We start from the raw sequence: 56149 nt of genomic DNA on the forward strand, positions 1-56149 counted from the left end.
GATCTACACACAGAGGCCATCGTCGGCAGCGTCAGATGTGTATAAGAGACAGGTTATTTGGTTGATGCTTCGAAGCGACGCAGCAGTACGTCACCGCGCTGCACGGCCGCGTCCAACGCCTGCTGAGGCGTTTTCTTGCCGGTCCACACGCCTTCCAGCTCCTCATCCACCACGCTGCGGATCTGCGGCATGTTGCCCAGGCGCAGGCCCTTGGTGAACGGCAACGGCGGCTTGTTCAGCATCTGGCGAGTGGCGACGTCGGCGCCCGGGTTCTTGTCATAGAAGCCCTGCTGCTTGGTCAGGTCGTAAGCCGCGGTGGTGATCGGCAGATAGCCGGTCTTCTGGTGCCATTCGGCGGCGATTTCCGGCTGCGCCAGGTACTGCAGGAATTCGGCTACGCCCTTGTAGGTGGCGGCGTCTTTGCCGTTCATCACCCACAGGCTGGCCCCGCCAATGATGGCGTTCTGCGGCACGTTTTTCGCGTCAGCGTCGTACGGCATCATGCCGACGCCGTAGTTGAATTTGGCGTAGTGCTTGATGTCCGCCAGCGAACCGGAAGAGGCGGTGGTGATGGCGCAATCGCCGTTGTAGAACTTCTCGGTGGATTCGTCTTTGCGGCCGAAGTAGGTGAAATCACCCTTCTTGTTCATCGCTTCGAGCAGCGCGATATGCTTGACCTGCAGCGGTTGGTTGAACTCCAGCTTGGCACTGGTGCCGCCGAAACCGTTGTTTTCACTGGCGAACGGCACGCCGTGCCAGGCGCTGAAGTTCTCCAGTTGGATCCAACCTTGCCAGCCGCTGGCGTAACCGCACTTCATGCCGGCTTCGCGCAGCTTGGCGGTATCCGCCGCCAGTTCCTGCCAGGTTTTCGGCGGTTGATCCGGGTTCAGGCCGGCCTTTTTGAAGGCGTCTTTGTTGTAGTACAGCACCGGCGTGGAGCTGTTGAACGGCTGCGACAGCAGATGCCCGCTCTTGTTGTCGGTGTAATAGCCGGCCACCGTCGGCACGAACACCGATTCGTCGAAGTTGATACCGGCCTCTTTAAACACTTCGTAGACCGGCTTGATGGCTTTGCTGGCCATCATGGTGGCGGTGCCCACTTCGTAAACCTGCAAGATCGCCGGCGCCTTGCCGGAGCGGTAAGCGGCGATACCCGCCGCCAGGCTCTGTTCGTAGTTGCCTTTATAAACCGGCACAATCTTGACGTCGCTGTGCGACTGGTTGAAGCGATCCGCCAGAGAGTCCACTTCTTTACCCAGTTCGCCTTCCATCGAATGCCAGAACGGGATTTCTGTCGCCGCCAGCGCCTGGGCGCTGACCGCCAGGGTCAATGCGACGCACAGCGTGGTTTTGCGAATAGCGTAGGTGAGCATGCCTAACTCCTGAAAAAGCTGGTGTAAAAGCGCGTGAGCGAAAAGAATCAGTTTTTTGTTCGGAAGCTAACATGCCATGCGCGGATGACAGAAAAATAACCGTTAGATGACAGCCACATGACGGCAAGGTGAAGTGAAGATGGCGGTTTGATGTCGGCGGCGGGCATCGGCTCCGCCGCCGCGAGGCTTACAGCGAACGGCGCAGGCGCGCGACCGCTTCTTGCATCTGCTGCTCGGTGGCGGTGGCGAACGACAGGCGGAAGGTCGAACGATCCGGGTTGTCGGAGAAGAAGTATTCCCCCGGCACGAACACCACGCCCTGCTGCAGCGTGGTGTTCAGCCATTCGGTGGCGTTGAACGGCTGGCGGAAACGCGCCCACAGGAACATGCCGCCCTTCGGTTTATCGAAGGTGATGTAGTCGCCCAGCTCCTGCTCCACCAAACCGGCCAGGATCTCGCCCTTCTGTTTGTAGGCGGCGCGGATCTTGTCGATCTGGGCCGGCAGGCGATCCAGGCCGAGGTAGCATTCGACGATGCTCTGCGACAGGGCGCTGGCGTGCAGATCCGCCGCCTGTTTGATGATCGCCACTTTATGCAGCAGGAACGGCGGCAGGATCGCCCAACCCAGGCGCAGGCCCGGCGCCAGGATCTTGGAGAAGGTCGAGGTATAGATGATGTGGTCGGTATTGCCCAGCACCCGCTGCGACACCTGATGCAGCGTCGGGTGGCGCTCTTCGGTGAAACGCAGCTCGCCGTAAGGATCGTCTTCGATGATCAGGAAGTTATGTTCGGCGGCCAGCTTCACCAGCAGTTCGCGGCGCGCGGCGCTGAGGGTGATGCCGCTCGGGTTGCCGAAGTTCGGCACCACGTACACGCCCTTGATACGCTGGGTTTTCAGCAGCTCGGCCAGCTCTTCCACCACCATGCCGTCGCTGTCGGACGAGACCGACATGATGTTGGCTTCCGCCAGTTCCAGCGTTTGCAGCGCCGCCAAGTAGGTCGGGCGCTCCACCACGAACACGTCGCCCGGGTTGACGATGGCGCGCATCACCAAATCCAGTGCCTGCTGAGAACCGGCGGTGACCATCACCTCTTCCGCGCGCGCGGTGACGCCGCGCTCGGCGCACAGCGCGCAGATGCGCTCACGCAGCAGCGGGCTGCCCTCGGTCAGGCCATACTGGAACGCGCTTTTCGGCTGTTCGGTGATCGCCTGCTGGGTGGCAATGCTCAATCCTTCGAAATCGAACAGCGCATCAGAGGGGATGCCGCCCGCCAGCGAAATGACGTGTTCCATCTTGCTGTGCTTAAGCAATTCACGGATGGCCGAACTTTTTACGTTAACGATGCGCTGCGCGAGTAACCCTTCTGTCTTCATTTCTTCTTCTCGTACCTGATTATTTTAATTCGTAGGGGGGCGGATTAACCGCCCAGATACGCCGACCTCACTGCTTCGTTGGCTAACAATGCAGCCCCCGTATCTTCCAACACCACGCGGCCGTTTTCCAGCACATAACCGCGGTCCGCCAATTTCAGCGCCTGATTGGCGTTTTGCTCCACCAGGAAGATGGTCATGCCCTCTTCCCGCAGCTGCTGAATGATGTCGAAAATCTGCTGGATGATGATGGGCGCCAGCCCAAGCGAAGGTTCGTCGAGCAATAGCAGCTTCGGCTGGCTCATCAGCGCGCGGCCGATGGCCAGCATTTGCTGTTCGCCGCCGGACATGGTGCCGGCGCGCTGGCTTCGGCGCTCCAGCAGGCGCGGGAACAGCGTGAACACCCGTTCGATGCGCTGTTGATACTGCTGGCGATCGGCGAAGAAGCCGCCCATCGCCAGGTTTTCTTCCACCGTCATGCGCGAGAAGACGCGCCGCCCTTCCGGTACGATCGCCACCGCTTCACGCATGATGCGCGAGGTTTGCCACTGGGTGATGTCCTGGCCCTGAAAGACGATGCTGCCTTCGCTGGCGCGCGGTTCGCCGCACAGGGTGCCGAGCAGCGTGGTTTTACCGGCGCCGTTGGCGCCGATTAACGTCACGATTTCGCCCTGACTTATCGTGAGACTGACCTGATGCAGCGCCTGAATTTTGCCGTAATGGGCGGATACCTGATTGAATGACAACATATTATTCTTCGCCCAAATAAGCCCGGATCACGTCCGGGTTGTTGCGGATCTCCGCCGGTGTGCCCTGCGCCAGCGGCGTGCCCTGATTCACCACGTAAATGCGATCGGAAATGCCCATCACCAGCTTCATGTCGTGCTCGATCAGCAGCACCGAGACCTTATGCCGATCGCGCAGCTCGACGATCAGATGATCCAGCTCGTCGGTCTCTTTCGGGTTGAGGCCGGCGGCCGGTTCGTCCAGCATCAGTAGCTCCGGCCGGGTCACCATGCAGCGGGCGATCTCCAGCCGACGCTGCTGCCCGTAGGCCAGGTTGCCCGCAGAACGGTTGGCCATCGATAGCAGGCCGACGCGCTCCAGCCACTCTGCCGCGCGCGCCAGCGCCTCGGCTTCGGCGCGGCGGAAAGCCGGGGTTTTCAACAGCCCGGCGAACACGCCGCTTTTCAGGTGCTGATGCTGCGCCACCAGCAGGTTCTCAATCACCGTCATTTCACGGAACAGCCGCACATGCTGGAAGGTGCGCACCACGCCCATACGGGCAATGGCCTGCCCCGCCAGCCCTTCCAGATGGCGATCGCGCAATTTGATGGTGCCGCCGCTCGGGCGGTAAAAACCGGTCAGGCAGTTGAATACCGTGGTTTTACCGGCGCCGTTGGGGCCGATCAGCGACACGATTTCGCCTTCATTGAGCGTCAACGCCACATTGTTGACCGCCAGCAACCCGCCGAAACGCATCGACAGGCCTTCCACCTGAAGTAAAGGTTGAACGCTCATGCCTGTTCCCCCTTGCCCGCGTGAATGTCCGCCGCCTGCAGCTTCAGCTGCGGCCGTTTCATCGGCAACAGCCCCTGCGGCCGCCAAATCATCATCAGCACCATCAGCGCACCCAGCAGCAACATGCTGTATTCATTCAGATCGCGCATCAGCTCGCGCGACACCACCAGCAGGATCGCCGCCAGAATGACCGCGAACTGCGAGCCCATGCCCCCCAACACCACGATCGCCAATACGAAGGCCGACTCGACGAAGGTGAAGGATTCCGGGCTGACGAAACCCTGGCGCGCGGCGAACAGCGTGCCGGCAAACCCGGCGAAGGCGGCGCTGATGGTAAAGGCGGTCAGCTTGATGCGCGTCGGGCTGAGGCCCAGCGAGCGGCAGGCGATCTCGTCTTCACGCAGCGCTTCCCAGGCGCGCCCGAGCGGCATGCGCAGCAGGCGGTTGATGACGAACAGCGTCAGCACCACCAGCAGCAGCGCCACCAGGTACAGGAACACGATGCGATCGCTCGGATCGTATTTCAGGCCGAAGAAGTTATGGAAGGTATCCCAACCGCCGTCGCGCACGCTGCGGTTGAACTCCAGGCCGAAAAAGGTCGGTTTCGGGATCTGGCTGATGCCGTTCGGCCCGCCGGTGATCTCGGTATTGTTCAGCAGCAGGATGCGCACGATCTCGCCGAAGCCGAGCGTCACGATCGCCAGATAGTCGCCGCGCAGCCGCAGCACCGGGAAACCGAGCAGGAAGCCGAAGGCGGCGGTGACGATACCCGCCAGCGGCAGGCTCTCCCAAAATCCGAAACCGTAATAGTGATTCAGCAGCGCGTAGGTGTAGGCGCCGATGGCGTAGAAACCGCCGTAGCCCAGCACCAGCAGACCGGACAAACCCACCACCACGTTGAGGCCGAGACCCAGCATCACGTAGATCAGCGTCAGGGTGGCGATATCCACCGTGCCGCGCGACACCAGGAACGGCCAGGCAACCGCCGCGACGATGAGCAGAGCCGCCAGCAGCTTTTGCCGCGGCGTGGTGCCGTCGAAGCTCGGCAGCACGAACGCCGGGCCGGAGACCTTTTTCAGGCCCTGCAGCAGCAGCGGGCGCAACAGCTGGAAGAAAAAGACGCTGACGCAGCCGATGCCGATCCACATCCAGCGCACTTCCGCCGCGCCGTGCACCACCAGTTTGGTGCCGTCCAGGCTGAGCTGCATGCCCATCAGGAACGACGCCATCACGAACAGCACCGCCGTGGCGATCAGCGCATTAAGCAGATTGAGTTTCATACTTTCTCAACCTCCGGACGCCCAAGAATGCCGGTCGGCATGATCAGCAGCACCACGATCAGCAACGCGAACGACACCACGTCTTTGTATTCGGTGCTCAAATAAGCGGAGGTCAGCGCTTCCGCCACGCCCAGCACCAGGCCGCCGATCATCGCGCCGGGAATGCTGCCGATGCCGCCCAGGACCGCAGCGGTAAAGGCTTTCATACCGGCCATAAAGCCGATGTAAGGGTTGATGACGCCGTAGAACTGGCCGAGCAACACCCCGGCCACCGCCGCCATCACCGCACCGATGACGAAAGTCAGCGAGATCACCCGGTCGGTGTTGATGCCCAGCAGGCTGGCCATCTTCAGATCTTCCGCGCAGGCGCGGCAGGCGCGGCCCATGCGTGAATAGCGGATAAACAGCGTCAGCGCCAGCATCGCCAGGAAGGTCACGAGCCAGATGGTCAGCTGCATGGTGCTGATGGTGGCGGCGAAGCCGTTGCTTTCCCCCAGCACCCACTGGCCGGTCACCAGGCTGGGCAGCGCCAGATCGCGCGAACCCTGCGTCAGGCTGACGTAGTTTTGCAGGAATATCGACATGCCGATGGCCGAGATCAGCGCAATCAGGCGCTTGGAGTTGCGCACCGGTTTGTAGGCCACCCGCTCGATACTCCAGCCGTAGGCGCTGGCGATGACGATCGAGACCAGGAACGCGGCGCCGATCAGCAACCAGCCGACGTCGATGCCGAGCATCATCAGGGCGGCGATAACGATAAAGGAGACATAGCTGCCGATCATGTACACCTCGCCGTGGGCGAAGTTGATCATGCCGATGATGCCGTAAACCATGGTGTAACCGATGGCGATCAATGCATAGGTGCTGCCCAACGTTAAGCCGTTGAACATCTGCTGCAGAAAATAGAGGAGCTGCTCTGACATACTCTGAACCCTTGGCTGCGAAACCCGCCGACGGAGAACCGGCGGGTAAAGGGAGACGGGGCCGGCAAGCCGACCCGCCGGGCGCAGCGGGCTGCGCCCCACCCTAATCATTATGGCTTATTTGATCGGTGTGGACGTGCCGTTGGCATGCCATTCGAACACGCCGAACTCGAAGCCTTTCAGATCGCCCTTGTCATCCCAGCTCAGCGGCCCCATCACGGTGTCCACCGGCTTGCCGGTTTTCAGATCCTTGACGATGTCCGCCGGCTCCTGGCTGCCGCTGCGCTCCATCCCGGTGGTCAGCGACTGCAGCGCGGCATAGGTGGTCCAGACGAACGGGCCGGTCGGATCCAGCTTCTTGGCCTTCAGCGCATCGACGATCGGCTGGTTGGCGGGCACCTGATCGTAGCGTTTCGGCAGCGTCACCAGCATGCCTTCCGAGGCGGCGCCGGCGATGTTGGACAGCGAGGAGTTGCCCACGCCTTCCGGCCCCATGAAGCGGGTGGTCAACCCGGCCTGTTTGGCCTGACGCAGGATCTGGCCCATTTCCGGGTAGTAACCGCCGAAATACACGAAATCGATATTCTCTTTCTTCAGGCGCGCCACCAGGGTGGAGAAGTCTTTGTCGCCGGCGGTGATGCCTTCGAACATCGCCACTTCGGTACCCTGTTTTTTCAGGCTGTCGCGCACCGAGCGCGCCAGGCCTTCGCCGTATTGCTGCTTATCGTGCACCACGGCGATGCGCTTCGGCTTGATGTCGCTGAGGATGTATTTGGCGGCGGTCGGGCCCTGATCCGAATCCAGACCGGTGGTGCGCAGGATCATCTTGTAGCCGCGAGTGGTCAGATCGGCGTTGGTGGCCGCCGGGGTAATCATGATCACGCCTTCGTCTTCATAGATATCGGACGCCGGCTGAGTGGAAGAGGAACACAGGTGGCCAATCACGTAACGAATGCCGTCGTTGATCACCTTGTTGGCGACCGCAACCGCCTGTTTCGGATCGCAGGCGTCGTCGTATTCCACGCCGACCAGCTTGTCGCCCTTGATGCCGCCCTTGGCGTTGATGTCGGCAATCGCCTGGCGCGCGCCGGTAAACTCCATGTCGCCATACTGCGCGACCGGGCCGGACATCGCCCCGACGATCGCCACCTTGATGTCTTTCGCCATAGCCGCCTGGCTCATGGCCATCGCAATGCAACCCGCCAGCAGTGCCTTACCTGTTGTTAATTTCATCCGCAAATCCCCATCTGTCGTTGTGAACGTACCTGTTGTGTTTGTCTGCGCCCGATCGTTATTGACCGCTTTTGTTATAAGTAATAATGATTTAGGCGCTTTGTCGGCATTATTTTCTAATAAGACTTTATTTTTCATGCCATTAAACAGGAATTTTCTGCTGCAAATCAACTTCATCAGGCAGAAACAAGCGGTGTAAACAGGATAAAATTCGAATTAAATCTGCGCCGTTTACCTTGAGGCGTAGCGCGTTGTGCTGGTTAACAATCCCTTTACTAACTATTTACTCGGAAAATGCCCCGTGCAAAAAACATATTGCACAGTAATCGTACAGAAAAACTTACACAACGCTCTGCGCAAGATCTATTACACTGTCGGCATCATTTAGCTGCGCGGAAATTCTGTATGAAACTGACCATCGAGCGCCTGACCGCGCTGTCCCCGCAAGACCTTATCGATCTCGGTAAAATTTGGCCGCATCAGCAGCCGGAACAGTGGCAGAGCTGGTTGAGCGGCGGCAAGGCGCTGTTTGCCGCCCGCTTCAACGAGCGTCTGCTGGGCGCGGTGAAAATTGCGCTGCAGGATGACCGCGCCGAGCTGCAGGACTTGCTGGTGCGCGAAGTGACGCGCCGCCGCGGCGTCGGTCTTTACCTGGTGCAGGATGCGCAGCGTCAGCTGCCGCAGGTCGCTCACTGGCAGCTGTCGACCGCCGGCCTGGCGCCGCGCGAACGCGGGGAAGTCGATAACTTCATGCGCGCCTGCGGCTTCGCACCGCAGGGCGATCTCTGGCAAAAATGAAACGCCGGTTGGCGGCGCTGGTCTTGATTGCGCTGGGGCTGGCGGCCGCGTTCCTCGGGCGCCAGCAGGCGCTGCGCCTGGCCTCAGACTGGGATCAGCAGGTTTATGTCTGGCAGCGGGTCTGGACGCCGCAGCACGCCGATGCGCTGGCGCACAGCCGCGATCTGTTCGCCGGGCTGCGGGTGCTGGCGCTGCAGGTGCATCCACGCGAGGGCTGGCGAGAAATCCCGGCCGATCTCAGCCTGCTGAAGCAGGACGGCCGCCCGCTCTGGCTGGTAGCACGCCTCGACGGCCAGCTGCCGCAGCTGGACCAAGAAGCCATTATCCAGCGTCTGCTGGCGCTCGCCCAGCGCTGGCAGGCGGCCGGGCTGCCCGTCACCGGCGTCGAGATCGATCATGACGCCGCCACGGCCCGCCTGCCGGACTACCAACGCTTTCTGCAGCGGCTGCGCCAACGGCTGCCCGCCGCTTTGCAACTCGGCATCACCGCCCTGCCCGCCTGGATCGGTTCACCCGGCCTGCCCGGCGTACTGCAACAGGCCGACAGTTCCGTCCTGCAGGTGCATGCGGTGCTCTCGCCGCAGCAGGGGCTGTTTGACGGCTCCTTAGCGCTACGCTGGGTGCGGCAGTACGCCGCCGTCACACCGAAGCCGTTTCGCGTCGCGCTGCCGGCCTACGGCATGGCGCTGCTGGGGTTTGATGCACAGGGCGCGCAGGTGGAGAGCGAATCCTCGCTGCGCATGGCGGGCAACGGCCGCGAACTGACGGTCGCGCCGCAGCAGATCGCCGATTTTCTGCAAACGCTGGCGCAGCAAACGCCGCCCCGGCTGCGCGGCATTATCTGGTTCCGCTTGCCGCTGGCGGACGATCGGCGCGCCTGGTCGCTCGCCACGCTGCGAGCGGTGATCGAACGGCGGCCGCTGAATGTCGACTGGCAGGTAAAATTTAGGCCTCAGCCACAGCAAAACGGGCTGTATGATCTGATAATTCATAACAACGGGCCGGTGGACGCCCCGCTGCCGCAAGAAGTCATCATCCGCGCCGACGACTGCCTGGCGGCGGACGCGGTCGGCAACTACCGGCTGGAATCCGCACCGCAACGGCAACGCTTTATTCGCATCAGCGGCGATCAGCTGCGCGCCGGGCAATCCCGGCCGCTGGGCTGGCTGCGCTGCCAACAACTGACGCCAGGAGGCACCCTTGTCACACCTTGATTCGCGCGCGGCACGGAACACCCGCCGCCTTCTTCCGCTGGCCATGCTGATCGGCGCCGCACTGCCGCTGGGCGGCTATGCCTGCGGCCCGGATTTTCCTAACCGGCTGCTGATCGATCGCAACGGCACCCTGCTGTATATGCCGGAGGGCAATTTCGCCTTCGAAGCCGGCCGGCTGGTGCCGGCGGACAGTCAGTTGCCGCACTGGCAGGCCCCGCCGCCGCCGATGCCGCCGAAACCGATGCCGCAATCGCCGGAAACGATAGCGATCGGCAAAATGCGCGCCGCCAAAACGGTGGAAGAGGCTGACGCCGTCAATACGCAAGGGTTGTCCAACGCTGCGCGTCTCTATCAACTGGGCGCCGTGGCTTTCGCCAGCCACGATCCGCGCGCCGCAGACTATTTCCAGCAGGTGCTGAAGCTACCGGCCGCCGAGCAGGGCGACTGGGGACTGCGGGCGCAGTATTCGCTTGGCCGCGTCCTGATGGCTGACCACGGTACACCGGTGAATGAATCCGGTGAAGCGGTTCCCGCCGCCGAGCATCCGCCTAAAGCCGAACTTGAACAGGCGCTGACGGCATTCCAGCAGGTGATCGATCGGGTGAAAAACGGCGCCACCGATCCCGATCAGCTGGCGCTGAGCAGCCTTGGGCAGCAGGCGCGCATCCACCTGTGGCTGGGTGACGTCGCCCCCGCCGCCCACCTGTACGCACAGCAGGCGGCGCAGGGCGATCCGAGCGGCGGGCAGTCGCTGCAGTACGTCTCCAGCCTCCTGGTCAACCCCGACCATTTGGACACGCTGAAACAGATTATCGGCGATCCGTTGATCCAGCAGTTGGTGACCATTGAGCTGTTCGCGCGCAGCGGCAACCTGCAAATGGCGGATACCGACGGCAACGGCCGCTCCGCCCAGATCATCAGCCAGATCCTGACGCTGCTGGACGGCTCAGTGAAAAGCGGCTTCGCCGGCAGCGATCGGCTGGCGGCGTTGGCTTACCGTTCGGGGCAGTACCCGATGGCGGCGAGCCTGCTGAAAAACGCCGGCGACAGCGGCCTGGCGTGGTGGCTGCGCGCGAAAATGGCGCTGCGCGACGGCGACGTGAAAGCCGCCACCGCCGCCTACGCCAAGGCGGCAAGCGCGTTCCCCGCCGACGAAAGCTGGGGCGAGCAACGCAACGCCGACTTTGTTGCGGAAACCATCGTGCCCGAATGCCGGGTGGCCGGCGAACAGGCCATCCTGGCGCTGAACCGCGGCGACTATCTGCAGGCGATGGACCTGCTGTATCGCGGCAAAGCGCTCTACTGGGCCGACGTGGCCGACGTGGCGGAGCGGGTGCTGACCGTCGATGAGTTGAAAGGTTTTGTCGATAAGCACGCCCCGGCGCCGACGACGCCGCTCAAGCCGGTTAATCCGGACGACTACGGCGGCCAGCAGAGCACGCCGGAGGTGCAGCTGCGCGAACTGCTGGCGCGGCGGCTGATGCGCGCCGGACGAGCGCCGGAGGCGCTGGCCTACTTCGATATCCCCAACTACCGGCAGGCGGCGCAGCAGTACGCCGACGAGCTGAAGGCCGCCAAGGACAAATCCGCCGCACCGCTGGCGCGCGCGCAGGCTTACTATCGCGCCGCCAACCTGCTGCGCGCCCAGGGGCTGGAGTTTACCGGGTATGAGATGACGCCGGATTACGCCATCTATGGCGCCGGCTATTCCTATCTGGGGGATGCGTTCGATACTCGCGAGCTGAAGCATAAAAGCTGGATCGACAGCGCAGAAGCGGCGCGCGCCAAGGCGGCGCTACCGGAGGAAGACAACCGTTTCCTGCACTATCGCTGGCAGGCGGTGGGGCTGGCGCAACAGGCGGCCGATCTGCTGCCGCCGAAGAGCCAGGCCTATGCCGCCGTGCTGTGTAACGCCGCCAGCTGGGTTATCAAGCGCGATGCCAAAACCGGCCGGGCGCTTTATCAGCGCTACATCAACACTGGCACCCGCTACCCGTGGGCGGCGAAATTCGGCTACGACTGCCCGGCGCCAGACTTTGCCGCCGTGGCGCCATAGCGCCGAATTTCAGGCACTAAAAAGCCCGGCTTGCCGGGCTTTTTTTATCGAATCTCGCATCGACTCAGGCTTCGATCGCCATTTTCAGTTTCTTCATGGCGTTCTTTTCCAGCTGGCGCACGCGTTCGGCGGAAACGCCGTACTGATTGGCCAGCTCCTGCAGCGTCGACTTGTTGTCGTCGTCCAGCCAACGGGCGCGAATGATATGCTGGCTGCGCTCGTCCAGACCTTCCAGCGCATAGGCCAGTTTGTCTGCGGCGTTGCTTTCCCAGTTATCTTCCTCGATGCCTTCGGCGAAGTCCGAGCTCTTGTCCTGCAGGTACAGCACCGGCGCCATCGACTGGCCGTCGCGGGCCTCGTCGTCCGGAGTCGGATCGAACGTCATGTCCTGCGCCGCCATGCGCGATTCCATCTCGCGCACGTCTTTGCTGGTTACGCCCAGCTCACGGGCCACCAGTTCCACTTCGTCCTGGTTGAACCAGCCCAAACGCTGTTTGGTTTTGCGCAGGTTAAAGAACAGCTTGCGCTGCGCTTTGGTGGTCGCCACTTTCACGATGCGCCAGTTGCGCAATACGTACTCGTGGATTTCCGCCTTAATCCAATGCACCGCAAAGGAAACCAGACGCACGCCGACTTCAGGGTTGAAGCGGCGAACGGCTTTCATCAGGCCGATATTGCCTTCCTGAATCAGATCCGCCTGCGGCAGACCATAGCCTGAATAGTTGCGGGCAATATGAGCGACAAAGCGCAGGTGAGACAGGATGAGCTGCTTAGCGGCATCCAGATCGCCCTGATAATGCAGCCGTTCAGCCAGCTCCCGCTCTTCCTCTGCCGTCAGCATCGGATAGGCGTTGGCTGCCCGGATATAGGCTTCCAAGCTACCTTGGGGTACTAAGGCTAAAGTTTGCATTTCTTTGGTCATTCAAACCCTCTCTATGAGAATACAAAATCATGCAGGTGATTATTACAGCGGGGAAATGATTGATTCTACGGCAGTTGCTGAAGCAAAAGCGGTTCCACACGCCGGGCACCTTAACATTTGCTGCAATTTTTGACCGTATTCCGCCCCAGAAGTTCACCCTTTTTTGCAAGCATTGTTGCTGACAATACGTGACGAAGGTGCAGGCCGATAGGGAATTTGTGCGCTAAGAAGAGAGGGATGGTGCTGACTTCGCTTGAGGTCACTCTTCTCCCGCAACGCGATCAAAAGCAGCAGGAGAAGAGTATACCAAAAAAATCTTACTGTGGTGTAAATCGGCGTAAATGTTGCACCGTCGCCAGCCAGGCGGCGATCCAGCCGATCATCGCGGAGATGATCAGCAGCAGCAGCGCCTCATCCCAACCCAGCCCGTGCAGGGTGAAGGTGGTGCCGAATACCTTGGCCACGCCGGCGACCACCGACTCCAGCTGCCACACCAGCGCGCCGGACAGCACCAGCGACAGCAGCGCGCCGGCAAAGCCCAGCATCGCCCCGCCGTTGAGGAACGGCCGCAGGATAAAACCGTCGGTGGCGCCGATCAGTTTCATCACGTTGATGGTGTCGCGGCGGCTGAAGATGCTCAGACGCACGCTGTTGCCGATCACCAGGAACACCGCCACGATCATCAGCACGCCGATGATCGCCGCAATCTGGCCCGCCAGCCCGGTCAGCGCCGCCAGGCGGGCAAACCAGCTGTCATCCATACGCACTTCTTCCACGCCCTGCACCGCCGCCACGCGATCGCGCAGGGTGTTGAGGGTGTCCGAACTCTGGAAGCTCAGCTTCGGCGTGACGATCGCCACCGCCGGCAGCGGGTTCTCTTCCAGCATGTCCAGCGCGCCGCCAAAGCCCGACCAGTTGCGGAACTCGCCGCGCGCTTCTTCACGCGACAGGTAATTGACCTTCTCCACGCCGGCTTCCGCCTTGATGGCGTCGAGCACTTTCAGCGCGGCGTCGTCATCGAGCGATTTATCCAGATAGACGGTCAGCTGCGGCGTCGGATACCACTGGCTGGCCGCGGTGCTGACGTTTTTCCACACGATGTAGCATACGCTCGGCAGCGTCAGGGAAATGGCGATCACCATCACCGTCAGCAGCGTCGCCAACGGCTGACGCAGCATGTCTTTGATGGCGTTCATCCAGGCGTAACGCCACTGTTCGCGCCAGCCGCCGCGCAGCGCCTTGCTCTTGGCGGTTTTTGCGTTATTGGCCATGGTGAGCGCCTCCTTGCATGCGGCCCTGGCTCAGCGTCAGGATGCGGTAATTGCGGCGGGCGATAAGCCCGGTGTCGTGCGTCGCCATCAGAACGGTCACGCCGACGCGGTTGAATTCTTCAAACAGGCGCAAAATGCCTTCCGACAGCGCATCGTCCAGGTTACCGGTCGGTTCATCCGCCAGCAGCACCGCCGGCTTGTTCACCACCGCACGGGCGATGCCCACACGCTGCTGCTCACCGCCGGACAGCTGAATCGGGAAGTTTTTCGCTTTATCCAGCAAACCGACCTTGTCCAGCGCGGCGGAAACGCGGCGGCGGATATCTTCGGTGCTGGCGCCGGCGATGATCAGCGGCATCGCCACGTTGTCATACACCGTGCGATCCAGCAGCAGGTGGTGATCCTGGAAGATCATGCCGATCTGCCGGCGCAGGAACGGCACCTCGCGGTTTTTCAAACGGCTGATGTCGTGGCCGCCAAACCAGATGTGGCCGGCGCTGGGCCGTTCGATACCGCAAATCAGTTTCAGCAGGGTACTTTTCCCCGCGCCGGAATGGCCGGTCAGAAACGCCATCTCCGCCGGGCGCAGATGGAAATCAACCCCCTGCAGCGCTTGCCGTCCGCCCAGATAAGCTTTACTGACCTGTTCAAAGCGAATCATCCGTATTAATCCTCTCGGGCAAAAAGTGCCTCAATAAAATCGTCAGCCTTAAACGGCCGCAAATCTTCGATGCCTTCCCCGACGCCGATATAGCGGATCGGGATACCGAACTGATCGGCGATGGCGAAGATCACCCCGCCCTTGGCGGTACCGTCCAGTTTAGTCAGCGTGATGCCGGTTAAGCCCACGGCCTCATTAAATAATTTCGCCTGACTGACCGCATTCTGGCCGGTGCTGGCATCGAGCGTCAGCATAACCTCATGGGGGGCCTGGTCGTCCAGTTTTTTCATGACGCGGACGATCTTCTTCAGCTCTTCCATCAGGTGCGATTTGTTCTGCAGACGGCCGGCGGTATCGGCGATCAACACATCGATGCCGCGCGCCTTGGCGGCCTGCACCGCATCGAAGATCACCGAAGCGGAATCCGCGCCGGTATGCTGCGCCACCACCGGAATGCGGTTGCGTTCACCCCACACCTGCAGCTGCTCCACCGCCGCGGCGCGGAAGGTGTCCCCCGCCGCCAGCATCACCGACTTGCCTTCCGCCTGGAACTGGCGCGCCAGCTTGCCGATGGTGGTGGTTTTACCCACGCCGTTCACGCCGACCATCAGGATGACATACGGGGTTTTCCCGCTGACATCCAGCGGCTGATCGACCTTGGCCAGAATTTCGGACATTTCCTCCTTCAGCTTGCCGTACAGCGCTTCGGCGTCTTTCAGCTGCTTGCGGCTGGCGTGCTGGGTCAGGGAGGTGATGATCTTGCGCGTGGTGTCCACGCCAACGTCGGCGATCAGCAGCTGTTCTTCCAGCTCGTCGAACAGGTCGTCGTCGATCTTTTTACCGCGGAACAGCCCCATAAAGCCGGAGCCGAGGTTCTGCTTGGTCTTCAGCAGGCTGCGCTTCAGGCGCGCGAAGAAGCCCTCTTTGGTCGGGCGCTCCTGCTCTTGCGCAGCGGCCGGCACGACGGGTTCCAGCGGCTCTTCTTCCGCTTCCGGCTCTGGCTCAACGACCAGCTCAGATTCGATGACCGGCTCGGGCTCGATGACCGGCTCGGGTTCGACGACCGGCTCAGGCTCAACGACCGGCTCAGGCTCAACGACCGGCTCGGGTTCGACGACCGGCTCAGGTTCGATGACTGGCTCGGGTTCGACGACCGGCTCGGGTTCGGTAACAGGTTGCTGCTGCGCCGCCACCTGTTCGGTGACGCTGACGATCTCTTCGGCCAGCGCTTGCGCCGCCGGATGCTCGGCCGCTGCCGGCAGATTTTCCGCGATTTGCTCGCCGGCCTGACCGTTATCCCACTCTCCCGGGGTGTCGACGGAGGCGGCAGGTTCAGATTCCTGGGCGGGGAGCTTGTCGTCCAGCTTGGCGGTGACCGGTTCAGCCGGCGTCTCCGCGGCCTGAGGTTCCGCCTGCTCTACCGACGGCTCAGGTTGCTGTTGATCTTCTTCCTTCTCCTTCTGGCCAAACCCCAGCCAGGAGAAAAACCCACGTTTCTTATCTTTTGCCATGTTATGACTCTACTCCGTACCGAAGGCTCGCTTACCCTCCATACCTGAAGGATATATGCTGACAATAATCCGCCGAGTCTATCACTTTCCCTCGCCCAGCAACACGCATCCGGCATGCTTTCCGGCGTGAAATCAGACAACAACGTTTTACCGTTCCCCCCGACGCCCGTCACCGGTAGAATAGGGACAACTTTTCGTTAACCTCGGCGGCCCCGCGCCGCGAAAGAAACCAAACAACGCTTATGACAAGACTCTCGCCACGGGCGGCGGCCAAAAAACCGCCCCAGGCCGCAGCCGGACAGATCCGCATCATCGGCGGCCAATGGCGCGGTCGCAAACTCCCGGTGCCGAACAGCCCGGGGCTGCGCCCCACCACCGATCGGGTACGCGAAACCCTGTTCAACTGGCTGGCGCCGGTGATTCAGGGCGCGCGCTGCCTCGACTGTTTCGCCGGCAGCGGCGCATTGGGGCTGGAAGCGCTGTCGCGCTATGCCGGCAGCGCCACGCTGCTCGAATTCGAACGGCCGGTGGCGCAGCAGCTGGAAAAAAATCTGGCGCTGCTGCAGGGCAAAGGGGTGGTTATCAACACCAACGCGCTGAGCTGGCTGGCGGGCGATGGCCAACCGTTCGACGTGGTGTTCCTCGACCCGCCGTTTCGCAAAGGCCTGCTGGCGGAGACCGCCCTGTTGCTGGAGCAACGCGGCTGGCTGGCCGACGAGGCCTGGATCTATGTAGAAGCCGAGGCGGAAAGCGCCGCGGCGGACGTGCCTGCCAGCTGGCAGCTGCACCGGGAGAAGGTCGCCGGCCAGGTGGCCTATCGCCTTTATATTCGTTCGCAAGAGAAAACCGACCATGTTGATTAATCTGGGCCGCCTGCTGATGCTGTGCGTGTGGGGCTTCCTGCTCTCTAACCTGTTCCATCCGTTTCCCAAGCCGCTGAAGTATTTCATCGACGTGGCGCTGTTCTTTATGGTGGTGATGCACGGCCTGCAGCTGGTGCTGTTGAAATCCACCCAGCCGAAGGATCAGCCGATCAGCTACTGGCAAGAGGCCAAGATCTTTATCTTTGGCGTGTTCGAGCTGCTGGCCTGGCAAAAGAAACAGCCGCCCATCAAGAAGAAGTGACCGCTACGGCTGAGCGGTGAACGAGACGAAGCGCGTGCCCTGCATGTTCAACGTGCCCTGCGCGCCCTTTTCTATCGGGTTGTACTGCCATTGCTTCAGCCGCAGCTGGATGTCTTCACCTCCCTGTACCGGGCTGAACACCACCTCGTAATTCATCGGTTCATTGACCAACGGCTCGCGCTGCGGCGCGCGGGTCTTGGTGACCGGCACCGCGCGTTTGTCGCTCACCGTCACCTGCAGACTGCGCATCGGCGCGCGATCGTTTTCCGCCTCCTGCTGCCGCTGCTTGAAGTAGCGTTGCGTGGCCAGCACGGCGATCAGCGCAATCACGGCGACAAAAAATAACGGTGGCTTACTCATCGGTTTCCCATTTCCTTCGCGGCTAAATCAGCGTAAACATAGCATTCTCAAGAAAGCATTGTCGATCGCCGGCAGGCTACCTACACTGAAATGAAGAAGTGACATGGGTGACAGTTTGGAGCCGGTGGTTGCGGCTCCCTCATACATAAGGAAGACATAAATGAGTTGGCCGTTCCTTGCCGTATTCTTTTCCGGTTGGCTGTTCGTCGACGCCTCTTACCGTGGACCGCGCTGGCAGCGCTGGGTGTTCAAACCCGTCACGCTGCTGCTGCTGCTGCTGTTGGCCTGGCAGGCGCCGGTGCTCAGCGCTGCGGGTTATCTGATCGTACTCGGCCTGCTGGCGACGCTGATCGGCGACGCATTGCTCCTGTTGCCGCGCGAACGGGTGCTGTATGCCATCGGCGCCTTTTTCCTGTCCCACCTGCTGTACACCCTGAGTTTCGCCAGCCAGATGACGTTCAGCCTGTTCTGGCCGCTGCCGCTGGCGCTGCTGGCGATCGGCGCACTGCTGCTGGCCACCGTCTGGACCCGGCTGGAAGAGATGCGCTGGCCGATCGTTACCTACGTGGCGATGACGCTGCTGATGGTCTGGCTGGCGGGCGAACAATATTTCCTGCGCAGCACCGATTTCGGCTTCTCGCTGCTGACCGGCACCTCGCTGCTGCTGCTGGCCAACGTGGTTTGGCTGCTCAACCGCTACCGCTTCACCTTCCGCGCGGCGGACGCCATCGTGGCTTTCTGTTATTTCTCCGGCCACTTCCTGATCGTGCGTTCGCTCTACCTGTAGAGACCTACCGCGGGTTCGGCGCGCCGAACCCGTTTCTTCATCAAGCCAGCGCTTTCAACGTCAGAGCATCATCCGCACCCAGCTGATTGCGGTACAGATCGCCGTCGCGCGAGAAGAACGCCAGCGTGCTGCCATCCGCCCGCAGCAGGGCGATGCCGTCCGGAGCCGGGCGCCAGCCCACGACTTCCGCCGCAAACACGCTCTGCAAACACTGTTGCCGATCCACCAGCTGATAGCCGTTGGTCTCGCTTTGTTCATGCGCCAGAAACTCGATTTGGCATTGCCGTTCGCTGTCGGCCACCTGCCATTGTCCCGCCAGCGACTGCGCGGTCGGCAATGCCAAACTGCCGGCCATCACCGCACTCGTCACCATCATGCCACCCGCCGCCAAAGCGGTGCGCGCTAAAGTACCTTTCATACCGGGCTCCCGCGTCACGCCCGGCCGAGACTGCGCCGGGCGTTCCGTTGCTGTGTTACACGATAAAGTCCGTGGCGACGTCTACCTGGCCGACGATTTTCACCAGGAAGTCCGGCGCCTGATGCCCGCCGATGTTCACCGACAAATCGGTCACGTTGCTGGACGCGTTGTAGCTCAGCAGCGCCTCACCGGCCGTGCCGCTGAAGTGATCGACGAAGTGGATGAAATCACTGCTATTCGCTTCTTTATTGAAGAACGACAGGTCGATCTTGTCGATCCCTTTTTGGAAGTCGCGGATCCAGTCGGAAGCACCCGGTGCGGAATCGCTGGCGGCAGAGAACACAAAGATGTCTTTGCCGGCACCGCCCCACAGTTCATCCGCCCCGCCGCCGCCGAACAGCACGTCGTTACCCGCGCCGCCTTTCAGCACGTTGTTGGCCGCGTTGCCGACGATCACGTCGTTGCCGGAACCGCCAATGGCGTTCTCAATGGTCACACCGGCGGCGATCGAGACGTTGCCCTTCAGGCCGCCCACGTCGGAGAACGATTTCTCATTCAGGTTGATGCGCTGGTTAGCGGTATAACCGGAGAAGTCGAAGGTATCGTTGCCACCCGCATCCCAGGCTGCAAAGATCACTTTCTGCGAATTGCTGGTGGTGCTGAGGAAGTCACGACCGGTATTGGAGTTAAAGCCGTACACGGTGTCGCCGGTGCGGGTCGACAGGTTGGCGCCATACAGATGCTGAATGGCGGCAATGTCATCCAGCAGCGGAGCCGCGGCATAGTGACCGCCGTTGTCGCCACCGGTGTTGGTTTCACTCCAGTAACTCATCAGGCTGAACTGGCGGGTATCTTCCGCATAGGTGACGTCGTTATAGGTCGGGTTGCCCTCACCGGCGTTGTAGTCGCCCGGGTGGCTGAGGCCCAGCGCATGGCCAATCTCATGGGTGAATGTCTGGCGGCCGTAGTCTTCGGTCGCCGGATGCTTCACGTTGGATTGGTTGACGTTGTACCAGGTCTGGCCGCCCAAATCCTGGCCCTGCCAAATGGTGTTCGGCAGGAAGGCGTAGGCCTGGGTACCATAATCATAGTGGCCGGGACGATCCTGACTGTAATTGCCGAAGGTGATATTGGCCTTTTGACCGGCCGCCACTTCGGTGAAGGTGATATTGGCGACGTCGGCCCAGGACTGCAGCGACAGCTTAGCCTGCTGCTGCTGTTCCGCGCTGAACTTGCTCAGCCCGGTATCGCCGGCGACGTTGGTGGAAGAGAACTTATAGTCCGGGAAGGAGAAGGTTAATTTGACCGGCTGGCCAAATACCTTGTAACCGTTCCAGGTTTGGTTCTCGCGGGTAATAAACAACCCAGCTTGCTCGTTAGAAAATGAATCCTTGCCATTAATCTGAATCCCGTTACCCCGCTCATGATAATGCAGCAGGTCATCTACAGCATCGTAGCCGGTTGCCGCGGCCGCAAGGCTGGATTCAGTAATTTCAATTGCCTTTTTAGTAGATTGCATTGGTTCGATTCCACTCATTACCTGATTGATATCAATCAGACAGATAGACATAACCTCCCCGTAAGCCACGGTTAATAAACCTTAAGCTTGCTGGAAGGGGCTTATGCGCCGTTACCGGCAGTGTGTTAGGTAGAATTAATGCATATATATCAGCAAATAAGATCACCATTAAAAATGGTAATCGATTCCAATTATAGGCAGGGTCGCAAAACTGCACATAAAATAATCAACCATTTATTATCGCAACGAAAGTTTGTTATGCTGCTTTTTAGAGTTCTTTACAAAGCAAATGAAACTTGATGAGGATAAGTTGGCACCAAACTTCAATAGCAATGCGGCCTGCAGACTCAAGCGAATCATGCTGGCTTTACTCAGGGGAAAAGGTAAATTTCGCTAAAGCGTTATAGATTAATAACTCTTTATTATTAGGTCGGGCGATTTTTTAGTTTCTATAGGAATATTATTTTCTTATTTAAACTAACGGCAGCGAGCCTTTTCGCCCCAATAGGGGATAAGAAAAGCCGATAGATTAAAATCCGCATTATTCATTATTGAATGAATACCCCCCTTTCTACGCTTGAACGCCGTTAGCAATAATTCTCATCCGGCGCTTGACTCTGGAGTGGACTCCAGGGTGTAGAGTCAGTTGAGCAAACCCGTTTAACAGCCCGCAGGGGGACGTTATGCACAATCAGCAAAACCATAATCATCAGGAACATCACCACGCCGAAGGCGGATGCGGCTGCAACCACAGCCACAGCAAAACTCAGCACGGCTGCAGCAGCGAACCGAAAAACGCCACCGCACAGGCCGAACACGCCCACCATCATCACGATCATGGCGATAGCGGCTGCTGCACCGCCGCGCCCGACGATCCGGACGAGGAAAGCGACAGGCTGGCCGCCGCTCCCCCTTCCGGCAGCCAACGTTTCAGCTGGAAAGTCACCGGCATGGACTGCCCCAGCTGCGCCAAGAAAATCGAAAATGCCGTCACCGCACTCCCCGGCGTCGACAGCGCGCGCGTGTTGTTCGCCACCGAGAAACTGGTGGTCGACGCGCAGTCCGACATCAGCCTGCGGATCCAGGATGCGGTCGCCCAAGCCGGCTTTACCCTGCTCGGCGCTCAGACCGCCAAAGCCGCCGCGCCGAAAACCTCACGCTTCGGCGAATTCGCGCCGCTGCTGCTGTTAACCACCCTGATGGTGGTCAGTTGGGTGCTGGATCGGGTTAACCCGGAGCTGGGCCGCATCGCCTTTATCGCCACCACGCTGGTCGGGTTGGCGCCGGTCGCCGCCAAGGCGCTGCGTTTGACTCGTTCCGGCACGCCGTTTGCCATCGAAACGCTGATGAGCGTGGCGGCCATCGGCGCGCTGTTCATCGGCGCCACCGCCGAAGCGGCGATGGTGCTGCTGCTGTTTATGGTCGGCGAACTGCTGGAATCCTACGCCGCCAACCGCGCACGGCGCGGGGTGAAGGCGCTGATGGAGCTGGTGCCGGAAGATGCGCTGCTGCTGCAAGGCACGGAACGCAAACGCGTGCCGGTCGCCAACCTGCGCCCCGGCGACGTGATTGAAATCGCGCCCGGTGGGCGCCTGCCGGCCGACGCCGAGCTGCTCAATCCGTTCGCCAGCTTCGATGAAAGCGCCCTGACCGGTGAATCGGTGCCGGTCGAGCGCCAACAGGGGGAGAAAGTGGCCGCCGGCAGCCTGTCCGTCGATCAGGCGGCGCAGATGAAGGTGATATCCGAGCCCGGCAAAAACGCCATCGACCGCATCCTGCAGCTGATTGAAGAGGCCGAGGAGCGCCGCGCGCCGATCGAACGCTTCCTCGATCGCTTCAGCCGCTATTACACCCCGGCCATTATGCTGCTGGCCGTCGCGGTGATCCTGGTGCCACCGTTGCTGTTCTCGCAGCCGTGGGATACCTGGATCTATCGCGGCCTGACGCTGCTGCTGATCGGCTGCCCATGTGCGCTGGTGATCTCAACGCCGGCGGCCATCACATCCGGACTGGCGGCCGCCACGCGGCGCGGCGCGCTGATTAAAGGCGGCGCGGCGCTGGAGCAACTGGGCCAGATCCAAACCATCGCCTTCGATAAAACCGGCACCCTGACCGAAGGCAAGCCGACGGTGACCGACGTGCTGCCGATCGGCGCGCTCACCGAACAGCGGCTGCTGCAGCTTGCCGCCGCGGTGGAAGCCGGTTCACATCACCCGCTGGCGCAGGCGATCATCAACCGCGCCGCCGCAAGCGGGGCTGAGTTGCCGCTGGCGCAGGCGCGCCGCGCGCTGGCCGGCGTCGGCGTGGAAGGGATCGTGGACGGCAAGACCGTGCTGATCAGCGCGCCGGGCAAGCTGGCGCCGGGCCTGCTCGACGCCCAATGGCAGAGCCAGGTAGACAAGCTGGAAAACGCCGGCAAAACGGCGGTGGTGGTGCTGGAAGACGGCGCGCCCATCGGCTTGCTGGCGCTGCGCGATACGCTGCGCGGCGACGCCAAGCAGGCGATAGCCGAACTGAACGCGCTGGGCATTCGCGGCGTGATGCTGACCGGCGACAACCCGCGCGCCGCCGCCGCGATCGCCGGCGAGCTGGGCCTCGACTATCGCGCCGGTCTGCTGCCGGAAGATAAGGTCAGCGCAGTCACCGAGCTGAGCGAACTGCGCCCGACGGCGATGATCGGCGACGGCATCAACGACGCCCCGGCGATGAAAGCCTCCAGCATCGGCATCGCCATGGGCAGCGGCACCGACGTGGCGCTGGAAACCGCCGACGCCGCCCTGACCCACAATCGGCTGGTGGGCGTCGCGGAGATGATCCGCATCTCGCGCGCCACCCACGCCAATATCCGGCAAAACATCACCATCGCGCTGGGGTTGAAGGGGGTCTTCCTGATCACCAGCCTGCTGGGGCTGACCGGTTTGTGGCTGGCGGTGCTGGCTGACTCCGGCGCCACCGCGCTGGTCACCGCCAACGCGCTGCGGCTATTGAGAAAGCGCAGCTAAGCTCTGAAACAAACACGGGCGCGGCATACCGCGCCCGTTGTCATTTGGGGGAGGGAACTTTTAACTCGGCCGCGCCGCCGTTAGACGCCTTTACGTAACAGATAACGGTATGGCACCTGTTCGGTCTCCTGCGCCACCAGCGTATGCTCCATAAAGCGGCAGAACCCCGGGATATCGCGGGTGGTGGCCGGATCGTCGGCGATAATCAGCAGCGTTTCGCCGTTGTCCATATGGCGCACGGTTTTGCGCACCATCATCACCGGTTCCGGACAGCGCAGCCCCAGCGCGTCGAGCGTCTGGTCTGCCTGGGCAAATAAGTCAGTCATGCAATTTTTCTCGTTCAAAAACGATCGGCGAACGCTCGCCGCATCTCATTAGCGCCTAGTTTACGCCGGTAGTTTTTCTGCGCAAGATGCGTTAACGTTTGCGTTAAATTTAACCATTGCATTGGTTGCGCAAACGCGTATCATGCCGCCGCGCAGCGTTTTTTGCTGTTTTGACAAGACACACTGGGTTCCCTCACCCCACTGCTAAAAAGGCTACAACATGTATTCGTTTACCGCACAGCAGCGCTTTACCGCGTTGGTCTGGCTTTCGCTGTTTCATATCGCCATCATTACCTCCAGCAACTACCTGGTGCAGCTGCCGATCACCGTTTTCGGCTTCCATACCACCTGGGGCGCCTTTACTTTCCCGTTTATCTTCTTGGCGACCGATCTGACCGTGCGCATCTTCGGCGCGCCGCTGGCGCGGCGCATCATCCTGGCGGTGATGGTGCCGGCGCTGTTCATCTCTTATGTGATCTCCACCGTCACCTATCAGGGAGAATGGCAGGGCTTTGCGGCGCTGAACAGTTTTAACCTGTTCGTGGCGCGCATCGCCGTCGCCAGCTTTATGGCCTATGTGCTCGGCCAGATCCTCGACGTACACGTCTTCAACCGCCTGCGTCAACGCAGCGCCTGGTGGGTGGCGCCGGCGGCGGCGATGTTCCTCGGCAACATCAGCGATACGCTGGCGTTCTTCTTCATCGCCTTTTATAAGAGCAGCGATCCCTTCATGGCCAACAACTGGGTGGAGATCGCGCTGGTGGATTACAGCTTCAAGGTGATGATCTGCCTGCTGTTCTTCCTGCCGATGTACGGCGTATTGCTGAACATGCTGCTCAAACGCATCGCAGCGCGCAGCGGCGGCCTGCAGCCGGGCTGAGTCGTGTTATTCTGGGCGGCCCTATCCTTTGGAGGCCGCTCATGACCCCAATCGTCCGCACCGCCACGCTTGAAGACATCCACCGCCTTTACCAACGCATCCCCGAATTCGGCGGCCTGCATAGCCTGGCCGATCTGCAGCGGCGCATCGTCGCCGCCCCCGCCAGCCTGTTGATCGCCGAGATAGCCGGGCAACCGGCCGGTTTCAAACTCGGTTATCAACGGCAGGAAACGGTGTTTTACAGCTGGCTGGGCGGCGTGTTGCCGGCATTTCGTCGCCACGGCGTGGCGCAGGCCTTGTTGGCTGAACAGGAACGCTGGGCGCGGGCGCAGGGCTATCGCCAACTGACGGTCAAAACCCGTAACCGGTTCCGCGCCATGCTGACGATGCTGATCGCCCACCACTATCAGATTGTTCAGCTGGAAAAGAAAGGCGAAGTGGCTGATTATCGGCTATTACTGGAAAAAAACTTGTGACAACATCTGCCTTGCATTTCAACCTGGAATAGGTTGCGATACGACAGTGAATCCCTACCGGAAAGGAAGAAGGAAGCCCGATGCGTAAAGTAGCGAAATTGATGGGTATCAGCCTGCTGGCGCTTGGCCTCGCGGCCTGCGACGGCGAAACCAAAGACACCAAGGCGGCAACGGACGGCGCGGCGGCCAGCGCGCCGGCCGGGCAGCAGGTGAGCCTGCTGGACGGTAAACTGGCGTTCACCCTGCCTGTCGGCATGGCGGATCAGAGCGGCAAGCTGGGCAACCAGGCCAACAACATGCATGTTTACGCAGACAGCACCGGCCAGCGCGCGGTGATTGTGATCCTGGGTGACAAGACCGCCGACAGCCTGGAGACCCTGGCCAAGCGCTTGGAGAATACCCAACGCGCGCGTGACGCCAACCTGCAGGTAATCACCAACAAAGCGCTCGACGTCAACGGTGTGCCGCTGCGTCAGCTGGACAGCATCATCACCAGCGGCGGCGAGAAAGCCTATTCTTCCGTCCTGATCGGCTCGCTGAACAACAACATGCTGACCATTCAGGTAACGCTGCCGGCGGACAATCAGCAGCAGGCGCAGACCGAAGCCGAAGGCATCATCTCCACCCTGAAGCTGAAGCAGTAATCCCACAAAGGGCCGGCTTGCCGGCCCTTTCGTTTTATGCCAGCGCCTGCGCCAGCAGGGTGATCGGATGTTCGCAGCGTTTGCTGGTGGACATTTCTATCTGCCATTTGCAGGTCTCGCAGTCGGTCACCACCAGATCCACCCCGCTCTCTTCTATCTGCCGGAACAGCGGCGCGCCGATGCCCTGCGACGTGGCGTAGTTCTCCGATTTGAACCCGTAGGTGCCGGCGATGCCGCAGCACTGCGAATCCAGCACCACCAGCTCCAGCCCCGGTATCTGCCGCAGCAGCTCCAGGGTGTAGGCGGTCCAGCCCATCTTCTCCATATGGCAAGGCGTGTGATAAGCCACCCGCAGCGGCGTGCGTTTCAGCGGCAGACTGCGCCCCTGATTGATCAGACGATAGAGATAGCGCGTAGCCAGCTCCACCCGATCGCGCACCGGGGTGGTGTCTACGTCCAGCAGATGAGGGTATTCGTCACGCAGGGTGAAGGTGCAGCTCGACGAAGTGGCCACCACCGGAATGCCGCGCTCCAGCACCGTTTCATGCAGCGATTCGGCATTGACCCTGGCCTGCTTTTTGGCCTGCTCGATAAACCCGTTGGCGATCAGCGGCACGCCGCAGCATTTCTCGCGCTTCAGCAGCTGCACGCCGATATCCAGCGCATTGAACACCCGGATCAAATCCTTGCCCAGCTGCGGGTGGTTATAGTTGACGAAGCAGCCGTGGAAGAACGCCACCTGCTCGGCGTAACGCTGCTGCGCCTGCGCCTGTTGCCGGTACCAGCGGCGGAAGGTGCCGAACGAGTATTTCGGCAGTTCACGACGGTGATCGATCTTCAGCGCCTTGTCCAGCAGCTTGCGCACCGGTTTCAGCCCGGTGGCGGCGTTGACGATCGGCGCGAACGGCGTCGACAGCGATCCCATGATATCGGTGTGGCTGAGGATGGCGTCACGCAGCGTCGGCTTGCTCTGGGCAAAGTCGGCGCGGGCGCGCTGAATGATGTCGCCGATTTTGACATCGGACGGGCAGGCCACTTCACAACGCTTGCAGTTGGTGCAATATTTCAGCGCTTCATCGTACAGCGTCGGGTCTTTCAGCCGCAGCCGCTCGCCGTCCGGCCCCGCCTGTTTCGGCCCCGGGTAGAGCGGGTTCACTTTGGCGACCGGGCAGTAGGTGGTGCAGACGGTACATTTGATGCAGCTTTCAAAGCTGTGATCCTGATGCAGGCTCATGCGTTCTCCTCCGCGGCGATCTGCTGCGCAACGTGCAGCGCACCGATCAATGACACGCCGGCGCCGCAGCCCTGCTGCAGCGGATCGTAACCGCCGGCGACCGCACCGATGGCATACAGATTGTCGAACGGCACTCCCTGCTTCATCGCCCGCAGCCTGCCGTCGGTACGCACGCCGAACTGCAGGTAAGGCTGCGGCGCGAACAGCTCGCGTCGGCTCCAGTCGGCGCGATCGGCGCGGCTGTGCACGTCCAGCCCGAAGATCGGCTCACGCACTTCATCGAAATCCGCCACCAGCCCGTTGCTGAAGAAGCTGCCGCTGGCCAGCACCACCTGCTGCGCCCGCAGCGGAATATCGCCGTGGTTGCGGGTATACAGGCCGGTGACGCGGCCGGCTTCACACTCGGCGCGCAGCACGCTGTCGCCCGGCATGAAAACGCCGCCCAGCTGTTGGAAACGCCGCCGCAACGCCTGGTGCAAGCGCATGCCGGGCACCGAAGGCGGCAACGTCGGCAGCAGTCGGACCGGCTTGCCGACCGCATCCTGCAACACCGCCAGCGACGCGTCGTCCTCCAGGCCCAGACAGGCCGGCAGGAAGAGCGCCTCGGCCTCGCCCGCCAGCCGCCGCAGCTCTTCAGCCAACGGCGGCAGGCTTTCCATCAAATCCAGTACCCGGGCGATGTTCACCGCGCGGAACTCGCTGGGGTTATTGCGCAATCTGTCCAGCGCCGGCATGTGCAGATAGGCCACGTCCGTCTGCACGCCGAGCTCGCGGCTTAAGGCGTCGGCGGCCATCTGCGGTTGGAAGTCGAGGAACCCTTCGATGCCGATCACCGCAATGCGCCGCCAGGGCAGTTGGCCGGTCAGCGGCAGCGTCGGGATCGCCTGCGGGCTGAGCCAGGTGGCGCGGCGCGTGCCGAGCGGCGTGATGCGCAGATGGTTGTTCACCCCCTCGCCCTGGAGATTCAGCCCGCAGCGTTCCAGCAGCCGCTGCGCGGCGGCGGACAGCGCCGCCACCCGGCCGGGGCCAATCAGAGAATACGGATGCTGCGGCGCCTGTTGCGCCAGCTGCGGCAGCGCCGCCAGTGGCATCTCGACCGGCGTGCCGTCCGGCAATCTCGCCAGCAGATCGAGCGAGCCGGAGGAGAAGTAGAGCGCGCTCTGGCCGGAACTGACCACCGCACAGCGTTTGCCCTGTTCGGCCACGGCAATGGCGCAGCTCAGGCCCGCCAGGCCGCCGCCAATCACCACTACGTCAAATCGCATCATCCGCCTCCTGCTCTTTGTCTGCCTGGGCCTCAAGCCCGCATAATCCCTGGTAAACCCAACTGGTAAATTCACTCTCGCGCAGCGCATCGCCCCAGGCGATCGGCCGCACGCCTTTCCAGCGTTCGTTGAGGAACTGCGACAGCTGCGCGATGGATTGCTGCGGCGTGCTGACCTTGAAGCGCGTCAGCAGTCCGGCGGCGCGGCAGGCGCAGAGTTCACCCTGGCAGGTGCCCATGCCGACGCGGGTGCGGCGGCGCAGATCCACCAGGTTATTGACGGTCAGCGAATTGACCGCATAGCGCACTTCCCCGGCGGTCACCGCCTCGCACTCGCACACCAGGCTGGTGTCGAGCCGATCGGCCGCCGGCACCTGGCTGGCGCGATCGCCGTGCCGGTAAATCGCCGAGCCGCGGATGCTGGCGGGCAGAGAAACCACGCTGCGCACCGTTTCCTCCGCCGACTGACGGGATCCGGGCAGCGCGTCCTGCGCGGTGGTGCACGGGCGGTTTACCCCGAGCTTTTCGCACACCTTGTCGGTGGCCCACTCCGCCATCAGGCGGTAGGTCATCAGCTTGCCGCCGGTGATGGTGATAAACCCTTCCAGCCCGTCGCGGGCGGCGTGATCGAGCAGCACGATGCCGCGGCTGACATTGCGCCCGCTGGGATCGTCGTCGCTGGCCACCAGCGGCCGCACCCCGGCATAGGCGCGCAGAATGCGGGTCTGCGCCAGGGTGGGCGCCAGCAGCGCCCCCTCGCGGATCAGAATGTCCACCTCCTGCGGGGTCACCAGCATGTTGTCAATTTGGTCGTAGTCGATATGGGTCGAGGTGGTGCCGATCAGCGAGATGGTGTCGCCCGGCACCAGGATGTCGGCGTCCGCCGGTTTGCGGCAGCGGTTGATCACCATGTTGTTGATGCGGTGACCGAGGATCAGCAGCGCTCCCTTGGCCGGGAACATGCGGATACGCAAATCGGCGTATTCGGCGATCTGCTGGCCCCAGATGCCGGCGGCGTTGACCACCACCGCTGCGTGCAGCTCATAGCGCCGCTGATTCTGATGGTCGTAAACGCGCACGCCCGTCACCCGGTCGCCGCTGCGCAACAATCCGACCACCTGGTGGTAAGTCAGGATCTGCGCGCCGTGTTCGCGCGCATCCAGCATGTTGGCGGCGGTCAGCCGGAAAGGATCGACGGTGCCGTCCGGCACCCGCACCGCGCCAATCAGCGCCGGATTAGCCGCCGGCTCCAGCCGCAGCGCCAGCTGCGGGTCGATCGCTTCGGCGTCGATGTCGGCCTGGCGACAGGCGGCGATAAACTGTTGCTGATACTCCAGCGAGTCCTGCGGCAGGGTGATGAACAGCCCATCGGTGCGCTCGATACAGTGATGCGCGATGCGTTTCAGGATGCGGTTCTCTTCGATGCACTCGCGCGCCGACTCGCCGTCGGTCACCGCATAGCGCGCGCCGCTGTGCAGCAAGCCGTGGTTGCGGCCGGTGGCGCCGGTGGCGATGTCGTGACGCTCCAGCAAAATGCAGCGCAAGCCGCGCCGCGCACAATCGCGGGCAATGCCTGCGCCGGTGGCGCCGCCGCCGATGATGATCACATCCGTTTCGCCGCCGTCAAAATAGCTGCTCATGTCGCTCCCTCAGGATCGGTAGTTATGAGCCTATTGAGCCACGGTTATTAGGGTCTTTGTTTGATAAGGAACAAGAACGAACATAAAACGAAATAAAAATGTCCACAAAAAACCATCAATGTGATCATAATCACGATTTTTGGACGTTTTTCTATTTCATAACGTTAACGAATCGCTCAAAATCCGCCGTGGTTTCATGAAAGTGTAACAATTGCGCCATTCGTCACAGCGACACCAGGCGTATTTGTCGACAATGGCGCTCGTTATGGAACACAAAAACACCACATTCGATATCCGCTCAATCATCAAATGAACGTAAAAGGTCATATTGATGTGATAACAGATAAAGCCATCGGAGGCGCTCATGTTGAGTATTTTTAAGCCGGCCGCACACATCGCCCGTGTGCCGAGCGATAAGGTAGACCCGCTCTACCGTAAGCTGCGCTGGCAAATTTTCCTGGGGATCTTCTTCGGTTACGCCGCTTACTATCTGGTGCGTAAGAACTTCACCCTGGCCATGCCTTACCTGATCGAACAAGGCTTCAGCCGCGGCGACCTCGGCTTCGCGCTGTCGGGCATCTCCATCGCCTACGGCTTCTCCAAATTCATCATGGGTTCGGTCTCCGACCGTTCCAACCCGCGAGTGTTCCTGCCTGCCGGCCTGATCCTGGCGGCGGCGGTGATGTTGTTCATGGGCTTCGTGCCGTGGGCCACCTCCAGCATCGCGGTGATGTTCGTTCTGCTGTTCCTGTGCGGCTGGTTCCAGGGCATGGGTTGGCCGCCGTGCGGCCGTACCATGGTGCACTGGTGGTCGCAGAAAGAACGCGGCGGCATCGTTTCCATCTGGAACTGCGCCCACAACGTGGGTGGCGGCCTGCCGCCGCTGCTGTTCCTGCTGGGTATGGCCTGGTTCAACGACTGGCACGCGGCGCTGTACATGCCGGCCTTCGGCGCCATCCTGGTGGCCCTGATCGCCTTCGCCCTGATGCGCGACACCCCGCAATCCTGCGGCCTGCCGCCGATTGAAGAGTACAAAAACGACTATCCGGACGACTACAGCGAAAAAGACGAAGAAGAGCTGACCGCCAAGCAGATCTTCATGCAGTACATCCTGCCGAACAAGCTGCTGTGGTACATCGCGGTCGCCAACGTGTTCGTCTACCTGCTGCGTTACGGCATTCTGGACTGGTCGCCGACCTACCTGAAAGAAGTGAAGCACTTCGCGCTGGACAAGTCTTCCTGGGCCTACTTCCTGTATGAATACGCCGGTATCCCGGGCACTCTGCTGTGCGGCTGGATGTCGGACAAAGTGTTCAAAGGTAACCGCGGCGCCACCGGCGTGTTCTTCATGACGCTGGTGACCATCGCCACCGTGGTGTTCTGGATGAACCCGGCCGGCAACCCGACCGTGGACATGATCTGTATGCTGGTCATCGGCTTCCTGATCTACGGCCCGGTGATGCTGATCGGCCTGCACGCGCTGGAGCTGGCGCCGAAGAAAGCCGCCGGCACCGCCGCGGGCTTCACCGGCCTGTTCGGCTACCTGGGCGGCTCGGTCGCGGCCAGCGCCATCGTCGGTTACACCGTGGACTTCTTCGGTTGGGACGGCGGCTTCATGGTGATGATCGGCGGCAGCATCGCAGCGGTCATCCTGCTGCTGCTGACCATGCTGAACGAGAAGAAACACCACGCGGAAATCGCCGCCAAGCGCGGTTAAGCGTCACACGACTTTTGCATGATTTAAAGGCCGCCCTGCGGCCTTTTTACTACCCTGCCCCCAACAACACGGAGAAAACGGAATGCGGACTCAAGTCAAAGCCCTGCTGACAGGGATCATTCTCGCCACCTCGATGGTCAGCGCCGCGCAGGCGGCGGACAAAGTGGTCATCGCCCACCGCGGCGCCAGCGGCTACCTGCCGGAACACACCCTGCCGGCGAAGGCGATGGCCTACGCGCAGGGCGCCGATTATCTCGAACAAGATCTGGTGATGACCAAGGACAACGAGCTGGTGGTGCTGCACGACCATTACCTCGATCGCGTCACCGACGTCGCCGAACGCTTCCCGGACCGCGCGCGTAAAGACGGCCGTTATTACGCCATCGACTTTCGGCTTGCGGAGATCAAATCGCTGAAGTTCACCGAAGGCTTTGAAATCGAAAACGGCAAGAAGGTGCAGGGCTACCCTGGCCGCTTCCCGATGGGCAAATCCGACTTCCGCGTGCACACCTTCCAGGAAGAGATCGAGTTCGTGCAGGGTCTGAACCATTCGACCGGCAAGAACATCGGCATCTACCCTGAAATCAAGGCGCCGTGGTTCCACAAACAGGAAGGCAAAGACATCTCCAGTAAAGTGCTGGCGGTGCTCAAGCAGTACGGCTACACCGGCAAGAACGACAACGTCTACCTGCAGTGCTTCGACGCCAACGAGCTCAAGCGCATCAAGAACGAGCTGGAGCCGAAGCTGGGCATGGATCTGAAGCTGGTGCAGCTGATCGCCTACAACGACTGGCAGGAAACCTACGAGCAGAAAGCCGACGGCAAGTGGGTGGAATACGACTACGACTGGATGTTCAAACCGGGCGCGATGAAGAAAATCGCTCAGTATGCCGACGGCATCGGGCCGGACTACCACATGCTGGTGGTGGCGGAAAAATCCAAGCCGGGCCACATCGTGCTGACCGACATGGTGAAAGAAGCGCACGCCAGCAAGCTGGCGGTGCATCCGTTCACCATCCGCGCCGATGCGCTGCCGAAGTACGTGACCGACGTGAACCAGCTGTATGACGTGATTTACAACCAGGCCGGCGTCGACGGCGTGTTCACCGACTTCCCGGACAAGGGCGTGCAGTTCCTGCAGAAGCAGGGCCAGCACAAGTAATGCCAAGGGCGCCGCGAGGCGCCCTTATTATTTAATGGTTATTTCAGAGGAACATCTTGCGCAGGTAGTGCGGCACCGCGTTATCGACGTTGGAGCCGATCACTTCCAGCTCCGGCAGCATGTCCTTCAGGCGCTGATGCGCGTCGCGCATGATGCAGCCCTTGCCGGCCATCGACAACATCTCCAGATCGTTCATGCCGTCGCCGAAGGCGATGCACTCTTGCAGCGTATAGCCGATGATCTTGGCCACTTCTTCCAGCGCATGCCCTTTCGACACGCCGCCCGCCATCACTTCCAGGCAGGTAGGGAACGAGAAGCTGACGTTGACCCGATCGCCCCAGCGCGCGTTGATGGCGTCTTCCACCTGCAGCAACCGCTCGTGATCTTCACAGGTGAAGTAAACCTTGCAGACGCCGTCGGTTTCCAGCAGGCCCGGCTCAAACAGCTGATATTTGAACACCGACTCCTGGAAGAACTCTTCCTGCTCCGGGCTTTCGCGGTTGGTAAACCAATCGTCGTTACGGTAGACGTTGGTGGTGATATCCGGATCGTCGTGCAGCATGCCGTACAGATCGCGGGCGATATCCCCGTCCAGGTTGTGGCTGAAAATCAGTTCGCCGGCGGTGTTGTGCACCCGTGCGCCGTTGGAAGTGATCATAAAGGCGCTGATCTCCAGGCTGTCGCGGATCTGCGCCACGTCGATATGGTGGCGGCCGGTGGCGAACACGAAATGCACGCCGCGCTGAGTCAGCAACTTCAGCGTTTCTTTAGCGTACGGCGACAGGGTATGGTCGGGAGACAGCAGCGTGCCATCTAAATCGGAAGCGACGACGTGATACATAGCGTTATGTTCTAACCTCTGATGGAGTTGTCGGCGGCAGCGCGCCGCCTAAGTGTTGAGCAAAGAAGCGCAGAATTGCGTTCAGTGCTTCGGCGCGCAGCGCGTCCCGCTCGAACAGGATCTCATGGCGTGCGCCGTTGATAACCCACGGGAGCCCCCCTTCGCAAGGGCGCCCCGCGTCTGACAGAGCCTGACAAAAAGCCTGGTGCGAACGGTTGTCGACTACCCGTTCTTCACCGGCCTGCAAAAGCAACAGCGGCGTGGTGATCTTCCCGGCCTGCGCGATAATCTGCCGGCCGGCGCGGATGCTCTCCCGCACCCAATGGTAGGTCGGCCCGCCCACCTGCAGCTCGGGGTAATCGGCATAATAACGCAGGCTGCGCCGGTAACGCTCGCGGCTATGGGTCAACACGTTGACCACATAGGGCAACGGACGCCACTGGCCGGTGCCCACCGCGTAATAGTCGCGGATCGCCGGGCGGGTCTCCGCCCAGTCGAGAATGCGATCGGCCAGCCAACCCGGCATCGGCAACCGGATGCCGAACATCGGCGCGCAAAACGCCGCCGCGTCGAACGCCTGCGGCCGGCGCTGCAGGAACTGCGCCAGGATCGCGCCGCCCATCGAATGCGCCAGCGCGAAGCGCTGCCGATAACCGTGCGATTCGACCTCGCGCAGCCACAGCTGTTCGAAATCGTCCACGTAGTCGGCGAAGTTTACCACATGACCGCGGTGCGTATCCGCCAGTAAACGCCCGGAACGCCCCTGGCCGCGATGATCGACGATCACCACGTCGTAGCCGCAGTGGAACAGATCGTAGGCCACCTCAGGGTATTTCACGTAGCTTTCGATGCGGCCGGGGCTGACCACCACCACTCGCTGATGCCGCGCAGAACTGAAGCGCACAAAGCGGATCGGCACGCCGTCCACGCCGCTGAATTCGCCTTCTTCGCGCTGCCGCCAGAAATCCAGCAGCGGCCCGGTGGCGAAGGCAGCGAACTGCGTTTCACGCGTTAACCAGTCATCGGAGCTGAGAGTGAACGAGGTCATCGAGAGCGTTTTCCCTGTGGGGCCGGCGGAAAATGTGACCGCTGGCACAAGAAATCATACTAGCGTATTGTGATTCAATTCTGACAAAAACAGCGCCGCCTCGGCGCATTGTGGCACAAAACGACACTTTCAGGGAGCCGAAGCACCATGACCTTGGACTGGTGGTTAACCTATCTGCTGACCACGCTTATCCTGAGCCTTTCCCCCGGCTCAGGCGCCATCAATACCATGAGCACCGGCATCAGCCACGGCTATCGCGGCGCCGCCGCCTCGATAGCCGGGCTGCAGGTCGGGCTGAGCGCGCACATCGTGCTGGTGGGCATCGGTCTCGGCGCGCTGATATCGCAATCGCTGCTGGCGTTCGAACTGTTGAAATGGTTGGGCGCCGCCTACCTGGTGTGGCTCGGCATCCAGCAGTGGCGCGCCGCCGGCGCGCTGGATCTGCATGCGCTGGCGGGCAGCATGCCGCGCCGCCGTCTGTTCCGCCGCGCGGTGCTGGTCAACCTGACCAACCCGAAAAGCATCGTGTTTCTCGCCGCGCTGTTCCCGCAGTTCATCTTGCCCAATCAGCCGCAGGCCGAGCAGTATCTGGTGCTCGGCGTCACCACCGTGGTGGTGGATATTCTGGTGATGATCGGTTACGCCACTTTGGCGACGCGCATCGCCGGCTGGCTGAGAACGCCGCGCCAGATGCAGTTGCTCAACCGACTGTTCGGTTCGCTGTTCATTCTGGTGGCGGGGCTGCTGGCGACTGCCCGCAAAGCCTGACAAAAAAGGCCGGGCATCGCTGCTCGGCCTTGGGCATTTCACTGCCGGTCAGCGGGTAAAGATCAGGTGTAACCCGAAGCCGGTAAACAGCACGCCCGCCACCCCGTCTATCCACTTGGCCAACCGCTGATAACCGCGGCGCATCGCCGGCAGCGCGAACACCACCGCCACCAGGCTGAACCAGACAAAGGTCTCGGCGACGATCAGCAAGAACAGCCCCCAGCGCGCTCCGGCGCCAACGCTGTCGCCGACGAACAGCGAGAACACGCTGCCGAAATAGATCACCGCTTTCGGGTTGGACAGATTGGTCAGGAAGCCGCGAATAAAGCTGCGCCCGGCCTTGGGCAACGCCACCTGGGCCTCCGCCGCCGGCGGAGCTTGCTGCGCCCGCGCGGAACGCAGCAGTTGCCACCCCATCCAGCACAGGTACATCCCGCCGCCGACCATGATGATCTGATGCAGCCAGGCCATCTTCTGCAGGATCAGGTGCAGCCCCATCAACGCCACGCCGGCCCACACCACGATGCCGAGCGAAATGCCGACCACGCCCATCATCGCCTCGCGGCGCGAACGGCTGGCGGCGGTTTGCGACACAAAAAAGAAGTCCGGCCCCGGGCTCATCAGCGCAATCAGATGCACCAGCGCCACGGTGAGAAACAGCATTAGCATGATTTATCGCCCTCAGTCTTCGTCATTGTCGAGATGGTCGCGGATCATCGCCATAAAGGGCGCGCCGAAACGCTCCAGTTTGCGCTGGCCGACGCCGTTGACGCTCAGCAGATCGCCGGCCTTGATCGGCATCTGTTCGGCCATTTCCAGCAGCGTGGCGTCGTTGAACACCACGTAGGGAGGAATGTTTTCTTCGTCGGCGATCGACTTGCGCAGTTTGCGCAGCTTGGCGAACAGCTTGCGATCGTAATTGCCGCCGTAGGATTTCTGGTTGGCGCTGCTGCGCGACTTCAGGCTCTGAATGCGCGGCACCGCCAGCTGCAGCGCCACCTCGCCGCGCAACACCGGGCGCGCCGCCTCGGTCAATTGCAGCGCCGAGTGCATGGCGATGTTCTGGGTGATAAAACCCAGGTGGATCAACTGACGCAGCACGCTGGTCCAGTGTTCGGTGGTCTGATCGCGGCCGATGCCGTACACCGGCAGCTTGTCGTGGCCATATTCGCGGATACGCTGGTTGTTGGAGCCGCGCAGCACTTCCACGATGTACCCGAGGCCGAAGCGCTGGCCGACGCGATACACGCAGGACAGCGCCTTGCGCGCGTCCTCCAGCCCGTCGTAGCGCTTGGGCGGATCGAGGCAGATATCGCAGTTGCCGCAGTTTTCGTGCTTGCCTTCGCCAAAGTAGTTGAGCAGCACCAGGCGGCGGCAGGTTTGCGCCTCGGCGAACGCCCCCATGGCATTCAGCTTGTGGCGCTCGATGTCCAGCTGTTGCCCGGCGGGTTTCTCTTCCAGGCAGCGGCGCAGCCAGGCCATATCGGCCGGATCGTACAGCAGGATGGCTTCGGCCGGCAGGCCGTCGCGCCCGGCGCGGCCGGTCTCCTGATAATAGGATTCGATATTGCGCGGGATGTCGAAATGCACCACGAAACGCACGTTGGGTTTGTTGATGCCCATGCCGAAGGCGACGGTGGCCACCACCACCTGCAGATCGTCACGCTGGAACGCTTCCTGCACCTGGGCGCGGCGATCGTTGTCCAGCCCGGCGTGATAAGCGCCGACGCTCAGCCCGCGGCTTTGCAGGCGCGCGGCGGTGTCTTCCACCTTGGCGCGGCTGTTGCAATAGATAATGCCGCTCTTGCCGCGCTGATCCTGCACGAAGCGCCACAGCTGATCGAGCGGTTTGAATTTTTCCACCAGCGTGTAGCGGATGTTCGGCCGGTCGAAGCTGCTGACCTGCACCAGCGGGTCCTGCAGCGACAGCAGGCGCACGATATCGCCGCGGGTGGCCTCGTCGGCGGTGGCGGTCAGCGCGATCACCGGCATCGACGGGAAACGCTGTTTCAGCTGACCCAGCGCGCGATATTCCGGCCGGAAGTCATGGCCCCACTGCGAAATACAGTGCGCCTCATCCACCGCCAGCATCGCCGGCGGACAGTGATCGAGCAGGCTGAGGAAGCTTTCCATCATCAGCCGCTCCGGCGCGATGTACAGCATCTTGATGGTACCGTTGCGGCAGCCGGCCATAACGTCCAGCTGCTCCTCGCGGGTTTGCGTCGAGTTGTAGCAGGCGGCGGAAACGCCGTAGGCCAACAGTTGGTCGACCTGGTCCTTCATCAGCGAGATCAACGGGGAAACGACCAGCGTCAGGCCGTCCATCACCAGCGCCGGGATTTGGTAACACAGCGACTTGCCGCCGCCGGTCGGCATCACCACCAGGCAATCCTGCCCGCCGATCGCGGCGTTGATAATCGTTTGTTGGCCCGGGCGGAATTGCTGGTAGCCAAAGGTATCGCGCAATACCTGCTCGGCCAGCAACTCTCTGTTAATCACTGCTGCGGTTGACACACACTTCCCCATTTTTTCATCGGTACACACCCATCGGGTATGATTACATAATATCGTTCAGCATGACACCAACGCCCACCCGTGTCTGCCGGAAGTTGTAGTCGATCAGCGATTCGCCGTAGCCGCTGAACACCTGGGTATAGAAACGCACGTTGCGGGTGATCGGGTAACTCCAGCCCAGTTCCGCGCCGCCGTAGCCGCTGTTCCAGTTGTAGTGGCTGTCGACGCTGAACACACTGTCGCCCCAGGCGTAACCGACCTTCAACCGGTAGTATCCCATGTATTTGGTGATGTCCGGGTTGTCGTCGTTGCTCGAGCTCTCCGAGAAGCGGAACCAGGGCTTGAGATCCACCTGCCAGTTGCCATTTTGCGCCATCAGCCGCGCATAGCCGCGATTCCAGCTGCGCGACGTCGGATCCGAGCGGCCGTTAGACTGATGGTTAACGCCGATTTCCACATCGCGCAGCGTCCAGCCGGCAAAGCGGTAATCGGTCGCCCACCCCACGAACAGCTGCGGCTCGTAGTTGGTCTCGCGGAACGGCGAAGACTCGCCGCGGTTGGACAATTGCCACCAGGAGCGCTGAGTATAAGACGCGCCGAGCACCGAGTTGTCGCCGGCAATGCCCCGCCACAGCGGAAACGCCAGGCTAAGCTGGTATTTCACCTCGTCCTTGCGCGCCTTGTCGGCCCAGTTGTACGTCTTGATGGCTTCTTTGTTGATATCGCTGGTGTCGGTGTACAGCAGGTAATTGGGATCGTAAGGATACAGCGTGAATGGATTATCGTGCTCCTGCAGCAGGTTGGCGATAATGCTGCCGCGCACCGTCGGCTTATCGTGAATCTGCTGCTCTTTGGCTTCCTCAGCCAATGCCAGCGCCGGCATCAACAGCGTGGCGGAAACGATCCCTGACAAAATGCGCATAACCTCTCCTTACTCCAACGAAAAAGGGCAAGCCCGGAAAAAATCAGGCCATTTTACACACAAAGGAGGATTTACCGCAGCGCGGTCCGGTTTTATTGGAATAGTCTGGAAAGCAACAAAGGTTAAGCATAAAATCAACATTCCATTAACCTGGACTGACCAGTTAGCTCCCTTAAAACGCAAAAGAAAAACGGAACCCCGCTATGTCAACCACTGCTCTGACCCTGGAAGCCGCCCGCCGCAAGATCGGCGAAATCTTTGTCTACCACATGCCGTTCAACCGCGAGCTTGGCCTGGAGCTGCGCCGCTTCGACGATGACTACGTCGAGCTGAGCTTCACCAACCAGCGCAAGCTGGTGGGCAACGCCGCGCAGGAAATTCTGCATGGCGGCGTGATCGCCGCGGTGCTCGACGTCGCCGCCGGGCTGGCCTGCGCCGGCGGCGTGCTGACGCGCATGGAACCGCTGATCGAAGAGGAGATCGCCGCCAAACTGTCGCGCATGGGCACCATCGATCTGCGCGTCGACTATCTGCGCCCCGGCCGCGGCGAACACTTCGTCGCCTCCGCCAGCGTGCTGCGCAGCGGCAACAAGGTCGCCGTCGCGCGCGTAGAACTGCATAACCACGACGGCCTGCATATCGCCACCGCTACCGCCACCTATCTGGTCGGCTGATGATTGTGTGCGGTGAGCGACTTCAGTACACTCACCGCATCTTACGTTCCCCACCAGAGTGACGTCATGGACGCAAAGCAAACGCGTCAGGGCATTTTCTTCGCCCTGGCCGCCTATTTTATGTGGGGCATCGCCCCGGCCTATTTCAAACTGATCCAGCAAGTATCCGCGGACGAGATCCTCACCCACCGGATCATCTGGTCGTTTTTCTTCATGCTGGCGCTGATCACGCTGGGCCGCAACTGGCCGAAAGTGCGCGCCGCCTGCCAAAACCGCAAACGGCTGCTGTTGCTGGCGGTCACCGCGCTGTTGATCGGCGGCAACTGGCTGCTGTTCATCTGGGCGGTGAACAATCACCATATGCTGGAAGCCAGCCTGGGCTACTTCATCAACCCGCTGGTTAACGTGCTGTTGGGGATGCTGTTTCTCGGCGAACGTTTCCGCCGCATGCAGTGGGTGGCGGTGGCGCTGGCGTTCACCGGGGTGCTGGTGCAGCTCTGGCAGTTCGGCTCATTGCCGATCATCGGTCTGGGCCTGGCGTTCAGCTTCGCCTTCTACGGCCTGCTGCGCAAGAAAATCGCCATCGACGCGCAGACCGGCATGCTGATTGAAACGCTGTGGCTGCTGCCGGTGGCGGCGGGCTACCTGTTCCTGTTCGCCGACAGCCCCACCAGCCACCTGAGCGCCAACCCGTGGTCGCTGAATCTGCTGCTGGTCGCCGCCGGTATCGTCACCACCGTGCCGCTGCTGTGCTTCACCGCGGCGGCTACCCGGCTGCGCCTGTCGACGCTCGGTTTCTTCCAGTATCTCGGCCCGACGCTGATGTTCCTGCTGGCGGTCACCTTCTACGGCGAGACCGTCGGCCAGGACAAGCTGGTGACCTTCGGCTTTATCTGGGCGGCGCTGATCCTGTTCACCCTCGACGCGCTCTATACCCAGCGCAAGCTGCGCTGAGCCCGGCGCCGCCGAGTTACAGCCAGTTCTTGCGCTTGAAGTACAGGTAAGGGGCCAGGCCCGCCAGGATCATCAAGGTGATGGCGCCCGGGTAGCCGAACGACCATTTCAGTTCCGGCATGAATTCAAAGTTCATGCCGTAGCTGGAGGCCACCAGCGTAGGCGGCAGGAACACCACCGACACCACCGAGAAGATCTTGATGATACGGTTCTGTTCGATGTTGATGAAACCCATCGCCGCCTGCATCAGGAAGTTCACCTTCTGGAACAGCGATTCGTTGTGCGGCAGCAGGGATTCGATATCGCGCAGCACTTCACGCGCCTGCTCCAGCTGGCCGGTCGGCAAACGCGCCTTGCGCACCAGGAAGTTGAGCGCGCGCTGGGTATCCATCAGACACAAACGCACCTTCCAGCCGATATCTTCCAGCTCCGCCAGCGTCGACAGCGCGGCGTCGTATTCGTCGCCCTGATGCCCTTCCATGATCACCCGGCTAAGCTGTTCCAGATCGCTGTAGATGTTCTCTATCTCATCCGCCAGCTGTTCAATCTTGGTTTCGAACAAATCCAGCAGCAGTTCGTAGGCGTTGCCTTCGAGCATGGTCTGGTTGCGGGCGCGCATGCGGTACAGGCGAAACGCCGGCAGTTCACGCTCACGCAGGGTATACAGGCGACCGTCGCGGATGGTGAAGGCCACCGTGGAGTTGCCGGCGTGATCTTCCGCATCTTCAAAGTAGAAGAAGGAGTGGATATGCAGACCGTCTTCGTCTTCGAAGAAACGGGCGGAGGCTTCGATGTCGTCCAGTTCGGGACGCGTCGCCAGGCTTTGTCCCAGCTCATTCTGCACGCGCTCACGCTCGCCCTCTTCCGGCTCGACCAGATCAACCCACAGCGATGACGTGAGATCATCCGAGTCGTCCAGTTCCAGACGGGACAAGCGGCGGTTATCTAATTTAAAAGCGCTCAGCATGTGCCAAAACTCCGTGAAGGTAACGGGTGCGGACAACGCGTTGAAGCACAGAAACAGAGGGGATGCGTATCACCGATTTGTTTCAGACCATGAAGAGATCTGACTCATAGCGACGCTTTGCGGGGTCGCCGACAACCACGAAGGCTATCAGCAAAAACGGAGAGCCTTAGAAGTTATACCTGCGGCGCAGGTCAGTGAGCCAGTATCTACTGGGTGTGTCCAAGGCGTCTGTCCTCAATGATAATAGTGCGCGCATGTTACGCCGAGAAGAAAAAGCCTGTCAACACGTTAGGCGGGATAATTGCGCAACAAATCATCACGATGATCAATGGCAGAAATGGCGCTTAAACCGTACTGAAAAAGTCGCGGCGATCGCTTACCACCTCCCAGAATGTTGCTAAGATGACATCACCCTAATGGTACGACAAGCATGCGGATTTAAACGATGAAACAGATTACCGCCCATGAACTGACCGCGATGAGCGAACAGGCCGCCAGCGTGGCCCGCCTGCGCGCGCACCGCACCTTACACGAAGAGCTGAGCGACCCGGTGCAACGCCTGGCGATCGCCATGGAACCCGGCACCTATATCCGCCCGCACCGCCACCCGCAAACCTGGGAGCTGCTGACGCCGCTGCGCGGCCGTTTCGTCGTGTTACAGTTCAACGATGACGGCGTCGTGACGCAGCGCACCCTGCTCGGCGAAGAAACCAAAGTGCTGGAGATGCCGGCCTTTACCTGGCATGCGGTGCTGTCGGTCGATGCCGGCGGCGTGGTGTTCGAAGTGAAGCAGGGACCGTATCAGGCGCTGACCGAAGAAGACTGCATGCCGTGGGCGCCGCAGGAAGGCGGCGAAGGTACCGAAGCAGTGATGCGCTGGTACGCCACCGCACAGGTCGGCGACCGCTACCCTCACTGATGGTGAACGATTGCAGGGGCTTGCCCCTGCAACGCCTCTCTCGTTAGACCGTTTCCAAACGCGCGTAGGCCGCCACCAGCCATTTGATGCCTTCACCCGGGAAGGCGATCTGCAGCCGGCTGTGCTCGCCGCTGCCCTCCAGATTGACGATGGTGCCTTCGCCAAACTTGGGATGGCGCACGCGCTGGCCCAGCTTATAGCCGGTATCGTTCTCGCTGATCGGCGTGCCCATGCGGCGGTGATTGACCGGGCGCGATACGCTGGCGCGCAGGCGCACTTCTTCCACGCACTCCTCCGGCAGTTCGCCGATAAAGCGCGACGGCCGATGGTAAACCTCTTTGCCGTACAGACGGCGCGTTTCGGCATAGGTCAGCGTCAGCTTCTGCATGGCGCGCGTTACGCCCACATAGGCCAGACGGCGCTCCTCCTCCAGACGGCCGCCTTCATCCAGCGACATCTGGCTCGGGAACATGCCCTCTTCCATGCCGACGATAAACACCAGCGGGAACTCCAGCCCCTTGGCCGAGTGCAGAGTCATCAGCTGCACCGCGTCCTGATAGGCGTCGGCCTGGCCTTCGCCCGCTTCCAGCGCCGCATGCGACAGGAACGCCTGCAGCGGCATCAGATCCTGATCTTCGTCCTGATAGCTGAACTGGCGCGTCGCCGTCACCAGTTCCTCGAGGTTTTCGATACGCGCCTGCCCCTTCTCGCCCTTCTCCTGTTCATACATGATGAACAGCCCGGAGTCGCGGATCACCCGGTCGGTCTGCACATGCAGCGGCATGTCGGCGGTTTCATGCGCCAGCGATTCCACCAGTTCGATGAAACGCTGCAGCGCCGACGCGGCGCGGCCGGCCAACACCTTGTCCTGCATCAGCTCGCGCGTCGCCTGCCACAGCGTCAGCTGGCGATCGCGCGCCGCCTGGCGCACCACGTCGAGGGTGCGATCGCCGATGCCGCGCGTCGGGGTATTGACCACGCGCTCGAAGGCTGCGTCGTCGTTGCGGTTGGAAATGAGGCGCAGGTAAGCCAGCGCATCCTTGATTTCCTGGCGTTCGAAGAAGCGCTGGCCGCCGTAGATGCGGTACGGCATCGCCGTCTGCAACAGCGCCTCTTCCAGCACCCGCGACTGGGCGTTGCTGCGGTACAGGATGGCGCAGTCGTTCAGCGCGCCGCCGTTGTCTTGCCAGGTCTTGATGCGGTTGACCACGAAGCGCGCTTCGTCGAGTTCGTTGAAGGCGCAGTAGAGGGAAATCGGCTCGCCTTCACCGCCTTCGGTCCACAGGTTTTTGCCCATGCGCCCGTCGTTGTTGGCGATCAGGGTGTTGGCCGCTTTCAGAATGTTGCTGGTGGAACGGTAGTTCTGCTCCAGACGGATGGTTTCCGCGCCGGGGAAATCCTTCAGGAAGCGCTGGATGTTTTCCACCTGCGCGCCGCGCCAACCGTAGATTGACTGGTCATCGTCGCCGACGATCATCACGCTGCTGTTGCCGCCCGCCAGCAGGCGGATCCAGGCGTACTGGATGCTGTTGGTATCCTGGAATTCATCCACCAGCACGTTGGTGAAACGCTCGCGGTAGTGGTTGAGGATATGCGGCTTGTTCAGCCACAGCTCGTGCGCGCGCAGCAGCAGCTCGGCGAAATCCACCAGCCCCGCGCGATCGCAGGCTTCCTGATAGGCCTGGTAGATGCGCAGCCAGGTGGCCTCCACCGGGTTGTTGTAGGTTTCGACGTGCTGCGGGCGCAGGCCCTCATCTTTCTTGCCGTTGATGTACCACATCGCCTGACGCGGCGGCCACTGCTTCTCGTCGACGTTCAGCGCCTTGATGATGCGCTTGAGCAACCGCAGCTGGTCATCGCTGTCGAGGATCTGGAAATCCTGCGGCAGGTTGGCTTCCAGGTGGTGGGCGCGCAACAGACGATGCGCCAGGCCGTGGAAGGTGCCGATCCACATGCCGCCCTGGCTGGTGCCGATCAGATGTTCGATTCGGTGACGCATTTCCGCCGCCGCCTTGTTGGTGAAGGTCACCGCCATAATCGAATACGGCGAGCAGTTCTCCACCGACAGCAGCCAGGCGATGCGATGCACCAGCACCCGCGTCTTGCCGCTGCCCGCTCCGGCCAGAACCAACAGGTTGCTGCGCGGCGCCGCCACGGCTTCACGTTGTTTTTCATTCAGGCTGTCGAGCAGATCGGAGACGTCCATAGGCACCACTAATGGTTAAGGGAAAACCCGCCGGTGACGAGTTTTTCACTGGAAATTTATACAGAGTTCTGGCAGGGATTATAACAATGCTGTCAGCGATGCCAACTGCGAAATCTCAATATGCGGCAGCAGGCGGCTGTCGGCGGCCTGCATCAGGCAGCGTTGCCGATCGTTGATCCAACAGGCCTGCAGCCCCGCGCGCAGCGCGCCGGCGACGTCGGTAGTCAGATCGTCGCCCACGTGCAGGATCTGCCCGGGCGCCACGCCCAGCCGTTCGACGGCCAGGTGATACATGTCTTGATACGGCTTGGCGCGCCCGTCCGGCCCGGATCGCAACACGAACTGGAAGTAACCGTCCAGGCCGCACTGCGCCGGATCGGCGTTACCGTTGGTGATCGCCACCAGCGGGTAGCGCGCGGCCAGCGCCTTCAGCGTGGCGTGGGTCGCTTCCGGCACCTCGATGCGGCTGCGCCACAGCGCGAAGTTTTGCATCGCCGCATCGGCTCCGATCGCGGCTTCGGCGTCGCGCAGCCCCTGCCGGCTCAGCGCCAGATGAATGGCGCGCCAGCGCCACTGGGTGACGTCGTGGTAGATCTCCGGATCCTGCTCACGCAGCTCCTGGCGCAGACGGTGGAAATCCGCCGACTGGAAGCTGTTCAGGCCGGGATGGTAGCTCTGCAGGAAGGCCACCGACTGCTGCTCGGTTTGCCGGATCACCGGACGGTTGTCATACAGCGTGTCGTCCAGATCGAAAGTCAGCGCCGCCAGCGGGCGCAGCGGGCGATAAAAATGCATCAGGATTTCCCCCGTTTGGCGCGCGGATGCGCGGCATCGTACACGTTCGCCAGATGTTGAAAGTCGAGGTGGGTATAAATTTGCGTGGTGGTCAGGTTGGCGTGGCCGAGCAGTTCCTGCACCGCGCGCAGGTCGCCGCTGGACTCCAGCATGTGGGTAGCAAAGGAGTGACGCAGTTTGTGCGGGTGAATGTGGCTGTTGACGCCCTGTTTCACGCCCCATTCGGCGAAGCGCTTTTGCACGTTGCGCGTCGAGATGCGTCGCCCCTGATTGGACAGAAACATCGCATCATCCTGCGGCCCAAACAGATCGCGCATCGCCAGCCAGTGTTCCAGCCAGGTGACGGCGGTGCGTCCGATCGGCAGTTTACGCTCTTTGCTGCCTTTCCCCATCACCCACACCTCGCCGGCCGCCATATCGACATGGCGGCAATCCAGCCCCACCAGCTCGGAAAGACGCAGGCCGGCGCCGTACATCACCTCCAGCATGGCGCGATCGCGCACCGCCAGCGGATCGTTGAGATCGATCTCCAGCAGTTGGTTCATTTCATCGACGTCGATATTTTTCGGCAGATGGCGACCGCTACGCGGCGTGCGGATGCCTTTGGCCGGGTTGGCGTGCAGCACGCCCTGGCTGACCAGCCAGTCGAGGAAACTGCGCAACGAAGAGAGCCGCAGCGCCAGGCTGGCGGACTGCAGGCCGGCGCGTTTGCTGCGCGCCGCCAGCATGCGCACCCGGGCGGCATCCAGCGCCGCCCAGTCGGTGACGCCGATCTCCTGCGCCAGGCACATCAGCGCCGTCAGCTGGCGTGAATAGCTGAGCTGCGTCAGCGGGCTGAGTTGCCGTTCTACCTTGAGATAACGCAGAAAAGCGTCCACCGGCTGCTGCAGGCTGGGCGCAATCGGCGTCATGCGCGTTCGATCCAGCGTTCCAGCAGTTCCGGCAGCATGCGCGCCAGTTGATTGAGCATTACCGTGCCCATGCCCTGCTGATAATGTTGCGTATCGCGGCTGCTGAAGATCACCATGCCCAGCTCGCCATCGTCGCCCAGCATTGACAGCGCTACCGAACCAATCTGGCCGATCTGTTTGGCCTGCGGCAACAGCAGCAGCAGTTCGGGGCCGTTCAGGCCGCCGAGGTAGTGTTGTTCGCTGCCCAGCCGCTGGATGCGGAACGGCTCGAACGCCGAACGCGTCAGCGCCAGATGGGTGAAATCGGAAGGCGCGCCGATATTCCAGCGCTCGGCGAACAGACGCACCGTGGCGCCGGCCAAACCGAAGCCGCGCGCCCAGCGCTGCAGCCGGTTGAGCATGTCCTGCAAGCTGTCGGCGGTGGCCAGATCGGCCTGCAGGTGCAGCAGCCTGGCGAACAGCCCTTCGTTGGCGCTGGCCTGCTCCATCAGCAGCGTGATCTCTTCTTCCAGCCGTTCGATATGATTGCGCTGGCGGGCCAGATGCCATTCCACCAGCGAAACGGTGCCGCGCACCGGATGAGGCACGCGCATCTGCTCAACCTGGCGCGCGTTGCGAATAAAGAAATCCGGGTTCTGCAGCAGATACTGCATCACGGTGTCGTCGTCCAGCGCCAGGCCGGCGACGCTCTGTTCTTCTACGCTTTTCATAGATGAATAAATCCGTCATAGACATGGGTTGCCGGACCGGTCATAAACAGCGGGTTGCCCGGCCCTTTCCAGCGAATATGCAGGCTGCCGCCCGGCAGCTCTACATGCACTTCTTCTGACAGCAATTCCTGTTGGATCCCCACCGCCACCGCCGCACAGGCGCCGCTGCCGCAGGCCTGCGTTTCACCGGCGCCGCGCTCATAAACGCGCAGCTTGATATGATCGCGGCTGACCACCTGCATAAAGCCGATGTTGGCCCGTTCCGGGAAGCGTTCATGCCCTTCCAGCACCGGCCCGAGCAGCTCCACCTTGGCGGTTTTTACGTCGTCCACCTGCAAAACACAATGCGGGTTGCCCATCGACACCACGCCGCACAGCACGGTATGTTCCGCCGCGCGCATGATGTAGGTCTTTTCAGCCTTGGCGGCGCGGAACGGCACCGCCTGCGGGTCGAAATTCGGCTCACCCATGTTGACGCACACCAGATCGTCGTCGGTGACACTGAGCACCATGCGCCCGGTTTGGGTGCTGACGCGGATGTCGCGTTTGTTGGTCAGCCCTTTCAGCCGCACGAAACGCGCGAAGCAACGCGCGCCGTTGCCGCACTGCGCCACTTCGCTGCCGTCGGCGTTAAAAATTCGGTAGTGAAAATCCAGTTCGGGATCGTAAGGCGGTTCTACCACCAGCATCTGGTCAAAGCCGACGCCCAGGTGCCGATCGGCCAGCCGGCGGATCAGCTCAGGTGAAAAATAGACATTCTGTGTAACGGCATCGACCACCATAAAGTCGTTGCCCAGACCGTGCATTTTGGAGAACTGCATATCATACTCCGCTATCTGGACGCGCTATCCGTCTTGATTTTACGGCGGCGCTCGCCACCGCAAACAGGGTGTTACTGGTCAACCATCGACGGTTTTTGCTGAGAGCCAGACTGCTCCTGCTGGTTCTTTTGCACCTGATCGCCCGTTTGCACCGGCGGCTTGGCCGGTTTCTGGCTGGCGGGGTCGGCAGGTGGGAAGTAAAGCGGGCCTTTCAGACCACAGCCGGCGAGGCCGGTAACCAGAACTGCCATCAGCGCATAGCGTAGTTGTTTTTTCATTTGCATTAATGCCTGTAATTCATGCGTCCAAGGTCTCTATAATCGCAGGTGGATCATGAAAAGCAATAGGAATTGAATATGAACGACAGCGAGTTTCACCAGTTGGCCGACCAGCTGATGCTGAATATTGAAGAGACACTGGACGATTTTGACGGCGATGCGGACATCGATTACGAAACCAATGGCGGCGTGATGACGCTGAGCTTCGAAAACGGCACCAAAATCGTCATCAACCGCCAGGAACCGCTGCACCAGGTGTGGCTCGCCACCAAGGCCGGCGGCTACCACTTCAACTACCGCGACGGCGTCTGGTTATGCGATCGCAGCGGGCAGCCGTTTTATCAGCTGCTCAGCGAAGCGGCCAGCGCGCAGGCCGGTGAGGAACTGCATTTTTCCTGAGGCAATGCGGGGCTCGGCCACCGAGCCCTTGCGGCGTCAATGCAGCTGGAACTGCTGCTTCAGCGGCTGAGCGGCGCCGTCGGCCACCGTCACGCACAGGCTGGACAGCACGTTGCTGCGGAACGGGATCACCTGCGTGCGCCCGTCGAGCTGCACGATTTGATAGAACTGCGGCAGGTTAAAGTTGATGAAGCTGGAGCCGTAGGTAAAACGATCGTGCGATGAAGAGTAGAAGCGGCTGACGTCGCGCACCAGTTCCTCTTTACTGCCCTCGCAGTGGTGATACACCTCCACCCGATTCGACTCGTCCAGAATATAGATGTTGAAACCCTTGTCATCCGAGGTGTCTTCGAAGAAGAACTGGATGATCCCTTCGCTGGCGAAGCCATCCACCACCGGCGGCAGATGCACCTGATCGGTTTCCACCTTGATAGACAGGCCGTGCAGCTTGTTGTTGGAGATGGCGCCGTAAAACTCCACCGCGTTCTCCAGCTTCTGCACCGACACGCTCAGGCGCTCGAAGAACAGCCCCCAGGTTTGCCCGGCGACGCGCACCGCCTTGAAGCGGCCGGGTTCCAGCCGGGTGCTGGACAGGCGCAGCTCGATGCACTCCGACACCAGCTGCTGAATGCGGGTGCGAATAAGGCCGCGCAGGTGCTGACTGTAGCAGAACACTTCCACCGACTCCGGCGGCGCGGCGTCCTGGTGCATTTTGCCGAGAATGGTTTTCAATGCTTCCAGCACCGACTGCTCGCCGCTGAAATGCAGGGTACGCACTTCGTTCCAGGAGTTGCGGTACAGCAGATCGATGCTGCCCACCAAACACTGCTGCTGCTGGCCGAAGCTGAACACGTCCAGCTTGCGGAAATCGAAGTGCACCACCTGATTGCGGAAGGCGGCGGTCGGATCGTTTTCCAGATTGACGATGATCGCCAGATGGCGAATCTCGCACGGGCTGTACAGCGCTTTCGGCGTCGGCGCCGGCAGGCGCAGCGGGAAGTGATGAGAAACGTCGGCCACCAGCTCCTGCAGCTTGGCGGTGTCGCACAGGTTGCCGCTCTTGATGTGCAGGCGGGTCTGCGGCGTCAGCAGGCCGTTGAAATAGGCCCATGCCACCAGCTTGTTCAGGTAGCGGTTATATTCCAGCGGCTGATGGCTGACGATCGAATCCATGGCCGGCGCCTGATTGTACAGGTACCAGCCGGTGCGGTTGGCGCGGCCAACCGGCACATGAATAAAGGTTAAATCGTTTTCCGACAGGTCCGGCGAAATCTGCGGGTTCACCAGCGTCACCTTGCCGGGCAGCGCTTCGAACGCCGCATACAGTTTGCGGGTCAGCACGCCGATATCCTGCGGGCTGGCGCTGACGCTGAGGTTATTGCGGCGGGCGAAACGGATCAGGTTGCGGTAGCTCTGCATCATCGCATCGAGCAACTCGTTATGCGCTTCGCGCACCCGCTCGATCTTCCAGTTGGCACGGTTGTCCAGCATCGCCAGACGCTCTTCGCTCCAGCCCCACTCGCTGACCAGTTGGCTGAGGATCTCGCGCCGCCAGCCGACGCAGGCCTTGGCCAGCGACAGCTTTTCACACACTTTCAGGTAGAAACAGCGGCGGGCCAGATCGAGGCGGGTGGTGTCGTTGATGTCGGTCAGATAGCGGGTCACGCGCTCGAGCATCATGCAGTAGGCGTCGAGCCCGAAGCTGACGATCTCGCCCTGATGCAGGCGATGTTTGATGTCCGTCGCCAGCAGCTGGGTATTGGGGTATTCCCAGGAATAGGCTTCCAGCAGCAGGGTCTTCAGCACCGCCTTGTAAGGCGAATCGATGCTCTTGTACAGCTGCCACAGGCTGGCGCCGAAGTACTCTTCCGCCGACAGCGAACTCAGGCCGCCGAGATCCAGCCACTCGTTCGGCGTCAGCGCGCCCTGCGCGTACAGCGACAGCACGTATTCATCGTAGTGCGCTTCTTCTTCGCCCGGCACCATGTTCCACAGGATGCGTTTGCCGGCCAGGCGCACCGCGGTGCGGTAGAACTCGTCCAGCAACAGGATGTGCTGCGTCGAGCCGCAGTCTTCGCCGCCCAGGCTGCCGCTTTCATTATGGCGGAAACGGTTTTCGTCGATCAGGAAGAAGCTGACTTCCACCCCCATCGAGGCGGCCCACTTCTCAAGCAGGCTGCATTTTTGCTGCAGGCGGGTGCGTTCTTCGTTGTCCAGCCAGGACTGATGGCAGACCCAGATATCGAGATCCGAGCTGCAACTTTGGCCGATAGACGAGGTGCTGCCCATCGAATAGACGCCGGTGATCGGCAGCTCGCCGCTGGCCGGTTTGTCAAACGGGCTGCCCCATTTGTCTTCTAAATCGTTCAGGTAATCTTGTTGAGTTTCATCAGGCGTGTAGAGGCAAATGCCGTGGGGAACGTTACCGTTCAGGTAACCCGGCATCAGCGGGTGGTGGTGGTGCAGTAAGGTGGGCAGCAGACTGTATACCCGTTGAAACGCGGGCTTCATAGCCGCCAGGGCGCGATCGACGCGTAGCTGATTGATCGCATCCAGTCTCTGCTTCAATGTCTCGATGTAGAGGTACAAGACGTCTCGCCTGATTATCCCGGTGTTTAGAAAAAAACCCGTATTCCATAAGCGCCGTTAGTGTAAGAAGAATATTTGGCGACTTATTGCTGGAAACGTGATCAATTTAACACCTTGCTGATTGACCGTAAAGGAGGTAACGCTTCACAATTATTGTAGCGCTTCCCTAAACGATTTACCCGCAGTGTTAACTGCCCCAAAGCACATCACACGTCCCTTTGATTCCGTTGTCCTTTTTCCGCCTCCGGCTTCTTGCACTGACAGTATTGGCTCTCAGTGGTAGGATGGATGGCGAAATATAAAAACGGTAACAAGCATGTTAGACAAAATTATTCGAATTGCCACCCGACAAAGCCCGCTTGCTCTTTGGCAAGCACATTATGTGCAGCAACGTCTGATGGCCTGCCATCCCGGCCTGCAGGTCGAGTTGGTGCCGATGGTCACCCGCGGCGACGTTATTCTGGATACGCCGTTGGCGAAAGTCGGCGGTAAAGGCCTGTTTGTTAAAGAACTCGAGCTGGCGCTGCTGGAAGGCCGCGCCGACATCGCCGTGCATTCGATGAAAGACGTGCCGGTCGATTTCCCTGCCGGGCTCGGTTTGACCACCATTTGCGAACGCGAAGATCCGCGCGACGCTTTTGTTTCCAATCGTTTCGCCTCGCTCGATCAGCTGCCGCTGGGCAGCGTGGTCGGCACCTCCAGCCTGCGCCGTCAGTGCCAGCTGCGTGAACGCCGCCCGGATCTGATCGTGCGCGACCTGCGCGGCAACGTCGGCACTCGCCTGGCCAAGCTGGACAACGGCGACTACGACGCGATTATCCTGGCGGTGGCCGGCCTGAAGCGTTTAGGTCTGGAGCAACGCATCCGCAGCCCGCTGAGCGCCGAAGAGTGTCTGCCGGCGGTCGGCCAGGGTGCGGTCGGCATTGAATGCCGTCTCGACGACAGCGTCACCCGCGCGCTGCTGGCGCCGCTGAACCATGCGGCCACCGAAACCCGCGTGCGCGCCGAGCGAGCGATGAATACCCGCCTGGAAGGCGGCTGCCAGGTGCCGATCGGCAGTTATGCCGAACTGGATGGCGACAGCCTGTGGCTGCGCGCCCTGGTCGGCGCGCCGGACGGCAGCCAGATGGTGCGCGGCGAACGCCGCGGCCCGGCCGCCGAAGCCGAACGGATGGGCGTTGAGCTGGCGGAAGAGCTGCTGGCGCGCGGCGCGCGCGAGATCCTGCGCGAAGTTTATCAGGGAAATCCGCCGGCATGACCATTCTGGTAACCCGCCCATCGCCTTCGGGGGAGCTGTTAGTGAGCCGGCTGCGCGCACTCGGCCGGGTTGCCTATCATGCGCCGCTGATCGACTTCGCCCCCGGCGGCGATCTGCCGAAGCTGCCGCAGGCGTTGCAGCAGCTTAGCGCCGGCGATCTGGTGTTCGTGCTGTCGCAGCATTCGGTGAACTATGCCGATTCGGTCATTGGCCGCGCCGGGCTGAGCTGGCCCGCGCACCTGGCTTATTACGCCATCGGCCGCACCACCGGGCTGGCGCTGCACCGCATCAGCAGTTTGCCGGTGGAGTACCCGCGCGAACGCGAGATCAGCGAAACGCTGCTGCTGCTGCCGGCGCTGCAAAAGCTGGCGGGCAAACGCGCGCTGATTTTACGCGGCAACGGCGGCCGCGAACTGTTGGGGTCGACGCTGAGCGAGCGCGGCGCCGACGTCAGCTATTATGAATGCTATCAACGCAGCCCGGTGCACTATGACGGCAGCGAGCAAAGCGCCCACTGGCAACGCGCCGGTGTGGATACGCTGGTGGTGACCAGCGGTGAAATGTTACAACAGCTCTATACTTTAGTTCCTGATTACTATCGTTCTTCATGGCTGCTGCGTTGCCGCCTGGTAGTAGTGAGCGAACGCCTGGCTACCCTCGCCCGGGACTTGGGCTGGCGTACGATTCGGGTAGCTGACAACGCCGATAATGACGCGCTGATCCGCGCGCTACAATAATCTGACTATGGGATGTGCCACTATGACGGAACAAAATACCCCATCCGCCCCGGTTGAAGAGCCAACCACCGCGGTTGAGAGCTCCCAGCAGCCAGCCGCTGCCAGCCGCAAAGGCAAGAACACCGGCCCGGTGCTCGGCGCGATCGCTATCGTGCTGGTCATCGCCCTCGGCGCGGGCGGCTATTACCACACGCACAAGCAGGCGCAACAGCTGATCGCCGCCAATCAGGCGCTGCAACAGCAGCTTGAAGGCGTAAAGCAGAGCCAACAGCAGGAAAGAAACGCGCTGGAAGGCCTGCTGCAGCAGCAGGGTAAAACCCTGGACGCCGCCGATCGCGAGCAGGCGAATCTGGCGCGCCAACTGAGCGAGCTGCAGGAAAAAGTGGCGACCATCTCCGGCAGCGACGCCAAAACCTGGCTGCTGGCGCAGGCCGATTTCCTGGTGAAAATGGCCGGCCGCAAGCTGTGGAGCGATCAGGACGTGACCAGCGCCGCCGCGCTGCTGAAAAGCGCCGACGCCAGCCTGGCGGACATGAACGATCCGAGCCTGCTCGACGTGCGCCGCGCCATTACCGAAGACATCAGCACGCTTTCCACGCTGACCCAGGTCGATTACGACGGCATCATCCTCAAGGTCAATCAGCTGTCCAATCAGGTGGATAACCTGCGCCTGGCGGACAACGACACCGACGAAGCGCCGATGGATCAAAACAGCAGCGAGCTCTCCGGCTCGATCGGCGAATGGCGGCAGAACCTGGCCAAGAGCTGGCGCAATTTCATGGCCGACTTCATCACCATCCGCCGCCGCGACACCAGCGCCGAACCGCTGCTGGCGCCGAACCAGGACATCTACCTGCGCGAGAACATCCGTTCGCGCCTGCTGGTGGCCGCACAGGCCATCCCGCGCCATCAGAACGAGACCTACAAGCAGTCGCTGGAAACCGTCTCCACCTGGGTGCGCGCCTATTTCGACACCACCGACCCGGCGACCAAGGCCTTCCTGGAAGAACTGGACAACCTGAGCCAACAGTCGATCTCGATGGATGTGCCGGATCAGCTGAAGAGCCAGCCGCTGCTGGAAAAAGTGATGCAGACCCGGGTGCGCAACCTGATGACCCAGTCCCCTGCCGCTCACCAGGAGGGTTAAGCCATGTTACGCGTGCTATTTCTGTTTCTGGTGGTGATCGCCAGCGTGGTGCTCGGGCCGATGTTGGCCGGGCATCAGGGCTATGTGCTGATCCAGACCGATAACTACAATATTGAAACCAGCGTCACCGGCCTGGTGATCATGCTGGTGCTGCTGTTCGTGGTGCTGCTGGCGATCGAATGGATCCTGCGCCGTATCTTCCGTACCGGCGCCCGCACGCGCGGCTGGTTTATCGGCCGCAAGCGCACCCGCGCGCGCCAGCAAACCAAAGCCGCGCTGATCAAACTGGCGGAAGGCGACTACAAACAGGTTGAAAAGCTGATGACGCGCAACGCCGATCACGCTGAGCAACCGGTGGTGAACTACCTGCTGGCCGCCGAGGCCGCACAGCAACGCGGCGATGACTTCCGTACCAACCAATATCTGGAGCGCGCCGCTGAAGCCGCCGATACCGATCAGCTGCCGGTGGATATCACCCGGGTTCGCATCCAGCTGGCGCAGGGCGAGAACCATGCCGCGCGCCACGGCGTCGATCGCCTGCTGAACCAGGCGCCGCGCCATCCGGAAGTGTTGCGCCTGGCGGAACAAGCCTATCTGCGCACCGGCGCCTATGCGTCGCTGCTGGAAGTGCTGCCGTCGATGCGTAAAATCGAGCTGCACAGCGAAGAGCAGCTGCAGGCGTTGCAGCAACAGGCTTACATCGGGCTGATGAATCAGGCGATGGCGGACGAAGGCAGCGAAGGCCTGAAGCGCTGGTGGAAAGATCAGAGCCGCAAGACGCGTCACGAAGTGCCGCTGCAAATCGCGATGGTGGAGCACCTGATCGAATGCAACGACCACGAACTGGCGCAGGAGATTGTGCTCGACAGCCTGAAGCGCCAATATGACGAGCGCCTGGTGCTGTTGCTGCCGCGGCTGAAGTCCGGCAACCCCGAGCAGTTGGAAAAAGCGCTGCGTCAGCAGATGAAGCAACACGGCGCGACGCCGCTGCTGAACAGCACGCTGGGGCAACTGCTGATGAAGCACGGCGAATGGCAGCAGGCGGCCGACGCCTTCCGCGAAGCGTTGAAACAGCGCCCGGATGCTTACGACTACGCCTGGTTGGCCGATACGCTGGAAAAACTGCATCGTTCGGATGAAGCGGCGCAGATGCGACGTGAGGGACTGATGTTGACGCTGAAACAGAACGGCGGCGAATAACGCCCTGCCCAAGTGAGAAAAGCGCGGCTCCGATGCCGCGCTTTTTTTTGCCCAGGGTTTTCTGTGGCGCAAAAAAAAAAACACTTGCCGTATGGCAAGTGTATAAAGAAGCAATCAGGTCTAGGACAACAGGGGCGGTGCCTCACTCAACGTTTTGCCCTGAGCGTGATGACGGGTTAGTCATCGTTCTCGTGGGCGATAGGCACCCTAAATCGGCTCTGCGTCATTCCCAGGGTTTATGAAGCCTAAGGCGAACATAAGAGGTGGAATGAGCATCTACGCTATAGGTATTGCATTTGACGTGCCAACTTTCAGATCCAGGAAAGTCGCCATAAAAAATAGCATTCAATTTATTGAAAATATTGAATTTTTACTTACCCTCTAACTTTCTCTCAGCATGCCGTCCCCTGTCGTTCTTTACCCACGGCCGATCTGATGCTGTCGCCGCAAAACGACGACTTAAACCAAAGCCACTTTTAATGTTTAAAATCAATGGATTATTTGTCTCAAACTGGCGACAACTTCAAACCACATTGTCGCTGAAAACCTACACACGTGCCGGTTGAGACAAAATGCCAATGTTCAGATACGCAAAAACCCGTGTAATGCTGCACGGGTTGGTCGCTATGCGTTTCGTCGCAGCGGGAAGGACTTAACCTCATAAACGGCGGACGTAAAAAAACCGACTTACGTCGGTTTCTTTGAAAATGGTCAGCGAGAGAAAGATTACGCGCCCTGCGGGCCGTTGCTAAAGCAACGTCCTCTCGAACCTCCTGCGGAGGTGCTCATCCTCATAAACTGC

At 61.2% G+C, this 56149-nt stretch carries 52 protein-coding genes; 21 read left to right on the forward strand and 31 right to left on the reverse strand.

The window, feature by feature from the left end; genetic code table 11:
• Positions 1-53: 53 nt before the first annotated feature.
• From ugpB to MMS95_RS17450, 7 genes are all read right to left on the reverse strand, one after another.
• Complete coding sequence (gene ugpB / locus MMS95_RS17420) at positions 54-1373, reverse strand: sn-glycerol-3-phosphate ABC transporter substrate-binding protein UgpB (protein WP_156866376.1); 1320 nt, start codon at positions 1371-1373, stop codon at positions 54-56.
• A 187-nt stretch (positions 1374-1560) separates the two neighbouring features.
• Positions 1561-2748: a PLP-dependent aminotransferase family protein gene (locus tag MMS95_RS17425; protein WP_004934394.1), complete on the reverse strand. Its 1188-nt coding sequence runs from the start codon at positions 2746-2748 to the stop codon at positions 1561-1563.
• A gap of 44 nt (positions 2749-2792) precedes the next feature.
• A complete protein-coding gene (gene livF / locus MMS95_RS17430; protein ID WP_004934391.1) occupies positions 2793-3494 on the reverse strand; it encodes a high-affinity branched-chain amino acid ABC transporter ATP-binding protein LivF in 702 nt (233 codons plus the stop codon).
• A 1-nt stretch (position 3495) separates the two neighbouring features.
• A complete protein-coding gene (gene livG / locus MMS95_RS17435; RefSeq protein WP_015376291.1) occupies positions 3496-4266 on the reverse strand; it encodes a high-affinity branched-chain amino acid ABC transporter ATP-binding protein LivG in 771 nt (256 codons plus the stop codon).
• Positions 4263-5546, reverse strand: a complete 1284-nt coding sequence (locus tag MMS95_RS17440) for a high-affinity branched-chain amino acid ABC transporter permease LivM (RefSeq protein WP_088381139.1) — start codon at positions 5544-5546, stop codon at positions 4263-4265. Before MMS95_RS17440 ends, livG begins: the two co-directional genes overlap by 4 nt.
• Entirely contained in the window at positions 5543-6469 is a 927-nt protein-coding gene (gene livH, locus MMS95_RS17445) for a high-affinity branched-chain amino acid ABC transporter permease LivH (RefSeq protein WP_015376290.1), read from the reverse strand. The genes MMS95_RS17440 and livH overlap by 4 nt, the downstream gene beginning before the upstream one ends.
• 117 nt (positions 6470-6586) lie before the next feature.
• Positions 6587-7702, reverse strand: a complete 1116-nt coding sequence (locus MMS95_RS17450; protein ID WP_015376289.1) for a branched-chain amino acid ABC transporter substrate-binding protein — start codon at positions 7700-7702, stop codon at positions 6587-6589.
• Between the two features lie 405 nt (positions 7703-8107).
• Here MMS95_RS17450 and panM point away from each other — a divergent pair, with 405 nt between their 5' ends.
• The 3 genes from panM to MMS95_RS17465 are packed head-to-tail and all read left to right on the forward strand — an operon-like array spanning position 8108 to position 11770.
• Positions 8108-8500, forward strand: a complete 393-nt coding sequence (gene panM, locus MMS95_RS17455) for an aspartate 1-decarboxylase autocleavage activator PanM (protein ID WP_004934355.1) — start codon at positions 8108-8110, stop codon at positions 8498-8500.
• Entirely contained in the window at positions 8497-9714 is a 1218-nt protein-coding gene (locus MMS95_RS17460; RefSeq protein ID WP_033631506.1) for a DUF3142 domain-containing protein, read from the forward strand. Before panM ends, MMS95_RS17460 begins: the two co-directional genes overlap by 4 nt.
• On the forward strand, positions 9701-11770 hold the full coding sequence (locus tag MMS95_RS17465; RefSeq protein ID WP_242142009.1) for a hypothetical protein: 2070 nt from the start codon (positions 9701-9703) through the stop codon (positions 11768-11770). The genes MMS95_RS17460 and MMS95_RS17465 overlap by 14 nt, the downstream gene beginning before the upstream one ends.
• A gap of 64 nt (positions 11771-11834) precedes the next feature.
• On the opposite strand, the gene rpoH is transcribed toward MMS95_RS17465, so the two are convergent.
• From rpoH to ftsY, 4 genes are all read right to left on the reverse strand, one after another.
• Entirely contained in the window at positions 11835-12692 is an 858-nt protein-coding gene (gene rpoH, locus MMS95_RS17470) for an RNA polymerase sigma factor RpoH (RefSeq protein WP_242142010.1), read from the reverse strand.
• A gap of 317 nt (positions 12693-13009) precedes the next feature.
• On the reverse strand, positions 13010-13963 hold the full coding sequence (gene ftsX / locus MMS95_RS17475) for a permease-like cell division protein FtsX (RefSeq protein WP_004934340.1): 954 nt from the start codon (positions 13961-13963) through the stop codon (positions 13010-13012).
• Positions 13953-14624 (reverse strand): cell division ATP-binding protein FtsE, encoded by a 672-nt coding sequence (ftsE, locus tag MMS95_RS17480; protein WP_004934337.1) that lies wholly within the window; start codon positions 14622-14624, stop codon positions 13953-13955. Before ftsE ends, ftsX begins: the two co-directional genes overlap by 11 nt.
• Positions 14625-14629: 5 nt before the next feature.
• The gene (gene ftsY, locus MMS95_RS17485) at positions 14630-16135 is read right to left on the reverse strand and encodes a signal recognition particle-docking protein FtsY (protein WP_242142012.1); all 1506 of its coding nucleotides are present in this window, start codon (positions 16133-16135) and stop codon (positions 14630-14632) included.
• A gap of 242 nt (positions 16136-16377) precedes the next feature.
• Here ftsY and rsmD point away from each other — a divergent pair, with 242 nt between their 5' ends.
• Both rsmD and MMS95_RS17495 read left to right on the forward strand, forming a co-directional pair.
• Entirely contained in the window at positions 16378-16998 is a 621-nt protein-coding gene (gene rsmD, locus MMS95_RS17490; RefSeq protein WP_015376284.1) for a 16S rRNA (guanine(966)-N(2))-methyltransferase, read from the forward strand.
• Positions 16988-17260 carry a DUF1145 family protein gene (locus tag MMS95_RS17495; protein ID WP_004934327.1) on the forward strand — a complete coding sequence of 91 codons (273 nt, stop codon included), beginning with the start codon at positions 16988-16990 and terminating at the stop codon, positions 17258-17260. Before rsmD ends, MMS95_RS17495 begins: the two co-directional genes overlap by 11 nt.
• A 3-nt stretch (positions 17261-17263) precedes the next feature.
• On the opposite strand, the gene MMS95_RS17500 is transcribed toward MMS95_RS17495, so the two are convergent.
• Complete coding sequence (locus MMS95_RS17500) at positions 17264-17620, reverse strand: DUF2500 domain-containing protein (RefSeq protein WP_015376283.1); 357 nt, start codon at positions 17618-17620, stop codon at positions 17264-17266.
• Between the two features lie 160 nt (positions 17621-17780).
• Between MMS95_RS17500 and MMS95_RS17505 the strand changes: the two genes are divergently transcribed.
• Complete coding sequence (locus tag MMS95_RS17505) at positions 17781-18407, forward strand: lysoplasmalogenase (protein WP_015376282.1); 627 nt, start codon at positions 17781-17783, stop codon at positions 18405-18407.
• Positions 18408-18447: 40 nt separating this feature from the next.
• Here the strand turns inward: MMS95_RS17505 and MMS95_RS17510 are convergent, their stop codons facing one another.
• A complete protein-coding gene (locus MMS95_RS17510; RefSeq protein ID WP_004934320.1) occupies positions 18448-18825 on the reverse strand; it encodes an AprI/Inh family metalloprotease inhibitor in 378 nt (125 codons plus the stop codon).
• 55 nt (positions 18826-18880) lie between these two features.
• A complete protein-coding gene (locus MMS95_RS17515) occupies positions 18881-20344 on the reverse strand; it encodes a serralysin family metalloprotease (protein ID WP_021504810.1) in 1464 nt (487 codons plus the stop codon).
• 683 nt (positions 20345-21027) lie between these two features.
• Here MMS95_RS17515 and MMS95_RS17520 point away from each other — a divergent pair.
• Entirely contained in the window at positions 21028-23346 is a 2319-nt protein-coding gene (locus MMS95_RS17520; RefSeq protein ID WP_242142014.1) for a zinc/cadmium/mercury/lead-transporting ATPase, read from the forward strand.
• Positions 23347-23426: 80 nt separating this feature from the next.
• Here MMS95_RS17520 and tusA read toward each other — a convergent pair whose 3' ends face one another.
• Positions 23427-23672: a sulfurtransferase TusA gene (gene tusA / locus MMS95_RS17525; protein ID WP_004934314.1), complete on the reverse strand. Its 246-nt coding sequence runs from the start codon at positions 23670-23672 to the stop codon at positions 23427-23429.
• A 220-nt stretch (positions 23673-23892) separates the two neighbouring features.
• Between tusA and MMS95_RS17530 the strand changes: the two genes are divergently transcribed.
• From MMS95_RS17530 to MMS95_RS17540, 3 genes are all read left to right on the forward strand, one after another.
• On the forward strand, positions 23893-24552 hold the full coding sequence (locus MMS95_RS17530) for a 7-cyano-7-deazaguanine/7-aminomethyl-7-deazaguanine transporter (RefSeq protein ID WP_004934310.1): 660 nt from the start codon (positions 23893-23895) through the stop codon (positions 24550-24552).
• 41 nt (positions 24553-24593) lie between these two features.
• The gene (locus MMS95_RS17535) at positions 24594-25028 is read left to right on the forward strand and encodes a GNAT family N-acetyltransferase (RefSeq protein WP_242142016.1); all 435 of its coding nucleotides are present in this window, start codon (positions 24594-24596) and stop codon (positions 25026-25028) included.
• Between the two features lie 80 nt (positions 25029-25108).
• Entirely contained in the window at positions 25109-25672 is a 564-nt protein-coding gene (locus MMS95_RS17540) for a DcrB family lipoprotein (protein WP_015376277.1), read from the forward strand.
• A gap of 34 nt (positions 25673-25706) precedes the next feature.
• Here MMS95_RS17540 and glpC read toward each other — a convergent pair whose 3' ends face one another.
• Genes glpC through glpA form a run of 3 tightly spaced genes read right to left on the reverse strand, consistent with a single transcriptional unit; the run spans position 25707 to position 29810 of the window.
• Positions 25707-26906 carry an anaerobic glycerol-3-phosphate dehydrogenase subunit GlpC gene (gene glpC / locus MMS95_RS17545; RefSeq protein ID WP_242142018.1) on the reverse strand — a complete coding sequence of 400 codons (1200 nt, stop codon included), beginning with the start codon at positions 26904-26906 and terminating at the stop codon, positions 25707-25709.
• Positions 26903-28171 (reverse strand): glycerol-3-phosphate dehydrogenase subunit GlpB, encoded by a 1269-nt coding sequence (gene glpB, locus MMS95_RS17550; protein WP_015376275.1) that lies wholly within the window; start codon positions 28169-28171, stop codon positions 26903-26905. The genes glpC and glpB overlap by 4 nt, the downstream gene beginning before the upstream one ends.
• On the reverse strand, positions 28161-29810 hold the full coding sequence (gene glpA, locus MMS95_RS17555) for an anaerobic glycerol-3-phosphate dehydrogenase subunit A (protein ID WP_015376274.1): 1650 nt from the start codon (positions 29808-29810) through the stop codon (positions 28161-28163). The genes glpB and glpA overlap by 11 nt, the downstream gene beginning before the upstream one ends.
• 364 nt (positions 29811-30174) lie before the next feature.
• Between glpA and glpT the strand changes: the two genes are divergently transcribed.
• Together glpT and glpQ are read left to right on the forward strand one after the other, a co-directional pair.
• A complete protein-coding gene (gene glpT / locus MMS95_RS17560; protein WP_015376273.1) occupies positions 30175-31527 on the forward strand; it encodes a glycerol-3-phosphate transporter in 1353 nt (450 codons plus the stop codon).
• An 82-nt stretch (positions 31528-31609) separates the two neighbouring features.
• The gene (gene glpQ, locus MMS95_RS17565; RefSeq protein ID WP_156866368.1) at positions 31610-32689 is read left to right on the forward strand and encodes a glycerophosphodiester phosphodiesterase; all 1080 of its coding nucleotides are present in this window, start codon (positions 31610-31612) and stop codon (positions 32687-32689) included.
• 43 nt (positions 32690-32732) lie between these two features.
• On the opposite strand, the gene yigL is transcribed toward glpQ, so the two are convergent.
• A complete protein-coding gene (yigL, locus tag MMS95_RS17570; protein WP_004934290.1) occupies positions 32733-33530 on the reverse strand; it encodes a sugar/pyridoxal phosphate phosphatase YigL in 798 nt (265 codons plus the stop codon).
• Between the two features lie 4 nt (positions 33531-33534).
• On the reverse strand, positions 33535-34578 hold the full coding sequence (pldB, locus tag MMS95_RS17575; RefSeq protein WP_015376271.1) for a lysophospholipase L2: 1044 nt from the start codon (positions 34576-34578) through the stop codon (positions 33535-33537).
• A 147-nt stretch (positions 34579-34725) separates the two neighbouring features.
• On the opposite strand from pldB, the gene rhtB reads away from it, so the two are divergent.
• The gene (gene rhtB / locus MMS95_RS17580; protein ID WP_004934282.1) at positions 34726-35346 is read left to right on the forward strand and encodes a homoserine/homoserine lactone efflux protein; all 621 of its coding nucleotides are present in this window, start codon (positions 34726-34728) and stop codon (positions 35344-35346) included.
• Between the two features lie 48 nt (positions 35347-35394).
• On the opposite strand, the gene rhtC is transcribed toward rhtB, so the two are convergent.
• From rhtC to pldA, 3 genes are read right to left on the reverse strand one after another with little or no spacing between them, the layout of a single operon-like run.
• Entirely contained in the window at positions 35395-36015 is a 621-nt protein-coding gene (gene rhtC, locus MMS95_RS17585; protein ID WP_048326581.1) for a threonine export protein RhtC, read from the reverse strand.
• 12 nt (positions 36016-36027) lie between these two features.
• On the reverse strand, positions 36028-37860 hold the full coding sequence (recQ, locus tag MMS95_RS17590; RefSeq protein ID WP_031300091.1) for an ATP-dependent DNA helicase RecQ: 1833 nt from the start codon (positions 37858-37860) through the stop codon (positions 36028-36030).
• A 43-nt stretch (positions 37861-37903) separates the two neighbouring features.
• The gene (pldA, locus tag MMS95_RS17595) at positions 37904-38782 is read right to left on the reverse strand and encodes a phospholipase A (RefSeq protein WP_015376269.1); all 879 of its coding nucleotides are present in this window, start codon (positions 38780-38782) and stop codon (positions 37904-37906) included.
• Between the two features lie 203 nt (positions 38783-38985).
• Between pldA and MMS95_RS17600 the strand changes: the two genes are divergently transcribed.
• Positions 38986-39456: a thioesterase family protein gene (locus MMS95_RS17600; RefSeq protein WP_004934267.1), complete on the forward strand. Its 471-nt coding sequence runs from the start codon at positions 38986-38988 to the stop codon at positions 39454-39456.
• Positions 39457-39522: 66 nt separating this feature from the next.
• A complete protein-coding gene (gene rarD / locus MMS95_RS17605; RefSeq protein WP_004934265.1) occupies positions 39523-40410 on the forward strand; it encodes an EamA family transporter RarD in 888 nt (295 codons plus the stop codon).
• A gap of 16 nt (positions 40411-40426) precedes the next feature.
• Here rarD and corA read toward each other — a convergent pair whose 3' ends face one another.
• The gene (corA, locus tag MMS95_RS17610) at positions 40427-41377 is read right to left on the reverse strand and encodes a magnesium/cobalt transporter CorA (protein ID WP_004934262.1); all 951 of its coding nucleotides are present in this window, start codon (positions 41375-41377) and stop codon (positions 40427-40429) included.
• A 445-nt stretch (positions 41378-41822) separates the two neighbouring features.
• On the opposite strand from corA, the gene MMS95_RS17615 reads away from it, so the two are divergent.
• Positions 41823-42296 (forward strand): WbuC family cupin fold metalloprotein, encoded by a 474-nt coding sequence (locus MMS95_RS17615; RefSeq protein WP_004934257.1) that lies wholly within the window; start codon positions 41823-41825, stop codon positions 42294-42296.
• Between the two features lie 43 nt (positions 42297-42339).
• On the opposite strand, the gene uvrD is transcribed toward MMS95_RS17615, so the two are convergent.
• From uvrD to MMS95_RS17645, 6 genes are all read right to left on the reverse strand, one after another.
• Positions 42340-44502, reverse strand: coding sequence for a DNA helicase II (uvrD, locus tag MMS95_RS17620; protein ID WP_015376268.1), 2163 nt, complete (start codon positions 44500-44502; stop codon positions 42340-42342).
• Positions 44503-44580: 78 nt separating this feature from the next.
• Positions 44581-45297, reverse strand: coding sequence for a 5-amino-6-(5-phospho-D-ribitylamino)uracil phosphatase YigB (gene yigB / locus MMS95_RS17625; RefSeq protein WP_015376267.1), 717 nt, complete (start codon positions 45295-45297; stop codon positions 44581-44583).
• Positions 45297-46208: a tyrosine recombinase XerC gene (gene xerC / locus MMS95_RS17630; protein WP_015376266.1), complete on the reverse strand. Its 912-nt coding sequence runs from the start codon at positions 46206-46208 to the stop codon at positions 45297-45299. The genes yigB and xerC overlap by 1 nt, the downstream gene beginning before the upstream one ends.
• Positions 46205-46918, reverse strand: coding sequence for a DUF484 domain-containing protein (locus MMS95_RS17635; RefSeq protein WP_004934247.1), 714 nt, complete (start codon positions 46916-46918; stop codon positions 46205-46207). Before MMS95_RS17635 ends, xerC begins: the two co-directional genes overlap by 4 nt.
• Complete coding sequence (gene dapF, locus MMS95_RS17640; protein ID WP_004934244.1) at positions 46915-47739, reverse strand: diaminopimelate epimerase; 825 nt, start codon at positions 47737-47739, stop codon at positions 46915-46917. The genes MMS95_RS17635 and dapF overlap by 4 nt, the downstream gene beginning before the upstream one ends.
• Positions 47740-47810: 71 nt before the next feature.
• Positions 47811-48017 (reverse strand): lipoprotein, encoded by a 207-nt coding sequence (locus MMS95_RS17645; RefSeq protein WP_004934241.1) that lies wholly within the window; start codon positions 48015-48017, stop codon positions 47811-47813.
• A gap of 78 nt (positions 48018-48095) precedes the next feature.
• On the opposite strand from MMS95_RS17645, the gene cyaY reads away from it, so the two are divergent.
• Positions 48096-48416: an iron donor protein CyaY gene (cyaY, locus tag MMS95_RS17650; protein ID WP_004934237.1), complete on the forward strand. Its 321-nt coding sequence runs from the start codon at positions 48096-48098 to the stop codon at positions 48414-48416.
• 36 nt (positions 48417-48452) lie between these two features.
• Here the strand turns inward: cyaY and MMS95_RS17655 are convergent, their stop codons facing one another.
• On the reverse strand, positions 48453-51005 hold the full coding sequence (locus tag MMS95_RS17655) for a class I adenylate cyclase (RefSeq protein WP_019452546.1): 2553 nt from the start codon (positions 51003-51005) through the stop codon (positions 48453-48455).
• Positions 51006-51321: 316 nt separating this feature from the next.
• On the opposite strand from MMS95_RS17655, the gene hemC reads away from it, so the two are divergent.
• Genes hemC through hemY form a run of 4 tightly spaced genes read left to right on the forward strand, consistent with a single transcriptional unit; the run spans position 51322 to position 55347 of the window.
• Positions 51322-52263, forward strand: coding sequence for a hydroxymethylbilane synthase (hemC, locus tag MMS95_RS17660; RefSeq protein ID WP_033631485.1), 942 nt, complete (start codon positions 51322-51324; stop codon positions 52261-52263).
• A complete protein-coding gene (gene hemD, locus MMS95_RS17665) occupies positions 52260-53000 on the forward strand; it encodes a uroporphyrinogen-III synthase (protein ID WP_048326575.1) in 741 nt (246 codons plus the stop codon). The genes hemC and hemD overlap by 4 nt, the downstream gene beginning before the upstream one ends.
• 22 nt (positions 53001-53022) lie before the next feature.
• Complete coding sequence (hemX, locus tag MMS95_RS17670; protein WP_015376260.1) at positions 53023-54147, forward strand: uroporphyrinogen-III C-methyltransferase; 1125 nt, start codon at positions 53023-53025, stop codon at positions 54145-54147.
• 3 nt (positions 54148-54150) lie between these two features.
• Complete coding sequence (gene hemY, locus MMS95_RS17675) at positions 54151-55347, forward strand: protoheme IX biogenesis protein HemY (RefSeq protein WP_004934228.1); 1197 nt, start codon at positions 54151-54153, stop codon at positions 55345-55347.
• Positions 55348-56149: the final 802 nt, after the last annotated feature.

Origin of the sequence: Serratia sp. PGPR-27 (assembly GCF_022678525.1) — a bacterium.
In the GTDB taxonomy this organism is placed as follows: domain Bacteria; phylum Pseudomonadota; class Gammaproteobacteria; order Enterobacterales; family Enterobacteriaceae; genus Serratia; species Serratia nematodiphila.

Bases quoted from the DNA above. Each gene is read 5' to 3' on its own strand.
- MMS95_RS17635 (WP_004934247.1), bottom strand. From the start codon at position 46,918: ATGAAAAGCGTAGAAGAACAGAGCGTCGCCGGCCTGGCGCTGGACGAC.
- tusA (WP_004934314.1), bottom strand. From the start codon at position 23,672: ATGACTGACTTATTTGCCCAGGCAGACCAGACGCTCGACGCGCTGGGG.
- rarD (WP_004934265.1), top strand. From the start codon at position 39,523: ATGGACGCAAAGCAAACGCGTCAGGGCATTTTCTTCGCCCTGGCCGCC.
- glpQ (WP_156866368.1), top strand. From the start codon at position 31,610: ATGCGGACTCAAGTCAAAGCCCTGCTGACAGGGATCATTCTCGCCACC.
- MMS95_RS17645 (WP_004934241.1), bottom strand. From the start codon at position 48,017: ATGAAAAAACAACTACGCTATGCGCTGATGGCAGTTCTGGTTACCGGC.
- MMS95_RS17500 (WP_015376283.1), bottom strand. From the start codon at position 17,620: ATGAGTAAGCCACCGTTATTTTTTGTCGCCGTGATTGCGCTGATCGCC.
- MMS95_RS17495 (WP_004934327.1), top strand. From the start codon at position 16,988: ATGTTGATTAATCTGGGCCGCCTGCTGATGCTGTGCGTGTGGGGCTTC.
- glpC (WP_242142018.1), bottom strand. From the start codon at position 26,906: ATGAGCCTGCATCAGGATCACAGCTTTGAAAGCTGCATCAAATGTACC.
- MMS95_RS17615 (WP_004934257.1), top strand. From the start codon at position 41,823: ATGAAACAGATTACCGCCCATGAACTGACCGCGATGAGCGAACAGGCC.
- MMS95_RS17510 (WP_004934320.1), bottom strand. From the start codon at position 18,825: ATGAAAGGTACTTTAGCGCGCACCGCTTTGGCGGCGGGTGGCATGATG.
- pldB (WP_015376271.1), bottom strand. From the start codon at position 34,578: ATGACCTCGTTCACTCTCAGCTCCGATGACTGGTTAACGCGTGAAACG.
- rsmD (WP_015376284.1), top strand. From the start codon at position 16,378: ATGACAAGACTCTCGCCACGGGCGGCGGCCAAAAAACCGCCCCAGGCC.
- yigB (WP_015376267.1), bottom strand. From the start codon at position 45,297: ATGCATTTTTATCGCCCGCTGCGCCCGCTGGCGGCGCTGACTTTCGAT.
- hemX (WP_015376260.1), top strand. From the start codon at position 53,023: ATGACGGAACAAAATACCCCATCCGCCCCGGTTGAAGAGCCAACCACC.
- MMS95_RS17530 (WP_004934310.1), top strand. From the start codon at position 23,893: ATGTATTCGTTTACCGCACAGCAGCGCTTTACCGCGTTGGTCTGGCTT.
- yigL (WP_004934290.1), bottom strand. From the start codon at position 33,530: ATGTATCACGTCGTCGCTTCCGATTTAGATGGCACGCTGCTGTCTCCC.
- dapF (WP_004934244.1), bottom strand. From the start codon at position 47,739: ATGCAGTTCTCCAAAATGCACGGTCTGGGCAACGACTTTATGGTGGTC.
- glpB (WP_015376275.1), bottom strand. From the start codon at position 28,171: ATGCGATTTGACGTAGTGGTGATTGGCGGCGGCCTGGCGGGCCTGAGC.
- hemY (WP_004934228.1), top strand. From the start codon at position 54,151: ATGTTACGCGTGCTATTTCTGTTTCTGGTGGTGATCGCCAGCGTGGTG.
- xerC (WP_015376266.1), bottom strand. From the start codon at position 46,208: ATGACGCCGATTGCGCCCAGCCTGCAGCAGCCGGTGGACGCTTTTCTG.
- MMS95_RS17425 (WP_004934394.1), bottom strand. From the start codon at position 2,748: ATGAAGACAGAAGGGTTACTCGCGCAGCGCATCGTTAACGTAAAAAGT.
- MMS95_RS17600 (WP_004934267.1), top strand. From the start codon at position 38,986: ATGTCAACCACTGCTCTGACCCTGGAAGCCGCCCGCCGCAAGATCGGC.
- rhtC (WP_048326581.1), bottom strand. From the start codon at position 36,015: ATGCTAATGCTGTTTCTCACCGTGGCGCTGGTGCATCTGATTGCGCTG.
- panM (WP_004934355.1), top strand. From the start codon at position 8,108: ATGAAACTGACCATCGAGCGCCTGACCGCGCTGTCCCCGCAAGACCTT.
- ugpB (WP_156866376.1), bottom strand. From the start codon at position 1,373: ATGCTCACCTACGCTATTCGCAAAACCACGCTGTGCGTCGCATTGACC.
- corA (WP_004934262.1), bottom strand. From the start codon at position 41,377: ATGCTGAGCGCTTTTAAATTAGATAACCGCCGCTTGTCCCGTCTGGAA.
- MMS95_RS17460 (WP_033631506.1), top strand. From the start codon at position 8,497: ATGAAACGCCGGTTGGCGGCGCTGGTCTTGATTGCGCTGGGGCTGGCG.
- uvrD (WP_015376268.1), bottom strand. From the start codon at position 44,502: ATGGACGTCTCCGATCTGCTCGACAGCCTGAATGAAAAACAACGTGAA.
- hemD (WP_048326575.1), top strand. From the start codon at position 52,260: ATGACCATTCTGGTAACCCGCCCATCGCCTTCGGGGGAGCTGTTAGTG.
- livG (WP_015376291.1), bottom strand. From the start codon at position 4,266: ATGAGCGTTCAACCTTTACTTCAGGTGGAAGGCCTGTCGATGCGTTTC.
- glpA (WP_015376274.1), bottom strand. From the start codon at position 29,810: ATGAGCAGCTATTTTGACGGCGGCGAAACGGATGTGATCATCATCGGC.
- cyaY (WP_004934237.1), top strand. From the start codon at position 48,096: ATGAACGACAGCGAGTTTCACCAGTTGGCCGACCAGCTGATGCTGAAT.
- rhtB (WP_004934282.1), top strand. From the start codon at position 34,726: ATGACCTTGGACTGGTGGTTAACCTATCTGCTGACCACGCTTATCCTG.
- MMS95_RS17535 (WP_242142016.1), top strand. From the start codon at position 24,594: ATGACCCCAATCGTCCGCACCGCCACGCTTGAAGACATCCACCGCCTT.
- MMS95_RS17440 (WP_088381139.1), bottom strand. From the start codon at position 5,546: ATGAAACTCAATCTGCTTAATGCGCTGATCGCCACGGCGGTGCTGTTC.
- hemC (WP_033631485.1), top strand. From the start codon at position 51,322: ATGTTAGACAAAATTATTCGAATTGCCACCCGACAAAGCCCGCTTGCT.
- MMS95_RS17540 (WP_015376277.1), top strand. From the start codon at position 25,109: ATGCGTAAAGTAGCGAAATTGATGGGTATCAGCCTGCTGGCGCTTGGC.
- MMS95_RS17515 (WP_021504810.1), bottom strand. From the start codon at position 20,344: ATGCAATCTACTAAAAAGGCAATTGAAATTACTGAATCCAGCCTTGCG.
- pldA (WP_015376269.1), bottom strand. From the start codon at position 38,782: ATGCGCATTTTGTCAGGGATCGTTTCCGCCACGCTGTTGATGCCGGCG.
- MMS95_RS17450 (WP_015376289.1), bottom strand. From the start codon at position 7,702: ATGAAATTAACAACAGGTAAGGCACTGCTGGCGGGTTGCATTGCGATG.
- ftsX (WP_004934340.1), bottom strand. From the start codon at position 13,963: ATGGCCAATAACGCAAAAACCGCCAAGAGCAAGGCGCTGCGCGGCGGC.
- ftsE (WP_004934337.1), bottom strand. From the start codon at position 14,624: ATGATTCGCTTTGAACAGGTCAGTAAAGCTTATCTGGGCGGACGGCAA.
- glpT (WP_015376273.1), top strand. From the start codon at position 30,175: ATGTTGAGTATTTTTAAGCCGGCCGCACACATCGCCCGTGTGCCGAGC.
- livF (WP_004934391.1), bottom strand. From the start codon at position 3,494: ATGTTGTCATTCAATCAGGTATCCGCCCATTACGGCAAAATTCAGGCG.
- MMS95_RS17505 (WP_015376282.1), top strand. From the start codon at position 17,781: ATGAGTTGGCCGTTCCTTGCCGTATTCTTTTCCGGTTGGCTGTTCGTC.
- rpoH (WP_242142010.1), bottom strand. From the start codon at position 12,692: ATGACCAAAGAAATGCAAACTTTAGCCTTAGTACCCCAAGGTAGCTTG.
- MMS95_RS17520 (WP_242142014.1), top strand. From the start codon at position 21,028: ATGCACAATCAGCAAAACCATAATCATCAGGAACATCACCACGCCGAA.
- livH (WP_015376290.1), bottom strand. From the start codon at position 6,469: ATGTCAGAGCAGCTCCTCTATTTTCTGCAGCAGATGTTCAACGGCTTA.
- ftsY (WP_242142012.1), bottom strand. From the start codon at position 16,135: ATGGCAAAAGATAAGAAACGTGGGTTTTTCTCCTGGCTGGGGTTTGGC.